Annotated in this window: 52 protein-coding genes (2 of these 52 only partly in view); 34 read left to right on the top strand and 18 right to left on the bottom strand. The window is 65.7% G+C overall.

The window, feature by feature from the left end:
• Both AC0L2L_RS14850 and AC0L2L_RS14855 read right to left on the bottom strand, forming a co-directional pair.
• Window positions 1-1,130 carry the 5' portion of a bifunctional AfsR/SARP family transcriptional regulator/alpha/beta hydrolase gene (locus AC0L2L_RS14850; protein WP_473579326.1) on the bottom strand. It extends 391 nt beyond the left edge of the window, so 1,130 of the gene's 1,521 nt are visible here — the first part of the coding sequence; it begins with the start codon at window positions 1,128-1,130; the stop codon falls past the left edge of the window.
• 664 nt (window positions 1,131-1,794) lie between these two features.
• Complete coding sequence (locus AC0L2L_RS14855) at window positions 1,795-2,094, bottom strand: hypothetical protein (protein WP_473579327.1); 300 nt, start codon at window positions 2,092-2,094, stop codon at window positions 1,795-1,797.
• A gap of 246 nt (window positions 2,095-2,340) precedes the next feature.
• Between AC0L2L_RS14855 and AC0L2L_RS14860 the strand changes: the two genes are divergently transcribed.
• Together AC0L2L_RS14860 and AC0L2L_RS14865 are read left to right on the top strand one after the other, a co-directional pair.
• Window positions 2,341-3,237 (top strand): VOC family protein, encoded by an 897-nt coding sequence (locus AC0L2L_RS14860; protein ID WP_473579328.1) that lies wholly within the window; start codon window positions 2,341-2,343, stop codon window positions 3,235-3,237.
• A gap of 38 nt (window positions 3,238-3,275) precedes the next feature.
• Entirely contained in the window at window positions 3,276-3,878 is a 603-nt protein-coding gene (locus AC0L2L_RS14865) for a sulfotransferase family protein (protein WP_473579329.1), read from the top strand.
• An 82-nt stretch (window positions 3,879-3,960) separates the two neighbouring features.
• On the opposite strand, the gene AC0L2L_RS14870 is transcribed toward AC0L2L_RS14865, so the two are convergent.
• Window positions 3,961-4,737: a DUF2270 domain-containing protein gene (locus AC0L2L_RS14870; protein WP_473579330.1), complete on the bottom strand. Its 777-nt coding sequence runs from the start codon at window positions 4,735-4,737 to the stop codon at window positions 3,961-3,963.
• A 124-nt stretch (window positions 4,738-4,861) separates the two neighbouring features.
• Window positions 4,862-5,068, bottom strand: a complete 207-nt coding sequence (locus AC0L2L_RS14875; RefSeq protein ID WP_473579331.1) for a hypothetical protein — start codon at window positions 5,066-5,068, stop codon at window positions 4,862-4,864.
• Between the two features lie 300 nt (window positions 5,069-5,368).
• Here AC0L2L_RS14875 and AC0L2L_RS14880 point away from each other — a divergent pair, with 300 nt between their 5' ends.
• Entirely contained in the window at window positions 5,369-7,564 is a 2,196-nt protein-coding gene (locus AC0L2L_RS14880) for a cation:proton antiporter domain-containing protein (protein ID WP_473579474.1), read from the top strand.
• A 140-nt stretch (window positions 7,565-7,704) separates the two neighbouring features.
• Here AC0L2L_RS14880 and AC0L2L_RS14885 read toward each other — a convergent pair whose 3' ends face one another.
• Window positions 7,705-8,913, bottom strand: a complete 1,209-nt coding sequence (locus tag AC0L2L_RS14885) for an MFS transporter (protein ID WP_473579332.1) — start codon at window positions 8,911-8,913, stop codon at window positions 7,705-7,707.
• Between the two features lie 290 nt (window positions 8,914-9,203).
• Between AC0L2L_RS14885 and AC0L2L_RS14890 the strand changes: the two genes are divergently transcribed.
• Complete coding sequence (locus AC0L2L_RS14890) at window positions 9,204-9,623, top strand: VOC family protein (RefSeq protein WP_473579333.1); 420 nt, start codon at window positions 9,204-9,206, stop codon at window positions 9,621-9,623.
• Between the two features lie 3 nt (window positions 9,624-9,626).
• Here AC0L2L_RS14890 and AC0L2L_RS14895 read toward each other — a convergent pair whose 3' ends face one another.
• On the bottom strand, window positions 9,627-9,881 hold the full coding sequence (locus AC0L2L_RS14895) for a DUF1127 domain-containing protein (RefSeq protein ID WP_473579334.1): 255 nt from the start codon (window positions 9,879-9,881) through the stop codon (window positions 9,627-9,629).
• A gap of 167 nt (window positions 9,882-10,048) precedes the next feature.
• On the opposite strand from AC0L2L_RS14895, the gene AC0L2L_RS14900 reads away from it, so the two are divergent.
• Window positions 10,049-11,464, top strand: coding sequence for a LuxR C-terminal-related transcriptional regulator (locus AC0L2L_RS14900; RefSeq protein ID WP_473579335.1), 1,416 nt, complete (start codon window positions 10,049-10,051; stop codon window positions 11,462-11,464).
• Here AC0L2L_RS14900 and AC0L2L_RS14905 read toward each other — a convergent pair.
• On the bottom strand, window positions 11,461-12,054 hold the full coding sequence (locus AC0L2L_RS14905; protein WP_473579336.1) for a DUF922 domain-containing Zn-dependent protease: 594 nt from the start codon (window positions 12,052-12,054) through the stop codon (window positions 11,461-11,463). The genes AC0L2L_RS14900 and AC0L2L_RS14905 overlap by 4 nt on opposite strands.
• A gap of 119 nt (window positions 12,055-12,173) precedes the next feature.
• Between AC0L2L_RS14905 and AC0L2L_RS14910 the strand changes: the two genes are divergently transcribed.
• The 3 genes from AC0L2L_RS14910 (at window position 12,174) to AC0L2L_RS14920 (ending at window position 14,425) form a co-directional block, all read left to right on the top strand.
• On the top strand, window positions 12,174-12,407 hold the full coding sequence (locus AC0L2L_RS14910) for a hypothetical protein (protein ID WP_473579337.1): 234 nt from the start codon (window positions 12,174-12,176) through the stop codon (window positions 12,405-12,407).
• Between the two features lie 146 nt (window positions 12,408-12,553).
• Window positions 12,554-13,657, top strand: a complete 1,104-nt coding sequence (locus AC0L2L_RS14915) for a flavin-containing monooxygenase (RefSeq protein ID WP_473579338.1) — start codon at window positions 12,554-12,556, stop codon at window positions 13,655-13,657.
• A gap of 138 nt (window positions 13,658-13,795) precedes the next feature.
• Window positions 13,796-14,425 carry a glutathione S-transferase family protein gene (locus tag AC0L2L_RS14920; RefSeq protein WP_473579339.1) on the top strand — a complete coding sequence of 210 codons (630 nt, stop codon included), beginning with the start codon at window positions 13,796-13,798 and terminating at the stop codon, window positions 14,423-14,425.
• A 90-nt stretch (window positions 14,426-14,515) separates the two neighbouring features.
• Here AC0L2L_RS14920 and AC0L2L_RS14925 read toward each other — a convergent pair whose 3' ends face one another.
• Window positions 14,516-15,052 carry an Hsp20/alpha crystallin family protein gene (locus tag AC0L2L_RS14925; RefSeq protein ID WP_473579340.1) on the bottom strand — a complete coding sequence of 179 codons (537 nt, stop codon included), beginning with the start codon at window positions 15,050-15,052 and terminating at the stop codon, window positions 14,516-14,518.
• 427 nt (window positions 15,053-15,479) lie between these two features.
• Here AC0L2L_RS14925 and AC0L2L_RS14930 point away from each other — a divergent pair, with 427 nt between their 5' ends.
• Entirely contained in the window at window positions 15,480-15,707 is a 228-nt protein-coding gene (locus AC0L2L_RS14930; protein ID WP_473579341.1) for a hypothetical protein, read from the top strand.
• A 12-nt stretch (window positions 15,708-15,719) separates the two neighbouring features.
• Here the strand turns inward: AC0L2L_RS14930 and AC0L2L_RS14935 are convergent, their stop codons facing one another.
• From AC0L2L_RS14935 to AC0L2L_RS14950, 4 genes are all read right to left on the bottom strand, one after another.
• Entirely contained in the window at window positions 15,720-16,721 is a 1,002-nt protein-coding gene (locus AC0L2L_RS14935) for an aldo/keto reductase (RefSeq protein WP_473579342.1), read from the bottom strand.
• A gap of 215 nt (window positions 16,722-16,936) precedes the next feature.
• Window positions 16,937-17,434 (bottom strand): GNAT family N-acetyltransferase, encoded by a 498-nt coding sequence (locus tag AC0L2L_RS14940; protein ID WP_473579343.1) that lies wholly within the window; start codon window positions 17,432-17,434, stop codon window positions 16,937-16,939.
• 363 nt (window positions 17,435-17,797) lie between these two features.
• Window positions 17,798-19,096, bottom strand: coding sequence for an FAD-dependent oxidoreductase (locus AC0L2L_RS14945; RefSeq protein WP_473579344.1), 1,299 nt, complete (start codon window positions 19,094-19,096; stop codon window positions 17,798-17,800).
• Window positions 19,093-20,616, bottom strand: a complete 1,524-nt coding sequence (locus AC0L2L_RS14950; RefSeq protein WP_473579345.1) for a glucosamine inositolphosphorylceramide transferase family protein — start codon at window positions 20,614-20,616, stop codon at window positions 19,093-19,095. Before AC0L2L_RS14950 ends, AC0L2L_RS14945 begins: the two co-directional genes overlap by 4 nt.
• Window positions 20,617-20,864: 248 nt before the next feature.
• Here AC0L2L_RS14950 and AC0L2L_RS14955 point away from each other — a divergent pair, with 248 nt between their 5' ends.
• The gene (locus AC0L2L_RS14955; protein ID WP_473579346.1) at window positions 20,865-22,967 is read left to right on the top strand and encodes a GumC family protein; all 2,103 of its coding nucleotides are present in this window, start codon (window positions 20,865-20,867) and stop codon (window positions 22,965-22,967) included.
• A gap of 1 nt (window position 22,968) precedes the next feature.
• Complete coding sequence (locus AC0L2L_RS14960) at window positions 22,969-24,288, top strand: VpsF family polysaccharide biosynthesis protein (protein WP_473579347.1); 1,320 nt, start codon at window positions 22,969-22,971, stop codon at window positions 24,286-24,288.
• Window positions 24,289-24,354: 66 nt separating this feature from the next.
• On the opposite strand, the gene AC0L2L_RS14965 is transcribed toward AC0L2L_RS14960, so the two are convergent.
• Window positions 24,355-25,554, bottom strand: a complete 1,200-nt coding sequence (locus tag AC0L2L_RS14965) for a TCR/Tet family MFS transporter (RefSeq protein WP_473579348.1) — start codon at window positions 25,552-25,554, stop codon at window positions 24,355-24,357.
• A 193-nt stretch (window positions 25,555-25,747) separates the two neighbouring features.
• On the opposite strand from AC0L2L_RS14965, the gene AC0L2L_RS14970 reads away from it, so the two are divergent.
• Entirely contained in the window at window positions 25,748-26,386 is a 639-nt protein-coding gene (locus tag AC0L2L_RS14970) for a TetR/AcrR family transcriptional regulator (RefSeq protein WP_473579349.1), read from the top strand.
• A gap of 93 nt (window positions 26,387-26,479) precedes the next feature.
• Here the strand turns inward: AC0L2L_RS14970 and AC0L2L_RS14975 are convergent, their stop codons facing one another.
• Both AC0L2L_RS14975 and AC0L2L_RS14980 read right to left on the bottom strand, forming a co-directional pair.
• The gene (locus AC0L2L_RS14975) at window positions 26,480-27,766 is read right to left on the bottom strand and encodes a glycoside hydrolase family 5 protein (RefSeq protein ID WP_473579350.1); all 1,287 of its coding nucleotides are present in this window, start codon (window positions 27,764-27,766) and stop codon (window positions 26,480-26,482) included.
• A complete protein-coding gene (locus AC0L2L_RS14980) occupies window positions 27,763-28,929 on the bottom strand; it encodes a DUF1972 domain-containing protein (RefSeq protein ID WP_473579351.1) in 1,167 nt (388 codons plus the stop codon). Before AC0L2L_RS14980 ends, AC0L2L_RS14975 begins: the two co-directional genes overlap by 4 nt.
• Before the next feature lie 351 nt (window positions 28,930-29,280).
• Between AC0L2L_RS14980 and AC0L2L_RS14985 the strand changes: the two genes are divergently transcribed.
• The 10 genes from AC0L2L_RS14985 to AC0L2L_RS15030 all read left to right on the top strand — a co-directional run bounded on the left by AC0L2L_RS14985 (window position 29,281) and on the right by AC0L2L_RS15030 (window position 41,503).
• On the top strand, window positions 29,281-30,465 hold the full coding sequence (locus AC0L2L_RS14985; protein WP_473579352.1) for a glycosyltransferase family 4 protein: 1,185 nt from the start codon (window positions 29,281-29,283) through the stop codon (window positions 30,463-30,465).
• Window positions 30,462-31,769: a polysaccharide biosynthesis protein gene (locus AC0L2L_RS14990; RefSeq protein WP_473579353.1), complete on the top strand. Its 1,308-nt coding sequence runs from the start codon at window positions 30,462-30,464 to the stop codon at window positions 31,767-31,769. The genes AC0L2L_RS14985 and AC0L2L_RS14990 overlap by 4 nt, the downstream gene beginning before the upstream one ends.
• 9 nt (window positions 31,770-31,778) lie before the next feature.
• A complete protein-coding gene (locus AC0L2L_RS14995) occupies window positions 31,779-33,008 on the top strand; it encodes a GNAT family N-acetyltransferase (RefSeq protein ID WP_473579354.1) in 1,230 nt (409 codons plus the stop codon).
• A 95-nt stretch (window positions 33,009-33,103) separates the two neighbouring features.
• On the top strand, window positions 33,104-33,328 hold the full coding sequence (locus AC0L2L_RS15000; protein ID WP_095820755.1) for a hypothetical protein: 225 nt from the start codon (window positions 33,104-33,106) through the stop codon (window positions 33,326-33,328).
• A 255-nt stretch (window positions 33,329-33,583) separates the two neighbouring features.
• Window positions 33,584-36,085, top strand: a complete 2,502-nt coding sequence (gene ligD, locus AC0L2L_RS15005; protein WP_473579355.1) for a DNA ligase D — start codon at window positions 33,584-33,586, stop codon at window positions 36,083-36,085.
• 223 nt (window positions 36,086-36,308) lie between these two features.
• Window positions 36,309-37,217: a non-homologous end joining protein Ku gene (gene ku / locus AC0L2L_RS15010; RefSeq protein ID WP_473579356.1), complete on the top strand. Its 909-nt coding sequence runs from the start codon at window positions 36,309-36,311 to the stop codon at window positions 37,215-37,217.
• Between the two features lie 17 nt (window positions 37,218-37,234).
• Window positions 37,235-38,341 (top strand): tetratricopeptide repeat protein, encoded by a 1,107-nt coding sequence (locus AC0L2L_RS15015; RefSeq protein ID WP_473579475.1) that lies wholly within the window; start codon window positions 37,235-37,237, stop codon window positions 38,339-38,341.
• Window positions 38,342-38,534: 193 nt separating this feature from the next.
• Complete coding sequence (locus AC0L2L_RS15020) at window positions 38,535-39,188, top strand: alpha/beta hydrolase family protein (protein ID WP_473579357.1); 654 nt, start codon at window positions 38,535-38,537, stop codon at window positions 39,186-39,188.
• 173 nt (window positions 39,189-39,361) lie between these two features.
• Window positions 39,362-40,138, top strand: coding sequence for an exodeoxyribonuclease III (xth, locus tag AC0L2L_RS15025; protein WP_473579358.1), 777 nt, complete (start codon window positions 39,362-39,364; stop codon window positions 40,136-40,138).
• 174 nt (window positions 40,139-40,312) lie between these two features.
• Window positions 40,313-41,503 (top strand): hypothetical protein, encoded by a 1,191-nt coding sequence (locus tag AC0L2L_RS15030; protein ID WP_473579359.1) that lies wholly within the window; start codon window positions 40,313-40,315, stop codon window positions 41,501-41,503.
• A 231-nt stretch (window positions 41,504-41,734) separates the two neighbouring features.
• Here the strand turns inward: AC0L2L_RS15030 and AC0L2L_RS15035 are convergent, their stop codons facing one another.
• Complete coding sequence (locus AC0L2L_RS15035; RefSeq protein ID WP_473579360.1) at window positions 41,735-41,845, bottom strand: putative RiPP precursor; 111 nt, start codon at window positions 41,843-41,845, stop codon at window positions 41,735-41,737.
• A gap of 414 nt (window positions 41,846-42,259) precedes the next feature.
• Between AC0L2L_RS15035 and AC0L2L_RS15040 the strand changes: the two genes are divergently transcribed.
• Together AC0L2L_RS15040 and AC0L2L_RS15045 are read left to right on the top strand one after the other, a co-directional pair.
• Entirely contained in the window at window positions 42,260-43,858 is a 1,599-nt protein-coding gene (locus AC0L2L_RS15040) for a WD40 repeat domain-containing protein (protein ID WP_473579361.1), read from the top strand.
• Window positions 43,859-44,133: 275 nt separating this feature from the next.
• On the top strand, window positions 44,134-46,134 hold the full coding sequence (locus AC0L2L_RS15045; RefSeq protein WP_473579362.1) for an amidase: 2,001 nt from the start codon (window positions 44,134-44,136) through the stop codon (window positions 46,132-46,134).
• 225 nt (window positions 46,135-46,359) lie between these two features.
• On the opposite strand, the gene AC0L2L_RS15050 is transcribed toward AC0L2L_RS15045, so the two are convergent.
• Complete coding sequence (locus AC0L2L_RS15050; protein WP_473579363.1) at window positions 46,360-47,607, bottom strand: MFS transporter; 1,248 nt, start codon at window positions 47,605-47,607, stop codon at window positions 46,360-46,362.
• A gap of 97 nt (window positions 47,608-47,704) precedes the next feature.
• Here AC0L2L_RS15050 and AC0L2L_RS15055 point away from each other — a divergent pair, with 97 nt between their 5' ends.
• The 8 genes from AC0L2L_RS15055 to AC0L2L_RS15090 all read left to right on the top strand — a co-directional run bounded on the left by AC0L2L_RS15055 (window position 47,705) and on the right by AC0L2L_RS15090 (window position 53,589).
• Entirely contained in the window at window positions 47,705-48,613 is a 909-nt protein-coding gene (locus AC0L2L_RS15055; RefSeq protein ID WP_473579364.1) for a LysR family transcriptional regulator, read from the top strand.
• Between the two features lie 242 nt (window positions 48,614-48,855).
• Window positions 48,856-49,404 (top strand): cysteine hydrolase family protein, encoded by a 549-nt coding sequence (locus AC0L2L_RS15060; protein ID WP_473579365.1) that lies wholly within the window; start codon window positions 48,856-48,858, stop codon window positions 49,402-49,404.
• Between the two features lie 67 nt (window positions 49,405-49,471).
• Window positions 49,472-49,927: a GFA family protein gene (locus AC0L2L_RS15065; RefSeq protein WP_473579366.1), complete on the top strand. Its 456-nt coding sequence runs from the start codon at window positions 49,472-49,474 to the stop codon at window positions 49,925-49,927.
• A 295-nt stretch (window positions 49,928-50,222) separates the two neighbouring features.
• Entirely contained in the window at window positions 50,223-51,431 is a 1,209-nt protein-coding gene (locus AC0L2L_RS15070; RefSeq protein ID WP_473579476.1) for an amidohydrolase family protein, read from the top strand.
• A 131-nt stretch (window positions 51,432-51,562) separates the two neighbouring features.
• Window positions 51,563-51,736, top strand: coding sequence for a hypothetical protein (locus AC0L2L_RS15075; RefSeq protein WP_473579367.1), 174 nt, complete (start codon window positions 51,563-51,565; stop codon window positions 51,734-51,736).
• A gap of 151 nt (window positions 51,737-51,887) precedes the next feature.
• On the top strand, window positions 51,888-52,592 hold the full coding sequence (locus tag AC0L2L_RS15080) for a Crp/Fnr family transcriptional regulator (RefSeq protein WP_473579368.1): 705 nt from the start codon (window positions 51,888-51,890) through the stop codon (window positions 52,590-52,592).
• A gap of 441 nt (window positions 52,593-53,033) precedes the next feature.
• On the top strand, window positions 53,034-53,225 hold the full coding sequence (locus tag AC0L2L_RS15085; RefSeq protein ID WP_473579369.1) for a hypothetical protein: 192 nt from the start codon (window positions 53,034-53,036) through the stop codon (window positions 53,223-53,225).
• Window positions 53,226-53,430: 205 nt separating this feature from the next.
• Window positions 53,431-53,589, top strand: a complete 159-nt coding sequence (locus tag AC0L2L_RS15090) for a DUF1127 domain-containing protein (protein WP_473579370.1) — start codon at window positions 53,431-53,433, stop codon at window positions 53,587-53,589.
• Window positions 53,590-53,634: 45 nt separating this feature from the next.
• On the opposite strand, the gene AC0L2L_RS15095 is transcribed toward AC0L2L_RS15090, so the two are convergent.
• Window positions 53,635-54,375: a sulfotransferase family protein gene (locus AC0L2L_RS15095; RefSeq protein WP_473579371.1), complete on the bottom strand. Its 741-nt coding sequence runs from the start codon at window positions 54,373-54,375 to the stop codon at window positions 53,635-53,637.
• 274 nt (window positions 54,376-54,649) lie between these two features.
• On the opposite strand from AC0L2L_RS15095, the gene AC0L2L_RS15100 reads away from it, so the two are divergent.
• Window positions 54,650-55,837, top strand: coding sequence for an aminotransferase-like domain-containing protein (locus AC0L2L_RS15100; RefSeq protein WP_473579478.1), 1,188 nt, complete (start codon window positions 54,650-54,652; stop codon window positions 55,835-55,837).
• Window positions 55,838-56,275: 438 nt separating this feature from the next.
• On the top strand, window positions 56,276-56,461 hold the beginning of the coding sequence (locus AC0L2L_RS15105; RefSeq protein ID WP_473579372.1) for a hypothetical protein. Its footprint extends 612 nt past the window's final position; 186 of the gene's 798 nt are visible here — the first part of the coding sequence; it begins with the start codon at window positions 56,276-56,278; the stop codon falls past the right edge of the window.

Here is a 56,461-nt window from a genome sequence, read left to right on the forward strand (position 1 = left end):
TCGGCGGGCTTGCCCCATTGCCTCTCGACGGCGGCCACGTCGTCATCCACCTGCGCAACGGTTCTCGCCCAGGGATAGTCCTTCGACCACGTGCCCCTGGCGTAGGCTCCGGTGAGCACCAGCGCGGCTGTGCGCTCGGGATAGGCAGCGGCGAAGAGCATACACATCGGTCCACCCTCCGAGCTGCCAAACAGCACCGCTCGGGTGGAGCCGACTGCGTCCAGCACGGCGCGCACGTCTTCCATGCGCTCTTCCAGCGTAGGCAGGCCGACATTGCGGTCGGACAAGCCGGTGCCGCGCTTGTCAAGGCGGATCAAGCGCGAGAAGGCGCCAAGCTGCTTCAGCACATGCGCGAACCGTGGTGAATCCCAGGCAATGTCGAGATTGGAGACCCAGCCCGGCACATAGACGACGTCTATCGGACCGTCGCCGGTCACCTGATAGGCGATGTTGATCCCGGCCGATTTGACGTAGTGCGTGGGCGGCGGCATCGGCTCCCCGCCGGAAAGGCGGCCGTCGGCATTTGTCACGGAACCGGCCGCGGACTCGGCGATCGCAGCCAGACGCTTCGGGCGGGCCAATGTGCGCATCCGGCGTACTCTCAGCGTCTCATACAGCTCACGCGTTTCCGGGTCGGGCAGCAGCGCGAGGTCTCGCTGCAGCACGTCGCGGCAGAGCTCATACTGCTTCAGCGCGAAATTGATGCGGCCCTGCGCGGCATAGACTCGCATCAGGGCCCGGTGGGTATCCTCGCGCAGGGGTTCCATGACGAGCAGTCGCGCGGCCGTGCGCGCACAGGACGAAAGGTCGTTCGAGGTGCTGTAGTGCGCGATCAGTCTGTCCAATGCGGCGACCGCGATCGTCCTCAGGCGCTCGCGTTCGATTCGGAGCCAATCCTCGAAAGGCTCCTCTTTCAGGCTGAGACCGTCGAGCAGGTCGCCGCGGTAGACGACAAGCGCCTGCTCGAGCTCTCCAGGCGAGGAGCCTGCCGCCAGCGCCTCGAAGCGGGCGACGTCGAAATCGAAATCGTCGAGACGCAGCGCGATGCCGGCGCCTTCTGTCAGGAACCGTTCACTTCCGCACTTGTGCATGGCCTTTCGGATGGCCGAAACGGCTTGCCTCAGGCTCATCCGGGCCTGCGTTTCGCCACTGAGGCTCCACAGTAGTGCGGCAAGCTTCTCGCGCGACTGTGGCTGTCCCGCTTGCAGAGCGAGATAAGCCATTATTGCCCGTGCCTTGCGGCCGAAGGCCGGAGTCGCGGCTCCGTTACCGGCAAAGTCGAATCCGCCCAAAAGATAAAGATGAGGCCTGATCATCGGATTGCGCCCCGGCCACGGTTCTGGGCAATTCTTTCGCTTAGCCCCTGCTAATTCAACCGCTATCTCTTCCAAGCTGCCTTTTTCACGTTTCGATCACGCTGCCTTCTCCAGATTAATCACGGTCGCGCCGGAGAGTTGGTCGGACTTGAAACGCGGGAGAACCCCAATGCTGCCCTTCAGCCCGACTGACTGGCCCTTCCGGCAAGAAGGCAATTTCTACCGGCGGCAAGGCAACCCACCCGCGATCTTTCGTCACGACATCGCCCAGGCGCGCTACCTCGAGCGGCAGTGCGCTCAACGGATTGCCGCTGCGCCCGGTATCAATCAGCCAACCGTCGCGTATCGGCTCCTTGCCTTACTGAGGCCCATCGGCGCAACGCTCTCTCGCCGGCGTGCCGGGCGAGGACCCGCCTCGCCACTTCGCCTTTGAAAGCCGGCCTTTCCACTTGACGGCCTTTCAGGACTCCACCACCGCCTAAATCCCTTCCCCATCCACCAGCGGCACGTCTTCGCCTTCCCATGGCGTCGGCATCGATCCACGCCCCGCCGACGGCAGCGGCATCCAGCATCTGAGCTCCGGCTCGGCATATTCGACGATGCGGCCAGGTGAGGAGTCCGACGCCCGCCAGCCTTCCTCGCCGAACTGGTCGGCGCGCGACCAGTAGGCCATGTCGACCTCGGCCGGTCCCTGCTCGGAGGAGCGCACCGTCACCAGGATGCGGCTGCCGTCCCGTGGCGCGCTCGCCATGTTGCGCCAGTGGTCGGTGTCGTCCATGCGAAGTCCTCCTGCCTGAAGCAATTCCAGAAAAAGTGCGCAGCGGTTTTTCGTCCGGAATTGCGTCAAAACGAAAAACCAATTCCAGGAAAAGCGTGCAGCGGTTTTTCGTCCGGAATTGCCCGAACACAAATTGCCTTCGTCAATAGTCGCCGCACGCCGGGAAGGGGTCAACCCGAACTTGGTGCGAGACAGAAATATCATCTGGAGCTAATATATTCACCGACCGCAATCGGACAGGCGACGATGGACGAAGGATTGCTGTCTCAAGCCACTCGTCTCGGGCCGGTCCATCTTAGGGTGACCGACATCCCGGCGGCCTTGACCGTCTGGCGCGGCACGCTCGGGCTCATGCTATTCAATGAGGACGATGCCACTGCGGAGCTCGGTGCCGGCGGCCGGGTTCTGATCGTGCTCCATGCCGGCGCGGAAGTCGCCCTGCCGCAGAAGTCGCGCGATCTGTTCCATGTCGCCATCCACGTCACGAGCCGCCGCGACCTCGCGCACACGGCCGCCCGCCTCAAGACATCGGGCTTGCGATACAGCGCCCAGGACCACATTATTTCGGAATCGCTCTACGTCTCCGACCCGTCAGGCAACGGCATCGAGATATGCTTCGACACGCCGGAGCGCTTCCTGCGCCGGCAAGTATTGCCCGACGGCCAGGTGTCGTTGATCGCCGCCGACGGCAGCGCGCATTCCGGGCTCGAGCCGCTGGACGTATCGGGCTTGCTGCGCGATATCGGCAATTCCGGCCATGTCGAGCCGAAGATGGCGCAGGATGCCTTCATCGGTCACATCCACTTGCGCGCCCGCGCGCCCGAGACGCTGATGGAATTCTATCTCGGCGTGCTCGGCTTCCGGCCGCATATCCAGTCCCGGACCTTCGGCATGTTCGACTGCGGCACCCAGCGCCGCGCGCATATGGTCGCCTTCAACATCTGGGCGCGCGATGAGCTGCGCGAGCCGCCGCCGAATGCCGCCGGCCTCGACCATTTCACCATCGAGCTTGGTTTCGCGCAGGAACTTGCCGCCGTGGAGCGCAGGCTCGAAGCGGCCAACGCGCCGGCGAAAAGGGATGGCGGCGCGATTTCGACCGCCGATCCGGAGGGCAACCGCTTGCGGCTGGTCCAGGGAGGTTGACCGCGGCTGTTTGACGATGGGAAGGTGGAGGAGGGGAAATGTCGCTCACAGTGATAGGAACCGGCTTCGGCCGGACCGGCACGGATTCGATGCGCGAGGCGCTGACCATGCTTGGCTTCGGCCCTTGCCATCACATGTCGGAGGTGATGGCGCATGCGGAGCAGAAGCGGCTTTGGCGGGCGCTGGCCAAGGGCGCCGCGCCCGACTGGGAGAGGCTCTTTGCCGGCTACAAATCCTGCGTCGACTGGCCGTCGGCGCATTACTGGCGCGAGTTGGTCGAAACCTACCGCCAGGCGCGCGTCATCCTCACCTGGCGCTCGCCCGAAAGCTGGTGGGAAAGTTTCCAAAAGACCATCCTGCCGGGCATCGCCGACAGCAAGGACCAGGACTCGCTGGGTATTGCGCTTCTTACGAAGCAGGTCTTCGGCGGCCGGCCGCAGGATCGCGCGCATGCGATCGCCGTCTACGAGGCCAATGTCGAGGCGGTGCTGAACACCGTGCCGGCGGAGCGCCTTCTGATCCACAAGCTCGGCGACGGCTGGGAGCCGCTTTGCGCCTATCTCGGCGTTCCCGTGCCGGACGAGCCCTATCCCACTCGCAACACTACGCAGGAATTCCGGACGGCGTTTTCGATGAACTGAGGGGAGAGGGGAATATGGAATAGAAAGTCGTGGCGTCGACGGAGTCTCACTTCCTTACTTCCTCACTCCCCTATTCCCTTCCTCACACATGCACGTCGCCGAAGGACAGCTCGCCGTCATCGGCGCGGATGAGGAAAGCGGCGGCAAGCAGCGCGAGATAGCAGGCGCCCACCCCGCACACGACGACGACGCCCGGGATGGGCCCCAGCGTCGCCACCCGGAACGTGTCGACAAGCGAGGCGCCGAAGCCGAGCGGCGAGCCTTCGCGCGACAGGCTTGGCGTGGTGATCTTCAGGATCCAGGCGAGCAGCAGGATCGTGTACATGAAGATGTAGTTGCGGCGCAGCCGGCGGATCAGCGCCGCGCGCTGCGTGATCAGGAAACGCGGCGAGCGAAGGCCTTCGCCTAGAATGGCCAGCCAGTTGGAGGCGTAGTCGGGCTGTGGCGAAAAGACCTGCGCGAAATAATAACGCTCGAACTGCCGCACCCGGGCGCGGTAGACGTCGAAGAAGCGATAGCGCCGCGCCTCGATCCACAAAAGCAGCGTGATCAGGAGCATGGCGAATAGGAGCACGCCGTGATGCGCGGAGGGCGTCGACAGCGACACCGACAGCATCGCTGCCACCACCGTGATCGCCCAATTGCTGGTGCGGTCGAGCCGGTCGCGCCAGCCGGCCATGCGCGCGATCTCGGCGCGGTGGAAATGCGACAGCGTCGTGGTGAATTCGGGGGAACTGAGCTTCAGCGCCAGCGTGTCGGAAGCTCGCGGCGGCGCGGCCGCCTCGGTTGATCTTACTGGCGTAGCCGCCTCTGTCGATTTTGCCGCGTCGGTGGATCTTGCGGCCTTCGTCTGGGACATTCCTCTGCCATGCGCCTCCCGCCGCCGTGGCCGGCCGAGCCTTGACGTCGAGAACAGCCGGCCACACCCCAACTCTCATAACGTGCGGCCGGCCAGAATGTTCCCGCCTTTTCAGGCGGATAAGTCAGGATGCAAGCGGGGGAAGACCGCCATTCGCGCGCCGCGGAAATGGCAGCACCTCGGCCATTGGCCGGGCATGCTGGGCGGCCGCCACTGCGTCGATCACAAGGTCGAGCGCCGCAAGCGCCGTGCGGCTCGTTTCGTCGTCACCGCGTAGGTAATGGCACGCCCGGTCGAGGTGCAGGTGGGCGGCGGCAAAGTCGCTTTTCATTAGCTTCTCCTTGTTGCCCCGCCGTGCCGCGAACATCCCCGAGTCGACTTACCGGGAAGCAAAAAACGGCGATGGCATTTGAATAGAATTGTAGGGAGCTTTTCCTCTCCCCCTCTTCATTGGGGGCGAGGAAACGGCTGCTGGCGACCGTGCAACCGAACCCCGCGCCAAACCGTTATGAGGCGAAATCGAGGGGACACAGGCTTGTCCAAAATACTCAATCGGCGCTGGTCGGTCACGTTTGCCGCCATCGCGCTTCTGCTGCTGCCAGCCGTCGCCGTCGCCGCCGAGAAAACCGGCATGTCCTCGGAAGGCATCTTCGTCGCCGAACTGGTCCTGCTTCTGGTGGTCGGCCGCGGCATCGGCGAGGTGCTGGAGACGCTTGGACAGCCGGCGGTGATGGGGCAACTGATCGGCGGCATCCTGCTCGGGCCCTCGCTGCTCGGCTGGGTCTGGCCGGCGGCCGAGCGGCTGATCTTCGCCGGCGACCCCTCGCAGAAGTCGATGATCAACGCCATCGCCCAGCTCGGCGTGCTGATGCTGCTCCTGCTCACCGGCATGGAGACGGATCTGAGGCTCGTGCGCCGCGTCGGCCGCGCCTGTTTTTCCATCTCGGCCGCCGGCGTCGCCGTGCCGTTCGTGCTCGGCTTCGTCGCCGCCCAGTTCATGCCGGACGCGCTGCTTGCCGCCGGCAGCGGGCGCATCGTCGCCGGGCTGTTCCTCGGCACCGCGCTCTCCATCTCTTCGGTCAAGATCGTCGCGATGGTGGTGCGCGACATGAACTTCATGCGCCGCGACCTCGGCCAGATCATCGTTTCCTCCGCCATCATCGAGGACACGATCGGCTGGGTGATCATCGCGATCACCATCGGCATCGCCACCAGGGGACGGATCGAGATCGGCGGTCTTGCCTTCACCATCCTCGGCGTCGCCGCCTTCATGGCGTTTTCCTTCACGCTCGGGCGGCGCATCGTCTTCGACGCCATTCGCTGGACCAACGACACGTTTCGTTCGGAATATGCGGTGGTCACAGTCATCCTCGCCATCATGGGTATGATGGCTTTGATCACCGACCTGATCGGCGTCCACACCGTGCTCGGCGCCTTCGTCGCCGGCATATTGGTGGGGGAATCGCCGATCCTGTCGCGCCACATCGAAGGGCAGTTGCGCGGCATCATCACCGCCCTTTTCATGCCGGTGTTCTTCGGCGTCGCCGGCCTGTCGGCCGATCTCACCGTGCTGATGGATCCTCAGCTCGCGCTGCTCACCGTGGCGCTGGTGGTGATCGCCAGCATCGGCAAGTTCGGCGGCGCCTTCATCGGCGCGGAAGTCGCCGGCATGAGCCGCGCCGAAGGCATCGCAGTGGGCTGCGGCATGAACGCGCGCGGTTCCACGGAGGTCATCGTCGCCTCGATCGGCCTGTCGATAGGCGTGCTCTCGCACAACCTTTTCACCATGGTCCTCACTATGGCCGTCATCACCACCCTGGCCATGCCGCCGACATTGCGCTGGGCGCTGCGTCGCCTGCCGATGGGCGAGAACGAGAAGAAGCGCCTGGAGCGCGAGGAGATCGACCAGCGCGGCTTCGTCGCCAATCTGGAGCGGCTTCTGGTGGTGGTCGACGAGGGCGTCGTCGGCCGCTTCGCCGCCTATCTCGCCGGCGTCATCGGCGCCGGCAAGCCGACGACGGTGCTGCATTCGAGCGGCGAGATCGACGCCGAGCCCACAGAGGGACTGCATCTGGAGGAGATCGAGAAGGGCGCCGAGGACAGCCGCGAGGCGGCGAAGAAGTCCGATGAGGCGCCCATGCGCGAAGCGCCCGTCACCCGCCGCCAGCATGAGGAGCTTTCGGCCGAGGCGGTCGCCAAGGAGGCGCGCAAGGGCTACGGCATGCTGGTCGTCGGCCTTGGCCGCGCGCTCACCGCCAAGGGCGGCTTCTCGCATCGGCTGAACGAAGTCGCCGGCGCCTTCGAGGGGCCGCTCTGCCTGGTGCTGAAGCCGGCGACCGCCGGCCGCCAGATGCCGGGGCTCGGTCCGGGATCAGGCAAGATACTGGTGCCGGTCAACGGCACGGCGGTTGCCCGCCGCGGCGCCGAACTGGCTTTGGCCATCGCCGCCGTCACCGGCGCGCCGGTCAAGATGCTCTATGTCGCGCGCGGCGGCCGCGAAGAGCCGCGCGACACCGTCTCGCATCGCCGCCGGGAGGCAGTGCTGAAGGACATTGTGGCGCTCGCCGACCGCTACGGCGTCGAGATCGAGACCGCCATCCGCTCGCGGGCCGCCGCCGCCGATGCCATCGCCCGCCAGGCCGGCAGGAACGCGGCATTGATCGTCATGGGCGTGGCGAGGCGCCAGGGCGAAGAGCTCATCTTCGGCGAAACGACGACGGCCGTCCTGCGCCGCAGCCCATGCCCGGTGGTGCTGATCTCCGACGAGCGCCTGCGCCGCGACGAAAGCGACCGCGAGGCGGTGCGCACGGGAACGGGGGCGGGGTGAGGCGGCTGGCTAATCTCCCCCTCGTGGGGAGATGGTCGGCAGACCAGAAAGCGCGTCGCCTGGATCCGTTTCAGCGCGACGCGCTTTAGGCGGTGGTTACAGCGGCCGTCCTTGTCGGGCGGCCGCTTCCTCGATCAGCGTCACGCCGGCTGCAGCTTCTGCCGGCTCGGCTGCGGCGGGAAGGCGATGGCGATGCCGGCCGCGCCCAGCCCGATCAGCGCCGAGCCGATGAACAGCCAGCGATAGCTGGCAGTGGCGTCGTAGATCATGCCGCCGGCAAGCGGCCCGAGCGACATGCCCAGGCTTGAGAGCATGGTGGCCGCGCCAAGGACGGTGCCGATGATGCGCAGGCCGAAATATTCGCGCGCCAGCACCGCGTAGAGCGGCATCACGCCGCCATAGGTGGCGCCGAAGATGACGGCCAGAAGATAGAACTGCTCGAGCTGGCCGACGGTGAGGTAAGCCGCGATCACCAGCCCCTGGATGGCGAGCCCAGCGACCAGCACCGGCTTCACGCCCAGCCGGTCGCCGAGCACGCCATAGAGCACGCGCCCGCCAAGACCGGCGAGACCCTCGACGCTGTAGATCGACACCGCCGCCATCGGCGCGACGCCACAGGACATGGCATAGCTCACCATGTGAAAGATCGGGCCGGAATGCGCCGCGCAGCAAGCGAAGAAGGTGAGACCCAGCACGATGAATTGCGGCGAGCGCAGCGCCTGGCCGACGCTCATGCCGGGATCGTCGGTGGCGGGCGCCGGCGTGCCGTCGGCGGCTGCGAGCGCCGCCGGCGGCTGGCGCACCAGGAAGACGGCGGGCAAAAGCAGCACCCAGGCCATGATGCCGATATCGAACATGGCGGTGCGCCAGTCATAGGCGCTGATCAGCCAGCGCGCGAAGGGCGAGATGGTCATCGGCGCGACACCCATGCCGGCCGAGACAAGCGAGACCGCGAGGCTGCGGTTGGTGTCGAACCAGGCGGTAGTGAGCGCGATCATCGGCGCGAAGAAGGCGCTGGCCGCCAGCCCGACGATGACGCCGTAGCTGAGCTGGAAGACGATGAGCGAAGTGGCCCGGCTCGCCACCACCAGCGACAGGCCGAGCAGCACGGCGCCCGCAAGCACCACGGGCCGCGCGCCGACCCGGTCATAGATCGCGCCCCAGGCGAAACCGCCCAGGCCCATCACCAGGAAATTCAAGGTCATGGCGCTGGAAATGCCGGTGCGCGACCAGTTGGTGTCGAGCGACATCGGCTCCAGAAAGATCGCCAGCGAAAACATGGCGCCGAGCGCCACACAGGTCATCAGCGCGCCGGCCGCGACAATGACCCAACGATAGGAATGGTTCATGGTTCTGCTCCCATGCCGTAAGGCATCCTGTTTGATGCGGCACGGTTTTTCCAGTCCACCGGGCCGTTTGCGTCCGAAGGACGCCAGCACGGGAGCCGATCCTACAATCCGGTTGCATTTTTTATCCGGATTTTTTGAACGGGTGAAGATTTGGCTGTTGCCTGAAAAGTTGCGTTCCTTCGCGCCCCCGCTGTCCCGCCAGCCTCTCGGTATGTCAGCAGCTTCCGGTACCCCGCATTGACCGCACGCTGGTCCCTTCTAAATTGCCCCGTGACAACAGGAGAACCCGCATGGAACTCTATCGCGGCCGGCTCATCGACCACATCCAGCTCGTGGTGCGCGACCTCCAGGCCAGCCGGCGCTTTTACGGCGCTGTGCTCGACGTGCTGGGCATCCCGATCGGCGGCGAGGCGCAGGATTATTTCTGGGCCGACGAATTGTTCATCTCCAGCGCCGACAGCCGCGCCGCGCTCGGCGTGCTCACCGGCCGCCACCATCTTGCCTTCCAGGCGAAGGACCGCACCATGGTCGATGCCTTCTACCAGGCGGGGCTCGCCGCCGGCGGCAAGGACAATGGCGCGCCGGGCGAGCGTCATTACCATCCCGGCTACTACGCCTGCTTCCTGCTCGACCCCGACGGCAACAACATCGAAGCGGTGTTCCACGGCGAGGCGAAGCGGAGCGTCGCTGCGGTAGTGGTGAGTTTTTGAGGCCTACCGACGCCAGAACGGCTTGGCGATTTCCTCCCGCACATCGTCCATGGTCAGGCCGATGTCGCCGATCAGGTACGGCGTGTCGCGTGCCCTGAGCGCGAGCTCTTCGCGGAAGTGGGCGCGCTCGCGCCATGCCGACAGCAGGCTGAAAACACCGGGCTGTTGAACGGCAGGGCCGGCGTCCGCCGCCGGAGTGCCGAGATCCAGCCGCACGGCGCCGTAGAAACCGGATAAGGTGTTGAGTATCGTTTTCATCTTCGGCTCCCTCGTTTGAAACGCTGCCCTTTATGAAGGACACGCGCCGAGCCTGAACCTCCGCCCTCTGCCAAGCCATCGGCCGCATGCAGTGTTTTGGGTCCTGCATTTGTAGTATTTTGCCTCCACACGGTTGAACGCATCTACGTCCACTGGCAGGACAGGACATGAACCGCATCATGACGACATCGGAGGCCTTGTCGGACCGCGAGCGCGCGGTTGCGGAAAAATTCGCTGCCGGCATGACCTATCGCGAGATCGGCGAGGCACTGTTCATTGCGCCGTCCACCGTGCGCACCCATCTCGCCGCGATCTATGAGAAGCTTGGCGTACGCAACAAGATTGCGCTTGCCAGCTATATCAACGGCGCGGCGCATCCGGCTCCCATCCTGCCCGATGCTCCGCCGGTGCTCGCCATGTTCCCGATCGAATGCATCAGCGCCGACGAGCGCTGGCGCCGCTTCGCCGACGGTCTGTCTTCGGACATCACCGTCGATCTCGCTCGCTATGCCGACATGCCGGTGATCGCCTTCCACACTATGAGATCGCTGGGCAGCAGGCCCGCTGATTTCGCCGCCGACGGCAAGGCATTGGGCGCTGCCTACATCGTGTCGGGTCAATTGCGGGCCGACGACCGCCGCATCCGGCTGACGGTCGAACTTGCCGACGCTCGGACCGGGGTCAGCCTGTGGAGCGAGCGCTTCGACTGTCCGGCGGATGACATCTTCGCGCTGCAGGACAGTCTGACCGAAAGCGTCATCAACGTGCTGGCCGGTTGCTTCGGGGCGATCGCCACGGTCGGCCGCAACGCGATCCGGCGCAAGCCGCCGGCCAGCCTGCGGGCCTACGACCACTATCTGCTGGCGGTAGAACAGCACAACACCTTCAGCCTCAGTGGCAACCGAGAGGCCATCAGGCTGTTTTCACGCGCGCTCGAGCTTGACCCCAATTTGGCCGACGCCTGGATCGAACTGGGCTACGCCTATTCGATCGAGGCCTGCAACGGCTACGGTAGCGACCCGAACGAGTCGATCGAGCGATGGCGCTGGGCAATCGAAAATGCGCTGCGCCTCGACCCGGCCAACAGCAGCGCTCTCGTCTGCTTCGGCGATCTCATGGGCTGCCTCGGGGATATCGAGGCGGCCGAACGCGCGCACCGGCGGGCCTTCGAATATGGCTCCAACCAGGCCGACGTGCTGGTGCTGCTTGCCGGCAGCAAAGCGCTCGTCGCGGGTGATCCGGCCGAGGCCATCCCGCTCATCGAGCGCGCCATGCGCCTCAACCCGCTTGCCCCGCCCTGGTATTTCGGCATGCAGGGTCGCGTCCTGTTCGCTGCGGGCAGGCACCGGGAAGCCATTGCCGCACTGCGGCGCAGCACGCTGGATTCTCCCCACGTGCTGATTTTCCTGATGCTCGCCTATGCGATGGTAGGCGAAAGCGTCGAGGCCGCTGCCATCGCGGCCAGGCTGCGCGGCGAATTTCCGGGCTTCTCTGTGGAGGGTTTCATATCGGGCTATCCCATCACCAATCCGGGTGCGGTGCGCGCCATCCGCGATGCGGCGAAGCTGGTGACGTTCCGCTAACCCCCGCCCAAAAACGCCGCGATCAGCTTCAGCATGTTGCCATCCTGCCCGAACTCTATCCCGTCGAAGTCGTGGCTGCCCTGGCGCTGCGCCTTGGAGAGCTGGTCGAGATAGGCCGTCAGCGCCGCCCTGACCTTCTTGCAGCCGGGATCGTTCTCGGCGGTGAGGCCGGTGCTGAAGGCGACGATCTTGTCCACCATGTCGACAATGCCGGCGCCGTGCACCTTCTCATGTGCGATCAGCCCGGCGGCGAATGTATCCCAGCGCGCCTGCAACGCGGGCGCTAGTTTTTCCGCCGGCTTCGGCAGCGTGTAGGTGATGATGAGCTTCGGCCGCGCCGTCTTCAGCACGCAGGCGCTGCCTTGCGGCTGGTAGTCGCGCTGCCAGGTCAGCTTGAAGAAAGTATGCGCGATGACGCGCCGCTCTTTGCCGGCCGTGCCGACCACCGGGCCCTTTTCGCCGATCGAGAGATAGAGCCGCTCGGCGCTCTGACCCGAGACGGCATAGGTGTCGATTTTCTCGACGGGTTTCCAGTCGGCGCGTGCCGGCGTGGACAGGAGCAGGGCAACGAGGAGGAGGGCGGGCTTCATGGGGCGATCCATAGCATCGGGTCTCGTTCGGCAGAAGTCGGCCCGCGCATTTCCGGAACCCGTTCCACCCGTCGGTCGTTTCCCTGGGCAATCATCCCAACCCACGGGGGAGGAAGAAGATGACCCGCAACGACATCATTTCCGTGCTTGGACCGGTCGACGAGGCCGTCATCGCCGACATCGCGCTGACCGGCGCCAGCCTCGAGGAGCTGCGCGAGGCCTTCGCCTGGATCGGCGCCGACGAGGCGCTGGTCAATGAAGGCCATGCCATGCCCGGCGCCCGCGTGGCAAAACTGATCGAGATCCTCGAACCGCCGGAAGACGAGCCGGCGGCACCGGGCGCGATGGAATAGCGCGGCGCTCTATCTCCCCCGGGGAGATAGAGCGTCGGCGTGCCGGGCGCGATGGTATAGGGCGCTGCCAGGTAGGTGTTTCTCCCTACTTGCCCCTGCAACACCTCCCGTCATAGTTTTTGCCGCTTTGGCGGGAGGAAAAGCGCTTGGACACCAATGTCGTCATTATCGGCGCCGGCCCTGCCGGGCTCGCCGTCGCTGCCTGCCTGAAGCAGGCGGGAGTCGACTTCGTAATCCTCGAAAAGGCCGATGAGGTTGCGCCGTCCTGGCGGCGGCATTACCGGCGGCTGCATCTGCACACGGTGAAATCCTTCTCCTCGCTGCCTTTCGCGCCGTTCCCGAAAAGCCACCCGCGCTATGTGCCGCGCGACAAGGTTGTGGCTTATCTCGATGCCTATGCCGAGCGTTTCGGCCTCAAGCCGCGCTTCGGCGTCACCGTCAAATCGGTCCGCCGGGAAGGCGAGCGCCTGCTGGTCCGGACCGACGCCGGGCTGCTCGTTGCGCGCAGGATTGTCGTTGCCACCGGCAACAATGCCCAGCCGATCACGCCGGCCTTCCCAGGCATCGAAGGCTTCAAGGGCAAGGTGCTGCACAGCGCCGCCTACACCGAGGCAGCTGCTTACGTCGGCAAGGACGTGCTGGTCATCGGCATGGGAAATACGGGCGCGGAGATCGCGCTCGATCTTGCCGAGAGCGGCGCCAGGCCCACCATCTCGGTGCGCAAGGGCGTCCACATCGTGCCGCGCCAGCTCTTCGGCGTGCCAATCCAGATGGTGGGCATCGCCAGCCGGACGATGCCGCAGTCGCTGAACGACTGGATGTTCCCAAAAATCCTCGACCTCGCGCTGGGCCGGCTAGAGAGATACGGCATCGTGCGGCCGAGAGAAGGCATCCTCGCCCAGATCGATGCGGGACGCATTCCGATGATCGATGTCGGCGCGGTGGCGGCGATCAAGCAGGGAAGGATCGGCATCGCGCCCGATATCGCAAGCTTCACGGGGGACGGCGTGAAATTCGCCGATGGGGTGGAGAAGAAATTCGACGCGGCGATTTTCGCCACCGGCTACCGTCCGGGCTATGACGGCTTCCTGCCTGCAGAGATCAGGCCGGAAAAGAGCGGCGTGAACGCGCGCGCGAAGGAGTTGGGCGTCTATCTCGTCGGCTTCTACAACCCGGTCACCGGCCTGCTGCGCGAGATCGGCATCGAGGCGCGGGCGGTGGCGAAGGATATTGCGGGGCGGGGCATCTAAGCCGATAAGCCGAGTTCCGTCAGGCCAAAGGGGGTGCCTTCGCGCCGACGTCCAGGTGCTAGCGTTGCGATTGCCTGAATCGGGTGGCGCCCGTCATACCCATAATGCGAAGCCATCCCATCAACCGGGGTCCACTCCATGCTCACGCTCTACGATTATCTCCCGTCGCAAAATGCCTGGAAGATTCGCGTCCTGCTCGGCCTCCTCGGCGTCGCCTACGAAACCCGCATGGTGTCGATCTTCGAAGGCGAGAGCCACACGGAGGCTTTTCTGAAGCTCAACCCGGCCGGGGCCGTTCCGGTGCTCGCCGTGGAGAATGGCCAGGCAATCGCCGAGTCCAACGCGATCCTCGTCTGCGTCGCCGAGGGCACACAATATCTGCCGGCAGACCGGCTTCTTCGTGCCAAGGTGATGCAGTGGCTGTTCTTCGAGCAGTATTATGTTGAACCGGTCATTGGCTCGCTGCGCTTCTGGACGCTAACTGGGCGGCTGGAGCGCAACAGGGCGCTGGTCGCGGGCAAGCATGAGGCGGGCGTGCGGTCACTTGGCGCACTGGAGCGCAGCCTGCAAGACACACCGTTCCTGGTCGGCGATACGCTCACTATCGCCGACGTCGCGGTCTATGCGTACGGCCATCGCGCCGAGGATTGCGGTTTCTCGCTCGCCGACTATCCGGCGGTCGGCGCTTGGGTGGAGAGGGTCGGCGAGGCGATCGGGCCGGGCTATCCCGTCCATCCCTACAGCATAGATCCGCATTCGGCTGGATGAGGACGGCCGGCGGCGGCTCTCTAAACTAGGCAAATTCCAGGTGGAACCGCTTCCTGGAATTTGCCTTATGTGCCGGCCGCCGGCCGGCCTTCAATGCTTGCTCTTGGTGGAGCCGGCACCGGCACCTCCGATCGGGATACGCCTGGCTTTCGCCTGTGCGCGCTGGGTCTTGGGCAGCGTCACCGTGAGCACGCCGTTGTGGAAGTCCGCGCGCACCTTGTCTTCCTCGATCTCGGTGCCGAGCGGAATGCGCCGTTCGAAGCGGCCATAGAAGTGCTCGGAAAACTGCCTGTCCTTGTCTTCGGTCAGCGACTTCTTCTCGCCGCGCAACGTCAGCACGCCGTCGTCCAGCATCAACTCGACGTCCTTCTCCTCCATGCCGGGCATTTCGGCCGTGATGCGGACTTCGGAGTCGGTGTCGGAGATTTCGACGCTCGGCCATCCGGCGCGTCCACCAAAGTAGTCGCCAAGCGACGGCATCCTGCTGCCAAAATCGCGGAATGCATCATCGAATAGACGGTTCATCTCGCGATGCAGCGCCACGAAGGGATCGCGATCGCCGTCGCGATAGAGACCGGGGACCTTATTGCCTTCCCTGGCCCACGGGATGAGATCACGCATTGCCATTTCGATGTCTCCTTCTCGGTTGCATGAGGCGATGCAGGTGCCTGGGTACCGGACAGCTTCGAGGCTGTGCTGGCTGACTGGTCCTCCGCGGCGTCGGCCGCGTTCCGAACACTCCCCGCATGTCCAGTGCTTGCGCACGAGATCGGCTAGAATCGATCTGGGGAACGGCTTTGCGAAGTCAAGGCCCGCTTTTCCCGTCGCGCCAGGCTTTCTTCGATGGGCCGCCGGACGCAATGATTTTGAGCCTTTTTGTCCGCCCAGGAACGCCGGACGATGCCGGAACAGAAGGCCGCGCAGGGCGTTTTCGTTCAAGCAGTTTCGGGAAGCACGTGGGTTTTCCGTTATGGTGGGCCAGTGTGCCGCCGCGCACGCAAGGGGTGCCACGAGGCCCGGCCTGCGCTTTCCCAACGGCACAAGGGAGATCCCAATGGTGCGCACCGTCGCTTTCGTTATTTTCGCCACCGGCATGGCCAGCCTGCCCGCCATGGCTGCCGAGCAATACTGGGTCGCCAGGGATGCCGTCTCGAAACAGTGCGAGATCGTGCCGAAAAAGCCCGACGGGACGCTTGTCATCGATCTCGGCAAGAAGAAATACGCCAGCGAGGGGGAGGCCAGGAAGGCGATGGAGGCGCTTTCGGATTGCAAGAAGAAATAGGGCCGTAAACGCTTACCGGTCCACCGTCGACATCGCCCGCTCATTGTATCGTGGCCCCGCCACCTTGTCGGGCGTCAGCGCCATGTCGAGCCCCAGCATCTCGGTGGCGTCGAGCTTGATGTCCGCCGCCGCGACATTCTCCTCCAGATAGATCCGGCGCTTGGTGCCTGGGATCGGCACGATGTCGATGCCGAAGTCGGGGCCCTTGGCGAGCAGCCAGGCGATCGCGACCTGGCCGGGTTTGACGCCTTTTGCCGCGGCGATGTCGCGCACCGTGGCTGCCGCCGCGACATTCAAGTCGAAATTCTCGCCCTGGTAGCGCGGGTCGCCGCGGCGGAAATCGCCCTCGGGATAGTCTTCCGCGCGCCTGACGTCGCCGGCGAGGAAACCGCGGCCGAGCGGCGCGAACGGCACCAGGCCGATGCCCAGCTCCTTCAGCGCCGGGATGATCTCCGGCTCGAGGTTGCGCTCCCACAGCGAATATTCGCTCTGCAGCGCCGAGACCGGATGCGCGGCGTGCGCGCGGCGGATGTTGGAAATGCCCGCTTCCGACAGGCCGAAGAAGCGCACCTTGCCTTGAGCCACCAGTTCGCCGACCGCGCCGGCGACATCCTCCATAGGCACGGCGGGATCGACGCGGTGCTGGTAGAAAAGGTCGATGCGGTCGGTGGCGAGCCGCTTCAGCGAAGCCTCCACCACCTCGCGTATATGCTCGGGCCGGCTGTCGAGGCCGGCCTGCTTGCCGTCGGCGATGCGGAAGCCGAACTTCGTCGCGATCGTCACCTGATCGCGCCGGCCTTGCAGCGCGCGGCCGAGCAGTTCCTCGTTGAAGAAGGGCCCATAGACCTCGGCCGTGTCGAGGAAGGTGCAGCCGAGCTCGATCGCCCGGTGCAACGTCGCGATCGACTCCGCCTCGTCGGCCGGCCCGTAGGCCTGGCTCATGCCCATGCAGCCGAGACCGATCGCCGAGACTTCGAGCCCCTGGCCGCCGAGTTTCCGTTTGCCGAGGCTCATCGATGTTCTCCGAAGGTAGATAAGCGCTCGCGAAAATATAGAGGCCGGAAGCGAACCGTCCAGCCGGCAATATTCGCTTGATCCGGATCAAGGCAGGCCGGGCGGAGGGTCCTATCGTTAATTCGTGTTGGGCAGGACGCAAGGCAGGCGGGTGGTTCCGGCCGGCACCATTCCCTCGGAGCCCTGACGAACCATCCGGATCGCCTGCGTGGAACTCAAGCCATCGGCAGCATGTGGCGCATGATCAGCGAGGCGTGCCCGCCGACACCATGCGCGGCCTCACGGCGCTCGACCACTTCGAAGCCGTGCTTGCGGTAGAAGGCGATCGCGCGGTCGTTGCCCTCGATCACCTCCAGCGCGATCGAGGGAATGCCGGCATGCGCGGCAAGCACGGCGTGCAAAAGGTCGACCGCGAGGCCGCTGCCGAACGCCTGCGGCTCGATGTGGAGCCGCTCGAGCATGACGTCACCCTTTGTGTCCATCATCGCCATCGCGTAGCCGGCGATCGAACCGTCGGCGTCTTCGGCGACGAAGGACATCTTGTCCTCGTCGTCGAGCTCGGCCGCGAGCTTTTCCGGCGTGTGCCTTTCGTCGGAAAGCCGAGCCACGGTCTCGTCGCCCATGATCGGCGCATAGGTCCTGCGCCAGGATTGGCCGAGCAGGCGCGACACATCGGCAAGGTCGTCACTCGTCATCGCGCGGATGCGGGTCATCTTCATGGTCCTCGTTGCAATCCGAAAATAGGGCGAAGCCAGCGATACGGCCAATCCCGACATTCGAAGCGTGCTGGTTCCTCGCGTCCGCAAAGCGGGGGGAGGTAGCCGCGATGCGGACGGAGAGGGGCCTTCGCAGGGCGCTCCCTGTCTGCGCCTCGGCTTCGCCGAGCCACCTCTGCCATTCCATGGGGCGAGGAACTGGATCTAATTAACCCGCACGGCTGTGCCCGCTACCGTCCGATAGCCCGCTGCCGAACCGATAGGGGCGGCAGCGGGCTATTGGTGCGACGGGAGTGCTGTCCCGTCGAGCAGGAGACACTGCTCACAATGATCTAAACCGGCTTCGCCGGGGATCGCGACTTACGGATTCGTAAGCTCACTCACGATCATGTTCCCAGCCGGCGCGCAATCCCCCGACATGTGCTTCTGTGTGGTCGAAAGCAGCTCCTCCTGCGCCAGGCGCGGCGTGGCCGGCTTTCCCGCCTCGCGGAACCGACGGGCGAAGATCATCAAATGGCGCGCGGTGTTGTTGCGCAGGCGGCGCAGCCGCCATTCCAGCCCGGTCTCCGTGGTGATCCGCCTGGCATAGATGCTGGCCCGCATGGCTCTGGCGTCGGCCGCGATCTTGATCGGATCGTCGTAGAAGGCGCAGATCTTGTCGGCCGCCATGCCGGGCGTTTCGAGCCAGGCGGGGATATGCGTCGAGCTGAGGCAATCGACATCGGTAAGCACCCGATGGATGCCGTCGCCTTGCGCCGGGCATGTCGTGGCGAACGCGTCGCCGATGAAGACGACGCCGTCGCGGCGATGGCCCTGTGACGTCGTCAGGCTGACCTGCCTCACTTCGACCTCGCTGGCGACGGCGAAGCCGCCGCATCGCTCGGCAATCTCCGGCATCAGCTCCAGCAGCATCTTTTGCGGGTTTTCGCGGAACGTCCGCACCCACGGATCGGCGACGGTCCGGTAGACGAACATGTTCGCCCGCATCCGCTCGCCGATGCGGAAGACGGTAAGATAGGCAATGCGGTCGGTGACCCGCTTTCCGTAGAAGGCGATGGACGCAAGGCCGAAGTCCTGAGGCGAGATCGCCAGATCGAACCCCATCGTCAGCGAATGGGCCTTGGATTCCTCGATGCGCTCGACGCCGATGGCGCGGCGCACCGCCTCGCTGTAGCCGGTCGCCACAACCAGCAGGCGGGCATCGATGACGGAACCGTCGGTGAGCACCAGGCGCTGCCGGTCCGGTCCGGTCGACACCTCGGCGACCTTGCCCACCGTCAGCGGCACTTGCGAAGGCAACGCCGCGCGTATGCCATTGACCAGCGGCGTGTAGGAAAAGGCGTATTCCCGGGCCTGCTTGCGCTCGAACCACTGGCCGAAACGGAAGACATGGGTATCGGTCATCGGCGTGACGAGGGACCTGAAAACCGGGCCGAGGCCGAGCTTTTCGAACAGCCCCATCTGCTCCGCGCGGGTTTTCTCGGCCCGGAATTCGTCATGGTGGATGCGATGCGGATCGACCAGCGCTATCCTGCGGCCCGCCTTGGCGAGCGACAGCGCGAGCACCGTGCCGGCGAGCCCCGCACCAACGATCGCCACGTCGACCTCGGTCCGGCCGGGCGGCGCGGCGGGCGTTTCGCGAGCCTCTGCGATGCTCATTTTTCGTCTCCACGGCCCGTTGGCATGGGTTCCCGCCGCTTCCAGCGCGGCGCCATTGCCGAACCATCTATGAATTCCAGCCCGCCCGCCTCGTTGAGCGTATGCAGCTTGCGGCCGGCCCAGCCGGCGCCGGGGTTGAGGATCGTCTCGACGACCTGTTCCATGCCGGTCTCGTCGAGTCGGGTGACACGCGCGATGCCGAGCGCGGCGCCATAGCTGCGGCGGCAATCCTGCACCGGGCGCAGAAGCTGGCCGCCACGGCTGACCATGCGGCCCGCGGGCCGCGCCGAGGCGATGTCGATCAGCACCGGGTTCTTCGGATGCGGCGTCCACGGCCCGCGGAAATCCGGCGCCGACCAGAGATGAAGCTGGTCCGAGAAGGCGCCGCCACCGTCGCGCACGGTGGCGAACATCCACCAGCGCCCGCCATGCTCGACAAGCGTGGCGTCGCCGACGACGACGTCCGACAAAAGCGTCGCCTCCTTCACCCAGCCGCCCGGGAAAGCGGTGGCGCGGTAGAGGTCGACGCTGCGGTTGGCGGAGCTTTCCGGCACCATCCACATCTCGCCGTCGCGCTCGAACACGAAGGGGTAGGAGAGGTGATAGGGCAGTTCCAGCACCGGCTTCGGCCGGCCGGCCGGCCCGTTCGGCCCGAAAGCCACCGCCGAAAGGATCGCCTTGCCGGTGCGGTGGATATAATCCTCGACGAACAAGGTCACCTGGCCATGGTGAAGCACCGGGAACGGATCGGCGTAGAAGCGGCTGCCGTCGTCCGGCAGGTCGCGCCAGCCAGACTGCGGATGGGCGCGCAGATCGTATAGGTCCTTGCCACCGGTCTCGCGCCAGCCGACCCGCCAATGCGGGGCGTTGTAGCACAGATGATAGATCTGCTGCACGATGCGCCGCGCCGTCGCCTTGGCCGCCCGTACGCCGAGCTTCGTGGCCGACGGCATGGCCGGCGGCGGCGCTTCGGACGACGGTTCTGGCAGCACAGGCAAATGCGAGCGCGCGGCGCCGTCGGCCGCCGCAGCGATCAGGCTGGCGCTTCGCGCCAGCATGTCCTGGAAGGAAGCCAGCGCGATGCCGTGATATTCGGTGCCGAGCCGCCCCTCGGCGACGGTTGCGCCGTTCTGTTCGAGGCGCGCCAGCGGCGTGCGGCCGGCAAGGATCAGCGCCAGCAGGGCCTCCTCGCCGCAGACGCCGTCATAGGCGAGCCGCCAGACCCTTCTGCCGTGCGGCTCGACGTCGCCGACGAGGTCGATTGTGAGATCGGCTGGCGCGGACGCTCTTGCATGGCCGGCCAGCGCCGAAAGTGGCACACGCCTGGCCGTCCCATTGGCGGGCAGGCGATGGATCAGCGTCTCAAGATGGAACAGCGCCTCGGCGGCCTGCGGCACACCGCCCGCCGCCGGACGGGCGTCGATGGAAAGCTCGACGCCGGACAGCAGCGAGAGCCGTTCGGCCAGCGCGACATGGAAAGTGCGCACGCAATCGCCGTTGAGGCGCAGATTCAGGCGCATTCCCGACCCCTGGGCAACTCACATCCGGGGCCGGCAGCCCGGCCCGCCAAGTCAAGTTCCCGCCGCATGCGCACCACGTCTCCTAACTTTGGGCTGCACTTAAATTGTACTGCGTCGGTGCAAACTTCGTGCCAGCACGGCATCAATTTATGAACATAATTAACAGTGTTTTAATCGTTGCCGGGAATAGCTAGGCCAACGCCGCATTTTAGTCTTTGCCGGCCGATGGAGCGTTGTCGGAGCGACCTTTGCAACCATCCCTGCTCATGGTGCCCCAGCAGCACGCTCCCGACGCGGTCGCGCCGGCGCCAGCCTATTACGCGCAGGCGCCCGCGCCCGCCACGGTCGAGCTTGGCGATCTCGGCCGCATCCTGTTGCGGCGCCGCTTCCTGATCCTTGCCGTCACCGCGCTGCTCACCGCCGTGACGCTTGTCTATGCCATGCTGACGCCGGCGCTCTACAGCTCGACGGCGCAGATCATCATCGATCCACAGGACCTCCAGGTCGTCACCAACGACGTCAATCCGAGCCGCATTTCGCCGGATGGCGGCATCACCCAGGTCGAAAGCCAGGTCAGCGTCGCGCAATCGAACAGCGTCCTGTTGCGCGCCATCGCGGCGACCAAGCTGACCGAAAATCCGGAATTCAACGGTGAGGGCGTGCTCGACCGCTGGCTGGGCAGGTTCTTCGGCGCCGCCGGCGGCGACAGGACGGCTGAGACGCTCGACGCACTGCGCCGCCGCCTTGCGGTGAAGCGCGACGACAAGGTGCTGGTCCTCAACATCATCGTCACGGCCAAAAGTGCCCAGACGGCGGCGGACCTGGCCACCGCCATAGCCAAAGCCTATCTGGCCGACCAGGCGGATGCGCGCTCCCAGGCCGCCGCCCAGGCTTCCGATGCGATCAGCGCGCGGCTGGACGACCAGAGCAAGCGCGTCGAGCAGGCGGCCAACGCCGTCGAGGCCTACAAGGCCGAGCACAACATGGTGATGGCCGCCGGCAACCTGGTCAGCGACCAGGAACTGACCGACCTCAACACGCAGCTGACCGCCGCCCAGACCCGTACCGCACAGCTCAAGGCGCAGGTCGACCAGCTGCGCCGGCAGGGTGGCGCGCCGGACGCGACCACCGAGGCGATGCGCTCGCCGGTGATCGCCAGCCTCAGGGCCCAGGAGGCGACGCTGGTCGATCAGATATCCCAGTTCGGCACCGCGCTTGGGCCGCGCCATCCCTCGATGATCTCCGCGCAGCAGCAGCTGAGCGATCTGCGCAAGCTGATTTCGCGTGAACTCGGCCGCCTCGTCGCCTCCGCCGAGACCGACTACGAGCGCGCCTTGGCCAATCAGAAGGATCTGCAGGCCAAGATGGCGTCGCTGAAGGGCAAGTCGCTCGACACCGACCAGGCGTCGGTCAGGCTGCGCGAGCTGCAGCGCGATCTCGATGCGGTGCGCACCGTCTATGCCAATTACCTGCAGCGCGCCCAGGAAACGCGCGAGCAGACCAACGTCAACAGCACCAATGCCCGCATCATCTCCTATGCCATGCCGGCGCTGAAGAAGAGCTGGCCGCCGAAGGGCCTGCTTCTGTTCGGCGCCATCTTCGGCGGACTGGCGCTGGGCATCGGCATGGCGCTGATCGCCGAATATCTTTCGCCGACCGTGCTTTCCGCCAACCAGATGCAGTCGGCCATCGAGGCGCCGGTGCTGGGCGTGCTGCCGGGCAAAGCGCGGCGCCGTGGGAGCCGCTCCGGCGCCATGGCCCAGAAGACCGACGCCGTGGCCGGGCTCGCGCTGCAGCGCATCGCCGCCGCCACCAGGCGTCCGTCCGACTGGCCGCTTGTGCCCTCGATCCTGGTGGCGTCGCCGCCCGAGGACAAGGCGCAGCGGTCGAGGGTGGCGTGGCAACTCGCCAATGCGGCGGCGGCCAGGGGCCGTCGCGTGTTGTTCATCGACATCAATGCCGGCAAGGGCCAGAAGGACCCGCAGCCCGGCGTGCTCGACGTGCTGCGCGGCGAATATCCGCTCGATGCGGTCAGCCGCTATGCGCCGGGCAGTTCCGTCGCGCTGCTCGGCCGCGGTCGGCCGGCCGCGGTGTTCCAGGAAGCGCAGGCGCTCTATTTCGCCCATCGCATGCTGGCCGAGGCCAACCATAGCTTCGAGCTTGTCGTCATCGACGGCGGCGCGCTGGCCGACGACCTCAACGTCCTGCCGCTGGTCGCCATGGCCGACGAGATCCTGCTCGTTGCCCGGCTGAACGCGACGCCGATGCGCGACGTCGCCACGACCTCGGAAGCGGTCTCCGTCATGGGGCGGCTGCCGACCGGCGCCATGCTGGTCGACGAGGCTGCCTGAAATGGCCTCGATCCTGGCCGGTTCCGCCCGGCCTCTCCCTGCTTCGGCTTATGGGATGCCTGGCCAGCGCACTGTCTCCGTCGATGCGCTGACCCGGCTCGGCCTGACCGTGGCTGTGCTGCTTCTGTTTTCCGTCTCCGGCGGCATGCTGTGGCTGGTCGGCTATAATTACGACGGCCTGCAGGGCAGCCCGCTGAGCAAGATCCACCCGTCCACCTATCTCTTCGTGCTCGTCTTCGTCTGGCGCTCCTGCACCTTCGGCAATCCGATCGGCTATGCGGTCTATGTCACCAACAAGCGGCCGGCCACGACGCTGATGGCGGTGATCTCGACGGTGCTTCTCTTGGTCGTCATCCTCAGGCAGCGCCCCGGCATGGCCGGCATGATCGACACTTTCGTCGCGCCGGCGCTGCTCGTGCTTCTGCTGAGCGAGGATGACGAGAAGACCTTTGCCCGGCTGCAGCTCGTCATCCATGTCGTCATGACGGTGAACGCGCTGCTGGCGCTGTTCGAGTTCGGCACCAAGCATCTGGTGTTTCCCTACCGGTACGACGGCGCGGTGTTCGTCAACGATTTGCGCTCGAACGCCTTGCAGGGGCACCCGCTCTCCAACGCCACAGTCACCTCGATCTATGTGCTGTCGCTGCTGTCCGGCGCGCGTTCCTTGTCGACGCCGGTGAGGCTCGGGCTCGTCGGCCTGCAGTTCTGCGCGCTGGTCGCCTTCGGCGGCCGCTCGGCGATGGTGCTGACGGTGGTGCTCGGCGGCGCCTACATCCTCATCCGCGGACTGGCGCAGCTCAGGACCCGCCGCGTCAACCTTCTGGGCGCGGCGCTGGTCATCATGCTTGCCGCCCTGCTGCCGCTGGCGATCGCACTTGCCGGCTATTACGGCTTCTTCGACGCGCTGCTCGAACGTTTCGTCTCCGACAGCGGCAGCGCCAATGCGCGTGTCGAGATGTTCGATCTCTTCAGGCATCTGGAATTGCGCGACCTGATCGTCGGGCCCGATGTCGACCTGCTCGACAGCATGCGCCGCATCACCGGCCTGGAGCAGGGCATCGAGAACCCGGTCATCCGCCTGACGCTCTACCAAGGCGCCTTCTTCACGCTGTTGATCTTCTTCGGCTTCGCGCTGTTCATGCACGAGGTCGCGCGTCGCTGCCACCCCGGCATCTGGCTGCCGATGCTGGCCTGGCTGATCCTGCTCAACACCTCCGAAAGCATCGCCTCCAAGACGACGCTGATGACCAAATTCGTGGTCATGGCGCTGGCGCTGTATAGGCCGGCGCGGGCGGCGTTGCGTTCAAGGACGCAGGCGTAGCGCTCTACGGCGCCCCCGCTCTGTCCGGCAGGACAGAGGGGGCGTGACGGAACGCGGCGAAGCTAATCACGCATTTGCCGGCTCTCCAGTCGTCTCCCGCCCTCTTGTCCCGATCAAAACCAGCGGCACCGCGACAAGATTGATCGCGATCACCGAAAGCCAGATGGCGCCGGGCCATTCTTTCTGGGTGGCGAAGTAGAAGGTCGAGAAGGCGAGCGGCGCAACGACGGAGGCGAGGCTCACGGCCGAGGCCAGCACGCCTTGCAACTGGCCCTGGCGCTCGGCATCGACCTGCCTTGTCGCCAGGGCCTGGAAAGCCGGCGTGCCGATGCCGCTGAGCGCGAAGACCGGCATGATGGCGAACACCATCCAGCCCTGGTTGGCGAAGGCCATGGCGGCGAGCGCGATGCAGGCGCAGCCGATGCCAGCGACGAAGGCCTTGCGTTCGCCGAGCAGCCGGGCGGCGGGGCCGGGCAGGAAGGCCTGCGCCAGCGTCTGGCAAAGGCCGAACGCGCCGAGTGAAAGCCCGATCCAGAGGCCGTTCCACCTGAACGTGTCGAAGCCCCAGAGCGCCCAGCAGGTGCCGTAGGCCTCGCCGGCGCCGGAGAGGATGAAATAGACCAGAACGATGGGCAGCAGCCCCTTCATCGAGAACACCCAGCGCAGCGGCCTCAGCGGATTGAGCGCGGCTAGGTCGATCTTCCGGCGGGCCGGTATCCGCGACTCCGGCAGGATGAAGACGGCCAGAAGCAGGTTCGCGGCATTGAGCAGGGCGGCGGCGATGAAGGGCAGCCGGACCCAGTGGTCGCCGAGCACGCCGCCTAGCACCGGGCCGACGATGAAGCCGATGCCGAACATGGCGCTGAACAGGCCGAAGCGGCCCGCGCGCTTTTCCTGCGGCGTGATGTCGGTGATGTAGGCCGTCGCCACCGAAATGTTGGCGCTGGTCAGCCCTGCGATGGCGCGGCCGATGAACAGCATCCAGAGCTGCGGCGCGAAGGCCATGATGACGTAGTTGGCCGCGGTACCCGCCAGCGAAACGAGCAGGACCGGACGCCGGCCGAGATTGTCGCTCAAGGCGCCGAGCACCGGCGCGAAGAGGAACTGCATGGCCGCATAGAGCGCGGTCATGACGCCGATATAGGCCACGATGTCGGGGCTGCGCGTCACCTCTTCGAGAAGGCGCGGCAGGATAGGAAAGACGAGGCCGATGCCGACGGCGTCGAGGCATATGGCGGCAAAGATGACGATAAGCGCTTTGTTCATGGGATGGGTTCCGGGAGAAGAGGCTGTGCGCCCGTGGCGGCAACGAGGGCAAAACCCTTCGCTTCGTGCCGGTAAGGCGTTCGAACGGTCGGTGTACTGAGTGTTAATATATACTGAGTACACATATCGGTCGTCGACAACGGCGTGTCAATACAAATATGTACTGAGTACAAAAATCGTGCTACGAGGGGCCATGCCAGAGCCATCCGACCGCCGCTCCCGAAAGCGCCTCGCCACCCGAAAAGCCATTTCCGATGCCGCCACGCGCCTGTTCATGGAGCGCGGCTTCGACCATGTGACGGTGGACGAGATCGCCGACGCCGCCGACGTCGGGCGCATGACCGTCTTCAATCATTTCCCGCGCAAGGAGGACATGTTCTTCGACCGCGACGAGGAGGGACGCGAGATGCTGCGCCAGGCGGTGCGGCAGCGCGATCCCGGCACCGCGCCGCTGGAGGCGCTGTGCGTGCTCGCCCATAGGCTGGTCGAGGACCGCAGCCCGGTCGTGGAATTTTCCGCTAGAAGTGAGCGACTGGTGCCTACGGTCGCCGGCAGCGAAACCCTGAAGGCACGCGCGAGGGCGATCCGCGACGAACTGGCCGACCTTGTGGCGGCGGCGCTGGCTGAAAGCGTCGGCCGCGACGCTGCCGACCCCGAGGCGCATCTCGCGGCCGTCCTGCTGCTGGCAACCTGGACTGTCGCCTTCCTCGATGCGCATCGCACCTTCCGGCGGACGCGCAGCAGGGGCAAAGCGAACGATGCTTTCCTCGCGCTTGTCGACAGGGGGGCGGCGGGCCTCAAAGCCGCGATGGCCGGCACGCCTTACATGTGAGCAACGCAGGATCGACGTTGTGAAAGAAGCATATGCTTTCGGCCGGCTCCCGCATGAAACCAAACCCTTAGAGTGGTTTGGTGATTCAACAATTCAAGCGCGAGGCATCGTAAGCCCAAGCGCCTCGACCGTGGCCGGGTCGAGCGCGCGCGTGGCGTCATCCATCATCCCCATGCCGTCGAACAGGTCCCAGAATGCCCAGGGAAAGCCGAACGTCTCCGCGCTCTGCCGCACATCTGCGATGTAGCGGGCGCGGTCGGGATTGGGCGCGGCGGTGTAGCGGGCATCGGTGCGCAGCGCGCCGAACTCGCCCATGATGATGCGTTCGGGGGTGATGTCGTGGCTGTCCGCCCAATCACGGACCTGAGCGAGATACTTGTCGATGAAGCGCCGGTCGGGCTGGGCGTCGAAATAGACTTTGAGCACGCGCTCGGTCTCGGCATAGGCGGCGCGCTTGGCCTCGTTCGACCTCTCCATATCCTCAGCCATCCGTGCCCGGACCGAGGCCAGCGTCTTGTCGAGCGAGCCGGCCGAGGCAGGCCACGGCACGTTGTTCAGCGCGCGGTAGACCGGCTCGCGCATCCACGGCGCGCCCTGATGGCTGAACAGGTAGGGCTCGTAGAAGTGGAAGGTGAACAGGATCGGCTCGAAGGCCGCCAGCGGCGCCGGATCGAGCGCGGCGAGCCCCCGCACCATCGAGCCGCAGCCGCCGGTGACGACGAGCGGCAGCTTTCGCGCCGAGCCCCGCGCGGCGCTCAGCAGCGCCGCCTGCACCTTGGGCCAGGCTTCGGAGGAACAATCCTGCGGCGGCTCGTTGACCGGCTCCAGCGCGATCCTGCCGGGCGCCATGTCTGCCAGCATGTCCGCCAGCATTCCGGCCACTTCGCCGACGAAGACCTGGTAGCGCGCGAATTCCGGCGCCTCGATGCTGGAAACCATGCGGTCGGGATTCCAGTAATGCGTGGCGCCGTTGGCCTGCACGTTGACGATGACGCCGAGATCGGCGGCTCGCGCCGCCTCGACCGCCGCGCCCAGCATCGCCATCAGGTCGGCGCGCCGGCCCGCTTCGGCGGCAAGGAACGGGCCCGGATCGACGGGCAGGCGGATGAAATCGAGGCCGCTGGCGCGCAGCCGGGCAAGGTCGGCCGGCGTCGGCACCGGCCGCTGCGACTGGAAGGGCGGCCAGTCATAGTCGGTGCGGGGTGAGGGAAACTCACGTGTCAGCGCAAACCACGGCCAGGCGTTGACACCGCGCTTGAAAGGCCATTCGCCGGTGGCGGCACGGGCCGGGAATACGAGCGGCGGAACCGCACTCGCCAGCGGCGTCGTCGCCGCGACCAGGGCCGCGCCGAGGACCCGGCGGCGCGACCAGCCGGTCACGCGCGCTTGGCGCGGTCGGCCGGCGCTGGCGCTGCAGTGGCGACGCCGAGGTGCCGTAGCGCTTCCTTCTCATAAGCCAGCAGCACGTCTTCCCAGCGGAAGGCCTCGCGGGCGCGGGCCCGCGCCGCCTTGCTGCAGCGCGCAACCAGCAAATCATCGGCCAGCGCCTCGTCGATCCGCTCGCTCAGCCCATCGATGTCTTTGAAATAAAGTGCCGCCTCGCCGGCGACCCAACGGTTGTAGCGGTTGTCATGCGCGATCACCATGTTGCCTGCGGCCAGCGCCTCGACCAGCGAGGGGTTGGTGCCGCCCACAGTGTGGCCATGCATATAGGCGCGCGCATGGTAGCGCAGCGCCCTCACCACCGCCTTGTCGTAGATCGCGCCCGGCATGATCACCGTGCTGCCTGCCGCCTCGCGCACGGCGCGGTGGTAAGGAATGTCGTCGTTGAGCGTGCCGAGCACCACCAGCTTCATGTCGCCGCGCTCGCGACGGCGGAAAGCTTCGATGATCGGCAGGATATTGTTGTCGGGTTCGATCCGCGCGATCGAGACCAGATATTTGCCGGACTCGAGCCCGAGCGCGTGAATGGGTTCCTCCGGCGCCGAGGTCACCGGGTCCGCGCCATACGCGATCGTGGTGATGGCGCTGCGCGGCCGCCGTGTCGCCAGATGGTCGGCGATCGCCGGGTGATCGGCGACGAGCCGGTGCGAGACCCAGGCGCCGATCCATTCGTTGAGCCAGAACCAGCTGCGCGCCGCCAGTCCCCATTTCGCCCGCCGCCACTCGATGCCGTCCATGTTGGTGATGATCTTGCGCCTCATCAGCCTGAGCCAGGTCAGGAACACCGCGCCATTATAGCCGAGCACCAGGCACACGCCCGGCCGCCTGGCGGCGTCGAGCACGCATTGCCAGTCGAATTCCAGCGTCGCGCGCGCGCCCTCGGAGGCGACCTCGATGGTGATGAGCTCTATGCCGCGCCAGGTTTCGCTCGACACCCTTTGCCCGACGCGCTCGACCTCCTTCTGGCAATACACGCCGACATTCCAGCCGCGTCCGATCAGGAAAAGCGCCAGGTGCTCGGCAAAGGTCTCGAACCCGCCATGGGAAGCCGGAATGCCGCGCGTTCCCAGGATCAGGATGGAAGGTCGTTCCGATTTCAAGGCAAGGGTTCCCGGGGGCTGGTATGGTTTCTGTTATCTTAACGACAATCCCAGCAACTTCCGTGCCAGGTCACCCCTAGGCCAATATTCACGTGGAGTTTTAAAATATTCCTTCAGAATTCCGGAGTTGTTTCATTATCGGTCAACCTTCGGGCGGTATCTGTGTCGATACGGGCCGCGGCTGGTGTTCTCGGTTCGCGGCCGGGCAATTCAGACCCGGCATGATCCTTGCTACCGGGCCTGCGGTGGCCACCGCTTGGCAGAGCGGCGTGCGGATTTGGCATGAAGTTTCTTCCGCGCTTGAAGGGTCCGGTGCTGAGCGGACTCGGGGTGCAAGGTGGAAAGATAGTGATGCGCATTGCCTGCGTTCATCAGGGCTACGAGCTCTATGGCTCTGACCGCAGCTTCGCGGAGAGCGTGGCTGCGCTGCGCGCCGCGTTTCCGTCCGCCGAGATCGAGGTCGTGCTGCCGCGCGAGGGGCCGATCGTCGATATCCTCGAGCCGCATGCCAGCCGCATCGTGTTCGAACCGCTCTGGGTGCTCCGGCGTCAGGCGATGCTCAAGCTCGCAACCGTCGAGATGGCGAGGCTGCCGGCGGCGCTCTGGCGGGCCTGGCGGCGCATGCGCGACAACGACCTGACCTATATCAACACCTCGATCATCGCCGACTATGCGCTGGCCGCGCGGCTTTTGCCGCGCAAGGCGCTGCTGCACATCCACGAAATCCCCGAGGGCATATTGCGCAAGGTGCTTGTCGCCCTGATGCGCTGGAGCCGCGCCGACCTCATCTTCAACTCGCGCGCCACGCGCGCCACCTTCGGCGATCCGCCCTCCGTCGATGCCAGGGGGCGGCGCACGCATGTCGTCTATAACGGCGTTTCCGGGCCCGTGGCTGCGCTACCGACGACCTATGACGGCAGCCGCCCGCTCAGGGTCCTGCTGCTTGGCCGCGTCAACCGCATCAAGGGGCAGGAGGTGCTGCTCGAAGCCGTCGCGTCGCTGGAAGGCGCCTTGCGCGATCGCGTCGAGGTCCGGCTCGTCGGCGGCGCCTTCGAAAGCGTCGATCGCGAGCAGGCATTGGCCGAGCTGGTCGGACACATGGGGCTGACCGGCCATGTCGAGGTGCTGCCTTTCGTCTCCGACCCTGCCGACCACTACCGCTGGGCGGACATCGTGGCGGTGCCGTCGCGCCGTCCGGAGTCGCTCGGCCGCGTCGCCATCGAGGCGATGGGCTGGGGCAGGCCGCCCCTGGTGTCGGCGATCGGCGGGCTGGTGGAAGTGGTGGCCGACGGCGAGACCGGCTGGCATGTGCCGCCGGCCAACGCGGCCGCCCTTGCCGGCAAGCTCACAGAGATCATCCTGCGGCCGGATCGCTGGCGCGGCTTCGCCGCCGCCGGCCGGACGCGCTACGAGGCGGTCTTCAGCGAACCGATCGCCGCCGCCGCGATCGTGGCGATCGTAGCCGACAAGCTGAAGGCGCCAACGCCGCGGCAGGGGCGGTCGCGTGTCGCCCGCGAGGCGGAGACGAGCCCGTGAAGTTCACCTTCCCGGCCCACCTGGTACGGCGCCTCATGCTGATGGTCAGTGGCGAGGCGATGCAGAGCGGCTTCCATTTCGCCCTCAACATCGCGCTGCTGCATCTTTTGTCGGCCGAAGGCTACGGGCTCTTCGCGCTGGCCATGGTGATGGGCGGCGTCGGCCTGTCCTACATCCGCTCGCTCACCGCCGTTCCCGCCACCATATGGATGAGCAAGAGCACCAACAGCGCCGGCGTCGACGCCCATGACGTGACCTTCGGATCGGCGGCGCTGGTGGTGGCGCTGCTGATGGGGCTGGGCACCGGGCTGCTGATGCGCCTCCTGGGCGACCCGAGCGGCATCGGCGCCGCCTGCTTCGTCGGCGCCTGGTCGCTGCGCAGTCACATGCGCACGGCCTTCTTCGCGCGCCGCATGCAGCTCGTCGTCTCCATCAGCGACGCCGCTTTCACGATCGCGGGCATAGTGCTCGCGGGAGCCGCGATCTGGTTCTTCGCGGACGCGCTTCAGGCCACCTTCTACGCGCTTGCCGCGGCCAATGTGGTCGGCATCGCCGTACTGGTGAAGCTGGCGCGCCGCAGGATGCGCATCTCCTTCCGCGCGCCGACCTGGCGGCGCTATGCGAAGCTCTGGCCGCAGCTCTGCTGGTCGGGGTTCAGCGCCACGACCACCAACATCCAGGGGCAATGCCTGGCGCTGCTCGTCGCGGGCATCGCCGGGCCTGCCGCCTACGCGCCGCTGGCGGCTGTGCTGGTGCTGTTTGCGCCGCTGCGCATTTCCAGCCTTGCCTTCTCGAACATGGCGCAGCCGGAACTTGCGAAGCTGGTGCGCAACAAAGAGTTCGAACGCGTATGGACGCAAGCCAAGATCTGGGCGCTCGTCATGGGCCTCGGCAGTCTGGCCTATGGCTGCGGCGTCCTGTTCGTCTTGCCGATGATCAAATCCCAAGCCCTCCAGCATGCCTCGGTCGGCCTGATCGGAATTTTCGCAATCGCCAACTTCGTGCCGATCATGGCCTATGTCATGCCGCGCGTGGTCCTCGAGATCGTCGGCGACTTCCGCATCGTCGCCTTCATCACCCTGGCCGGCGCGGTTGTCGGGCTGACGGCGATCGGGATCCTGTTGGCGATCGCGCCGCCGACATGGTCGCTGGCCGGCGCCGCGGTTTCCGAAACCTTCGTGCTGGTGGCCTCATGGTATTTCGCGGCTAACCGCATGTGGAACCTCAAGCACCCGAACGAGCAGCGCCACACCGTGGTCGGCGCTTGGCGCCGCGCGGCCACGCTGGCAGTACAGAGACGATAGGAGAACGATGTGGCAAGCCAGGCAATGCCGATGGCCGCGATGACGACCGGCTTGGCCGACGATGAGGCAGCAGTGCACGCGGCCGGCGCCGCCGGCGTCGCCTACGTGGCGCGGCTGCACACCAGCCTCGAAGCGGTCAAACCGCTCTGGCTGTGTCTCGAGACAAAGGGCGTGTGCACCGGCCACCAGCATTTCGCCTGGGCCGAAGGCATCGTCGAACGGCTTGTGCCCCCAAAGGCCGAACCTGCCATCGTCGAGCTGCGGGACGCCGCGACAGGCGAGCCGGTGATGCTTTTGCCGCTGATGCGGCGCCGCGCGTTCCAGCATTGGGTGATCGAGTGGCTGAGCTGCGGGGTGTGCGACTATTCCGCGCCGTTGCTCGCCGACGCGACGCCCTGGACCAGACAATCCGCCGAGGCCGCGTGGGCGGCGGTGCTTTCCGTGCTGCCGCGGGCGGACCGCATCCACATCACCGGTATCCCGAAGCAGGTCGGCGGCGTCGCCAACCCGCTGGCGCTGCTTTCACCGGCGCGCGATTCCATCCATTCCCACTACGGCATCGCCATGGATGGCGACGCCGAAACCGTCGTCAAGCGCATCTGCCGCCCGTCCTTCGTCAAGGCGCTCAACAAGGATCTGCGCAGGCTCGACCGCAATGGCGGCCTGGCCTTGGTGGAAGCCGACACGCCGGCCCTGGTGGATGCCATTTTCGATCGGCTGGTCGAGATGCGGCTCAGCCGCTTTCGCGAGCTCGGCCGATTCGATCTCCTGGCGCAGCCACCGGTCGTCGATTTCTACCGCAGCGCCGCGCATCGCGGCCTGACGGATGGTTCGGTGCGGATCTTCGGCCTGCGCGCCGGCGACGTCATGGTCGCGGTCCAGTACCTGGCTGTCCATCTCGGCACCCTGCATGCGCTTCTGGTCGCGATCGACCAGGGCGCGGTGCCCAACGTTTCGCCGGGACTTTGCATCATGGGTGAGCTGATCAGATGGGGGCGCGGGCAGGGGTTCGACTATTTCGACCTGTCGGTCGGCAACCAGAGCTACAAGGAACATATGGGCGCGGTGAAGGCGGTTCTGGCCGAACTTTGCTACGGCATCACGCTGAAGGGCAAGGCGGCGAGCGAGGCCATCAAATACCGCGGCCGGGGCGTCGCCTTGGTGCGCGACAACCCGCGCCTGTTCAAGGTCGCGCAGGAAGCGATGCAGCGCTGGCGGCGGCTGCGGGCGCCGCGTTGAGCGGGCTCCGGGCCCGGCAAATTGACTCATATTCCGCTCTCCGCCATGCTTATGGGCAGCCGCGCTTCCAGCGGCAGCGTGTTTCGAGTGAGGCCATGGCCAGTCCGGTCGCCAGAGAAAAGTCCCGCCGCGCCGCAGTGAAGACCGCGCTCGAGCGCCACAAGGTCTATGTTACCGCGCAGCGCTTTTCCGGCGGTTCCTACAGCGCCCGCGTGCTGGTCGACGGCGAGGCTTATTGGGTCGACGAGTTCCGGCTATCGCAATTGAGGCAAGGGCTGACGCCGGCGGAGCTAGAACTGACGCCGGCGATTGACGATTGAGCGCTCGCGCATGATGACGGCAAGGTTGGCGGGACAGCGCCCCCCTCTAAGGGGGAGATCAGATGTCGCCGCTGCTTTCGCCAATCGCCAATGTTGCAAACGGAGTACGGGCGCTCGAACTGCCAATCTCCCCTCAAGAGGGGGAGATGTCCGGTCCACCCTCCGTAGCTGCAGCGCAGCTGCTGCGAAGGACGGCCAGGACAGAGGGGGGCGCGAAGGAACTCGGCGTTTGTCTTTGGCTGCCCCCGCCTAGTCATGCCCTCCGCCAAACTCACGCCCTACCGCGCCAAGCGCGAATTCTCCCGCACCCCGGAGCCGGCGGGCGGCACGGCCGGCGATGGCCGCAATCGCTTCGTCGTCCACAAACACCACGCCACCGCCGACCATTACGACCTGCGCCTCGAAGTCGGCGGCGTGCTGAAAAGCTGGGCCGTGCCCCGCGGACCCTCGCTCAATCCGGCCGACAAGCGCCTCGCGGTCGAGACCGAGGATCACCCGATCGAATATATCGACTTCGAGGGTGTCATCCCCGAGGGCGAATATGGCGGCGGGCCGATGATCGTGTGGGACACCGGCACTTGGGCGCCGATGGACGATGTCGAGAAAAGCCTGCGCACAGGCGCCTTCAAGTTCCGGCTGGCCGGGCAGAAACTCAACGGCGGCTGGATGCTGACGCGCCTCAAGCCCAAGCCCGGCGAGGACGAGAACAAGAAGAACTGGCTGTTGTTCAAGGAGCGCGATCTCGCCTCCGATACTTCGCTCGACATCCTCGAGGCGCGGCCGGAAAGCGTGAAGTCCGGCCGCCGTATCGAGGAGCTGGTGGCGCCGCCGAAGAAGCGCGAGCGCCTGCCGCCAAAGCCGGGCTCGCTGAAACCCGGCGCGCTGCTCGGCGCCGTCAAGGCCGGCCCGCCAGCTCGCATCGAGCCGCAACTTGCCACGCAGGTGCCGAAACCGCCGGGCGGCGAGGGGCCGGCGGAGAACACACGCGAGCTTTGGCTGCACGAGATAAAATTCGACGGCTACCGCACCATGGCGCATGTCGTGGATGGCGAGGTGCGGCTGATCACCCGCGGCGGCATCGACTGGACGAAGCGCTATGGCGACCTCCCGCAGGCCTTTTCGCGGCTGCCGGTCAGCCAGGCGATCATCGACGGCGAGATAATGGTGCTCGACGAGAAAGGCATTTCCCGCTTCGCGCTGCTGCAGGACGCGTTGGCCGAAGGCGCCGGCTCGAAGCTGCATTTCTACGCCTTCGACCTTCTCCATCTCGACGGCTGGGACCTGCGCAAGGCCCCATTGCAAAGGCGCAAAGCCTTGCTTGCCGAACTGCTCGCGGGTCGGGCCGCCAACTCCGCCATCCAGTACAGCGACCATGTCGAGGGCGACGGGCGCGGGCTCTACGAACAGGCGACGGAACTCGGGCTCGAAGGCGTCGTCTCCAAACGCGCCGACGCCATCTACCAGAGCGGCCGCACCAAGAGCTGGACCAAAGTCAAGGCGCTCGAGAAAGATGACTTCGTCATCGCCGGCTACACCGTTTCCGACCGGGCGGAAGGGCTGGCCGCCCTCGGCATGGCCGAGTTCGTCGACGGCGAACTGCATTATCGCGGCAAGGTCGGCACCGGCTTCGACCGCGACATGGCGACGGACCTGCTCGCCCGGCTGGAGCGGCTGACCGCCGGCGCCAGCCCTCCCGAAGGCGTGCCGCGCGAGATCATGCGCGAGATGCATTGGGTGAAGCCGCTGCTGTCGGCGCGCATCCACTATGCCAACCGCACGGCCGACAATTCGCTGCGCCATGGCGTCTTTCGCGGCCTGCGCGATGTCGGCGGGCTGACCACGCCGGTGCCGATCAAGCGCAAGCGGCTGATCGCGGAATCCGACCTCGCCACCATCTGGGTCACCAATCCGGAGCGGCGGCTGTTCGGCAAGACCGGACCGACCAAGCTCGACATCGCCGTGTATTACGCGCTGGTCGGCGATTTCATGCTGCCGCACATCATCGGCCGCCCGGTGTCGCTGGTGCGCTGCCCGACCGGCAAGCCGCAGGACTGTTTCTTCCAACGCCACGCCTTCACCGGCATGCCGCCTTCGGTTGCGGTGTTCGAGAGCACCAATTCGGAAGGCGAGACAAAAACCTATCTCTCGGTCGAGGACGCCAAGGGCTATCTGGCGCTGGCGCAATTCGGCGTGGTCGAGTTCCATACCTGGGGCACGCACCGGTCAAAACTCGACAAGCCCGACCAGATCGTCTTCGACCTCGACCCCGGCGAGGGGATTTCATGGCGCGAGGTGGTGGAGGCGGCGGTCCACATCAAGGGCGGGCTGGAGAGCCTGGGGCTGGTGCCTTTCGCGAAAACCTCGGGCGGCAAGGGCATCCACATCACCGTACCGGTGACGCGCAAGCAGAACTGGAAGAAATTGCACCAGGCGTCGAGCGCCATTTCGACTTTGCTGGCGGCAAGCGCCCCCGACACCTTCACCACCACCATGGGCAAGGAAAACCGCAAGAAGCGCATCTTCATCGACTTCCACCGCAATGCCCGCGGCCACACCTCCGCCGCCCCCTATTCGCTGCGCGCCCGCACCAATTTGCCGGCCTCGACCCCGGTGAGCTGGACCGACCTGGAGACGATCGACGCGCCGGAGGATTTGAACTACGCCTCGCTGCCGGGGCTGCTGGAGACATCGGGCGATCCGTGGGCGGAGATCGACGAGGCTGCAAGGGATTTGCCGGCTATGGACAAGGCGGGATAGACAACGAGCGTCGCGTTCCGTCACCCCCCCTCTGTCCCGCCAGCGTCTCAGTTCCATCTCGCTACAATTTGAACTATCCTCTCATCTACCTCCGCCCCAAAAACACTTCGCTAGGAATTCGGCTGTAAGATCAGGGGTCGGTGTAGGATTTCCACGGCGCTGCTCGTCCTTCGGACGAAGCGCTGCAAGTAACTGTCAGTGCATGGCCGCGTAGGAGTTCATCATGGCGCCCAGGGCAAGTTGGAAAGGTTACCTCAAGCTCAGCCTCGTCAGCTGTCCGGTCCGGCTCTATCCGGCCACCAGCGCGAGCGAGCGCATCTCATTCAATCAATTGCACAAGAAGACCCACAACCGCATCAACATGAAGCCGGTCGATCCCGAGCTCGGCCTGGTCGAGCGCTCGGACCTGGTCCGCGGCTACGAGTATGAGGACAAGCAGTACATCATCATCGATGATGCCGACCTCGATGCGGTGAGGATCGAATCCAACCATACGATGAACATCGAGGCCTTCGTCGACGAGGACGAGGTCGATGTCATCTACCAGGACGCGCCCTATTACCTGGCGCCCGACGGCGCCATGGCGGAGGAAACCTTCACGGTGCTGCGGGAAGCCATGCGCAAGTCCGGCAAGCTTGCCATCGCCCGCCTTGTGCTCTCCAGCCGCGAGCGCGTGGTGACGATCGGCGCGCGCGAGAACGGCATGTTCGTCTGCACCTTGAGGAACCCCAACGAAGTGCGCGGCACGGCTGAATATTTCGGCAACATCCCGGATGCCAAGCCCGATCCCGAAATGCTGCAGCTGGCCGAGGCGCTGATCAAGCAGAAGCAAACCCACTTCGATCCGAAGAACTATGAGGATCGCTACGAGGTGGCGCTGATGGCGATGATCCGCGAGAAGCTGAAGGGCCACAAGCCGATCATCGCGGCCGCGCCCGAGCGCGGCAACGTCATCAACCTGATGGATGCGCTGAAGGCGAGCCTCACGCAGCAGGCGAAGCCCCCGGCCAAGTCGAAGAGCAAGGCCGAGGAAGCGCCGGCCAAGCCTGCCAGGAAGGCGGCTTCCGGTGGCGCGCCCGAAAATCCGCTGAAGGCGAACCTCTTGAAGGCCGTCGGCAAGAGCAAGAAGTGACGGGAAATGCAGGGCCAGTGATCGTTCCCGGCGCCGTCTTCGGCGTCATCGGCGCGCTGGCCGCCTTTCCGCTGCGGCTTGCCGCGCGCGAGGTCGAGCGCCGCCATGCGGAGCTCAGGCGCGGCGTCACGCGACGCACTACCCATGTCGTGTTCGGCCGCGCGCTTCTCGCCAGGGCGACGAAGACCGGCGATGCCGAGATCGAGCGTCGGATGAAGGCCGAGCGCGAGGCCGGCCGCGTGCTGATCAGCGAAAACGGCATCCTGCGCCTGCTTGGGCTGATGAAGGCGCCCGACGCCTCGTCGCTGTCGCGGCAATCGCTCATCGACCAGTCGCGGCTTGCGGGCGACGATCTCGACATGCTGTCGCTGTTCGACGCCTTCGAGCATGATGGCGAGCCCTATTCCTTCCGCGACCTGATCCTGGCCCGCAAATATGCCGGGCTGATCGCCAGCGGCGCCTCCTGGGGCGCGATCGCGCGTTCGGTCCACCGCTCCGGTCCGGTCGCCTCGCTCACCGCCAAGTCGCTCAATCTTGGCTCGCAGCATGGCCGCCCGGACGCGATCTATCTCGACGAGGGCCGCAGCGAACTCGACGGCCAATTGCTGTTCGACCTCGGCAGCCCGGAAGACGACACGCTCGAAGAACTCTTCGCCGAGGCGGAAGCCGCGGAAGAGGAGGGGCGCCACGACGATGCGGCGGCCCTTTACCAGCGCTGCCTGGCGATCGACCCGAAAGATGCCATTGCCGCCTTCAACCGCGCCAACTGCCTGCGCGGCGCCGGCCGCGTGGCGGAAGCCGCGCACGACTATGCCCGCGCGATCAAGCTCGATCCTGGTTTCGTCGAGGCTTGGTTCAACCTAGCCGGCCTGATGAGCGACGAGGGCAAGGTGGCTTCGGCGCGAAGGCATCTGCAGAAGGCGATCATGCTCGACAAGGATTACGCGGACCCGGTGTTCAACCTGGCGCGGCTGGAGTTTGATGGGGGGAACCTCGCGGAGGCGCGGCGGCTGTGGGCGCGGTATCTGGAACTGGACGCAGGGTCCGAATGGGCAAGGTTGGCGCAGAAGGGCATTCAGTTCGTGGATCTGCATATGGCGGGTGAGCGAGATGTTCGCGCCTGAACACCCCCCTCTGGCCTGCCGGCCATCTCCCCCTCAAGGCGGGAGATTGGCAGCTTGGGCGCGGCGCCCAATCTCTCAGGCTGGCGATTGGCGAAAGCCGATACGACGGCTGATCTCCCCCCTTGAGGGGGAGATGGCCGGCAGGCCAGAGGGGGGCGCGAAGGAACTCGACCTCTCCAAGCGGGACCGCCCCATGACCCACTTCCTCTTCGACGGCTTCGACACCGCTCCGGTCACCATCCTGCTCGCCCACGGCGCCGGCGCACCGATGGATTCCGCGTCGATGACCGCCACCGCCAAGGCACTTGCGGCCGCCGGCTTCCAGGTCGCGCGCTTCGAGTTCCACTACATGGCCGCGCGCCGCTACGGCCACCGCAAGCCGCCGCCGCGCGCCGAGACGGTGAACCCGGAATATGTGAAGGCGATCGCCGACCTGCGCGCCAAGGGCGTGACCGGCAAGCTCATCATCGGCGGCAAGTCGATGGGTGGCCGCGTCGCCTCCATGGTCGCCGACGAGATGTTCGCCAAGGGCGAGATCGCAGGCCTGGTCTGCCTCGGCTATCCCTTCCATCCGCCGGGCAAGCCCGAACAGCTCAGGACAAAGCATCTCGCGGACTTGAAGACGCCGACGCTGATCTTTCAAGGCACGCGCGACGAGTTCGGCACCAGGGAAGAGGTCGCGACCTACGGCCTCTCCGACGCCATCGAGGTGGTCTGGCTGGAGGACGGCGACCACGACCTGAAACCGCGCAAGGCGATCTCGGGCTTTTCTACGGCGGATCATTTGAAGACGGTGGCGGATGCGATAACGGCCAAATTCGCGCAGTCCTCGGCGTCGTCATTCTAGGGCGGAGCAAGGAGCGAAGCGACGCGCGCAGACCCTAGAATCCATGCCGTGACGCCAAGGCGTTGCAACGGTTCAGAATTCTGCCCCGTCACGTTCCACGGCGACGGTCACGGCATGGATCCTCGGGTCAAGCCCGAGGATGACGAAGCGAGGGGCGCTTTGGGCATCCAAACATGAAACTCGCCACCTTCAACATCAACAACATCAACAGCCGGATGGAAAACCTCCTGGCCTGGCTCGCCATCGCAAAGCCCGATGTCGTTTGCCTGCAGGAGCTGAAATCCCGCGACACGCAATTCCCGCTGACCCGGCTCGCCAATGCCGGCTACGGCGCTGTGTGGAAGGGCGAGCCGACCTGGAACGGTGTCGCCATCCTGGCAAAGGGCGCCGAGCCGGTGCTGACGCGCGACGCGCTGCCCGGCGACGACGCCGACCGCCAGGCGCGCTACATCGAGGCGGCGGTCGACGGGGTCGTCATCGCCTGCCTTTACGCGCCGAACGGCAACCCGCGGCCGGGGCCGAAATTCGACTACAAGCTCGCCTGGCACGAGCGCTTCGCCGCGCATGCGGGTGAGCTTCTCGACACTAGGCTGCCGGTGGTGCTTGCCGGCGACTTCAACATCGTGCCGGAGCCGCGCGACATCTACCAAACCCGCTCCTATGACGACAACGCGCTGGTGCAGCCTGAAAGCCGCGCCGCCTTTGCGGCGCTGATCGAGCAGGGCTGGACCGACGCGCTGCGCAAGGTTTTTCCCAGGCAAGAGAGGCTCTACACTTTCTGGGATTATCGCCGGAACCGCTGGCCGCGCGACGCCGGATTGCGGCTCGACCACATATTGCTGTCGAAGAAACTGGCGCGGAAGCTGAAGAGCGCGGGCATCGACCGTGAGGTGCGGGGAAGGGACAATCCCAGCGATCATGCACCGGTCTGGGTGGAGTTGGCGACCTGACCTTCTCCCCTCATGTGAGGGAAGAAGGCGAGGTCGGCGCTGTCCCACCAGCATCGCAATTCACCACAGTGACTTGCGGCATCGATGTCCAACGCTAATCTGCCGAAAACTTGGAGGGGGTACAATTCATGCTCGTGGTCTTGAACAGCGATCTCCAACCATCACACCCCCGCCATGGCTGACAGCGTCCTGGTCGTCCTCATTTCGGCCCTCGTCCTTGCCGGCGCCGTCGCCCTCATCGCGATCGCGCTGCGCCGGCGCCGGAAACGCCGCAAGGCGCGCGGCAATCCCAATCCGGCCGGCGACTACGCGCGGCGCGTCAATTGGGCGCCGACATCCAGCAAGCTCAACTTCTCGTCCTTCGTCTACATGGATGTCGATGGCGATGGCGCCTATGGCGTGGCCGACCGGCCGATGGCGGGCATCATGGTGCGGCTCTATGACGAGCGCGGCACTTTCCTGGCCGCGGCGCGCAGCAATGGCGCCGGCTTCGCCAATTTCCCGATGTCGTCGAAGCGGCGCAGCGCAGCGATCCAGCGGCCCGGAGTCTATCGTTTCTCGGTCTCGGTGCCGCCCGGCTGGCGCGCCAGCAGCGCCAACCAGGATCAGACGGTGCGCCTGCTCGAAGCACCGGGCTCGATGGTCGGCCTCGCCGGCGAGGGGCTGCCGAAACCGGTCGGCCTCGCGCCGGTGCGCACAGTGAGCGGCGGCACGCCGTCCAGGATGGGGGCCACGCTGTCTATCATGGGCAAGGGCCGGTTGCTCGAGAGCCGCACACTGCCTGCGGACGCGGCCTTCCGCTTTCCGCTGGGCGTCGATGCCGATGAGATCGTCATTGCCGGTTCCGGGCTCGACCGGCGGCTCGCGCTGTCGGCCTATCCGGTCGATCTCGGCCTGCTGGCGCCCGGCGCGCTCGCATCCGACGCAGCGCTCAAGGCCATCGGCTTCGACGACATAACTCTACGCGACCTGTGCAAAGTGCCGTCGGGCCATGCCGGGCTCGACTGGCGCAATCTCAACGCCATGGCGCGCGACCACACCGCAAACAGCGAGGGCTATGTCAACGGCAACGTGTCGGGCGCCTACATCGCCTATACCAGCAGCGGCCATCCGGCCGAGTTCGGCCGCGCTGCGCCCTTCGGCTTTCATTCGGTGATGCTGACGGCAGCCTGGCTGGCCTCGGAAGGCGAGGTGGCGTTGGTCGAAAGCTGGCTGGGGGAAGAGCTGATCGCCAGCGCCGAAATCGCGCTGTCGGCGCTGGCTCCGGTCCACTACGCGCCGATGCTGAAGGCGGTGACGCGCGTGAAAATCTCGACCAGGCACCATTGGCAGGCCGTGCTGGATGATCTGGTGGTGGCGCTCTGACGTCGTTGGCGGACCAGGGCTTTTGCGGTTGCTGCAGAGCCTCAAAGAGGGACACCGTGGCCGCCACGAAAGCAGGAAGCCGCAGACATGGACGGCGAGATGCGGCAGACGATAATCCTCGCGACCATGCGCAAATGCGGGTGGCGCATATGCACAAATCCTAGAGGCGCCCGAGAGGCGGGAAATGAAAAGACAATCCCGGTGGCGGGGATTATCGAGAGACCAGTTTGGTTACTCGAGAACGGCACCGTTACCGTTGGTGATAGTAATCGAAAGGCCTGCCACAACCGCCGAAAGCTTGCCTTTGCGGACAAAAACCGGCTTCTCGTAAATTTTCTTCATATTGAATTCCCCCTATCGATACATGCTCAAAAGCGTCGATGATTCATCATCAACCCGGTACGGGCGAACCGGCCACAACCGCCGAAAGCTTTCCCTTGCGCACCAGAATCGGCTTCTCGTAAGTCTTCTTCATGCGAATTGCTCTCCTCGAAAATCCCGGCGGATAATCTCATATAAGCAGTTTCTGTCAAGCAAGCGGGCCGTTCCGTTCCTGGGAACAGCGTTCTACTGATGTAACCGCCGCTCAATAGTATGATGGTCGCGCCTGCCGAAACCGGGTGCGAAAGATATCGCCCCGCGAATCAGTGTGATGTCTTGCACTTAGCCTTGGCCGCAACCTCGGCTAGGATGCAGGGGCCGTTACCGCTGCCGGGTTGCGAGGGCGCGGCTACTGCAAGGCGCGGGGGGATAACGATGAAGAGATCGACCGACAGGCTGCTGGCGCTGGCGATGCTGGTCGTCGGCATTGTCTGTTTCGCCAAGCTCTATCCGGCGCTGGACGGCAAGCCGCTGGCAACGACGCGCCTGGAAGTCTTCGGCGCGGCCGGCCTGCTGTCGGTCCTTGCCGGACTGCTTTTCCTCGCCGGCCTGCTGCCGGCCTCGGCAAGGCACGATCCCGCCGCCCGTTTGTTCGGCCGCGATGCCGAGATCGAGCCGGCCGGGCATCCATGGCTGCGCCGCGTCGCGCTCGCGCTGCCGCTTTTGGCCCTGCTCGTCATCGTCGCCGACCAGTACGGCCCGTGGCGGGCACGTGTCGAACCGGCCGCGCCGGCCGAATCCGCCGAATCCAAGGAGGTCGCCGCCGCGCCGGCGCTACCTGTGACGCCGCCGCCGGAACTCGCGCCAGCACCCGCGCCCGAGCCGGCCGCGCCAGCGCTACTGGCGACGCTTCCGCCAGAACTCGCGCCGGCGCCCGCGCCCGTATCGGCGCCTGCCGGGCCATCCCAGCCGACGCCCGTCCAGCAATCGACGCAGCCCGCCACCCCGGCGCAGCCGTCATCCGCGCCCACCCTGCAAACCACGCTGGCGCCGGCCGCGCAGCCTGAAATGGGCACGCCGCCCGAGACGATCGCACCGCCTCCGCCGGCGCCTCCGACCCAGCCGACCGCGCCGGAAGGCCATCGCGACGCCGTCGTCTGGCTGGCGGTGTCAGCCGACGGCCACCAGATCATGAGCGCCAGCACTGACCGGACGATCAAGCTCTGGGACATCGACGGCAAGCGGCTGATCCGCGACCTCGGCACCCATAAGGACATGGCGCGTGTCGCGCTCTTCATGCCCGGCGGCAAGGCCGCGCTGACCGCCGGCGACGACGGCGAGATCGTGCTGCGCCAGCTCTCGGACGGCACGGTGCTGCACGTCTTTTCGTCGGGCCAGAACGGCGGCGTAAACAAGCTCGCCCTCAGCCCCGACGGCAAACTTGCCGTCAGCGGCCACGACACCGGCTCGGTCGTCGTCTGGGACCTGGAGAAGGGCACAGTGCTGCATGTGCTGCCCGGGCACGACTGGTCGGTCAGTTCCGTCGCCGTCTCGCCCGACGGAACGCACGCGATCTCGGGCAGCATCGACGGCGAATTGAAACTCTGGGACATCGTCGCCGGCAAGCAGCTGCGCAGTTGGCACGGCCACGAACGCGGGGCCTATGGCGCGGTCTTCCTGGCCGACGGCCATCATGCCGTGACCGGCAGCGGCGACTACACGATAAAACTCTGGGACATCGACACATTCAAGGAAGTCCGGCGCTTCGACGGCCATTCCGGCACGGTCTATGCGCTGGCCTTGTCGGCCGACGGCAAGCGTCTCGGCTCGGTCTCGCTCGACGGCACGGCGCGGATCTGGAACATGGACACGGGCGCCGAGATCGCCGAATTCGACCCCGGCACCGGACCGATCTATTCGGTCGCCTTCGCCGCCGACGGCACGCTCGTCACAGGCGGCATCGACCGCACCATCCGCGACTGGCCGGCGGCGGGAGGGGACGGGACGGTGCTGTTTGCGGGGGCGCCCGAGTAGCGGAGGCGCTGGAGATTGTTCACGGGTAGGCTGGCGGGACAGCACCCCTCTCTGGCCTGCCGGCCATCTCCCCCGCAAGGGGGGAGATCCGCAGCTTCCGCGCGCCGCCATATCCTGCGAGGCCGACAATTGGCGAAAGCGATCGCGACATCAATCTCCCCCCTTGCGGGGGAGATGCCCGGCAGGGCAGAGGGGGGTGTGACGGAACTCGGCTTTCGCGTTTCAAGGCCAGTGCCATCGGATGCGGAAAGACTGACAGGGAATTCGCCCAGCCCATGAATATCGTCGAAGCCTCGATCGCCGACCTGCGCCGCGCGCTGGAAGACGGCGCCGTCACCAGCGTCGAGCTCACCGGCGCGTATCTCAGGCGCATTGCCCATTACGATCGCCATGGCATTGCATTGAACGCCGTACCCATACTCAACCCGAAGATGTTCGAGGAGGCGGAAGCCTCGGACCGCCGCCGCCGCGAGGGCAAGACGCTCGGCCCGCTCGACGGCATCCCTTACACCGCCAAGGACAGCTACAAGGCGAGGGACCTGACGGTGGCGGCCGGCTCGCCGGCGTTCGAGCGTCTCGTCGCCAACGAAGACGCTTTCACCGTCGCCCGGCTGCGCGCGGCGGGCGCGGTGCTGATCGGCCTCACCAACATGCCGCCGATGGCCAATGGCGGCATGCAGCGCGGCGTCTACGGCCGCGCCGAGAGCCCGTACAACAAGGATTTCCTTACCGCCGCCTTCGCCTCCGGCTCGTCCAACGGCTCGGGGACGGCGACCGCCGCGTCCTTCGCCGCCTTCGGGCTGGGCGAAGAGACCTGGTCGTCCGGGCGCGCGCCGGCCTCCAACAATGCGCTGGTCGCCTACACGCCCTCGCGCGGCGTCATCTCGGCGCGTGGCAACTGGCCCCTGGTGCCGACCATGGACGTGGTGGTGCCGCATACGCGGACCGTTTCCGATATGCTGGAGCTGCTCGACATCGTCGTCGCCGACGATGACGAGACGCGGGGCGATTTCTGGCGCGTGCAACCCTGGGTGCATATCCCGAAAACCTCGGCGCTGAGGCCGGCGAGCTACACCTCGCTTCCGCTGCGGGACGCGCTCGGGGGCAAACGCCTCGGCGTGCCGAAAATGTATATCGGCAAGGATGACGGCGCCGACCGGCCGATCGAGACCCGTGCCTCGGTGCTGGAACTGTGGCGGCAGGCGGCGCGGGATCTGGAAGCGCTCGGCGCGGAGCTGGTCGAGGTCGATTTCCCCGTCGTCTCCAATTACGAGCGCGATCGTCCGGGCGCTCGCTCCATGGTCGATCGCGGCCTTGTGCCGATGGAATTTGCCGAGCGCGAAATCTGGGACTTGTCCATCTGGTCCTGGGACGATTTCCTGCGCGCCAATGCCGATCCCGCGATCCCCGATCTCGCTTCGGTCGACGGCGCAAAGATATTCCCGCAGCCGCCAGGCACGCTGCGCGATCGCTACGGCGACGCCGATTTCGATCTGGCGCAGTATGTCGAGCGAGCGAAGCGCGGGGTGGCGCCGCTCGCGAGCATTCCCACCATCGAGGCGGGACTAAAAGGCCTGGAGTCAACGCGCCGGGTCGATTTCGAGGAGTGGCTCGACGCGAACCGCCTCGATGCCGTGGTTCTGCCGGCGGTCGCCGATGTCGGTCCTGCCGATGCCGATGTCAACGAGGCGTCCGCGGCGCTTGCCTGGCGCAACGGCACCTGGGTCGCCAACGGCAATCTCGTCTGGCGCCATCTCGGCATCCCGACGGTGACGGTGCCGATGGGCACGATGGCCGATATCGGCATGCCCGTCGGCCTGACCTTCGCCGGCAAGGCTTATGACGACGTGGCGCTGCTGACGATCGCCGGCAACTACGAGCACGCCACAAGGCGCCGCACCGTTCCGCCGCGCACGCCGGCGCTGGCCGATGAGGTGTTCGAAGGCAGGAGCGCGGCGGGTCGCGTTGGCGGTGCCCCGCTCACGCTGGCGCTGACCGCGCAGACGACGCGATCCGGCGACACCGACGAGATCGCGATCGTGTTGGAAATCGGCGCGGACGAGCCGGCCGAAGTGAAAGTCCACGTCAACGGCGAGCCCATCCTCATGCAGGCAAGACACAATCGCTACACCGGCCGAGCGGTGGTGCCGGCCTCGACGCATCAAGGCTTCCACAGCGTCTGGCGCGGCGCCTACGGCTCGATCGTAACGGCCATCGTGCGTTCGCCTGATGGGCGCTGTAACGGAACCTTTATAATCACCGGCGGGATCGGGTGACAGCCCCGGCTGATCTGGCAGAGCGATTATACGAGGCCGGGCTGGTCTGTCTTGTTTACTGCTCGGGAGGGGACTTTGCGCGCTTGCGGGTCAGTCCGTTTTTTGCCGGGCTTCGATCGAAGCCGATCCGCGGCTTCGGAAGTGCGCGGCAAGCTGATCGCCGTCACCCGCTCGATCCCACAATGCGCGGCCGATCCGAGGAATGCTTAGCGGGGCGAGTGACGGCTACTCCGGGCCACCCGCCAGGTCGACCGCCAGCGCGATGAACCCGAATGCGGCCCCGGCCGCGCACACCGCATTCCAGCCGCCCCAAGCCCACGCAAGTCCCGCCAGCAGCGAGCCGATCGCGCCGCCGATGAAGAAGATGCCGACGAATAGTCCATTGATGCGGCCGCGCGCCTTCGGCTGCAGGAGGTTGACGGCGCGGCGGCCCAGCGTCTGGTCGCCGGTGACGCCGATATCGAGCAGCACCGCGCTGAGACCCATGAGGATGAGCGGTAGCCAGGCGCCGCCGGCCTTGCCCGCGCCGGCGAAGGCCGCGAGACCCAGCGCCGCGATCAGCATGAGATGGCAGAAAATCGTGGCCGGGCGCGTAAGACCGCGGTCGCCGGCGCGGCCGAAGATCGGCGTCACCGCCGCACCCCCGGCGCCGACCAGCGCAAACAGCGCAATGCCTTTCTGGCCGAGATCGAAGGGCGGTGCCGAGAGCCGCAGCGCCACCGCCGTCCAGAACACGCTGAACGCCGCCATCACCAGGCTCGCGGTGAAGGCTCGCCGGCGCAGCACCGGCTCCTGGCCCAGAAGCCCGACCAACGAGGCGATGAGCCCCGCGTAGCTCGCATGCGCCAGCGGCCTCCGCCTTGGCAGGGCCAGGCCGAGCAGGATGGCGAGCAGCGCAAGCGCCGCGGCGCTGATGCCGTAGAAGGCGCGCCAGCCGAAGGCGTCGGCGACGAGGCTGGCAATCGGACGAGAGAGCAGGATGCCGATCATCAGCCCGCTCATCACGTCGCCGATGACGCGCCCGTCCTGCCCCGGCGGCGCCATCGAGGCCGCGACCGGCACCAGCACCTGGATGCAGGAACAGGCGGCGCCCAGCATGAACAGCACGGTGAGCAGCGAAGCGGCGGACGGCGCGAATGAAGCGACCGCCGCGGCGAGGGCGGCCGCGCACAGCATGCGCAGCACCAGCACGCGGTTCTCGACCAGATCCGACAGCGGCACCAGGAAGAACAGCCCGGCGGCATAGCCGAGCAGCGTGGCCATCGAGACCAGGCCGCTTTCCGATGCCGCGGCGCCGAGCGACGGGCCGATCAGCCCGACCAGCGTCTGCGGCGCGAACAAATTGGTGACGATGATGCCGACCGAGGCCGCGAACAGCAGCGTCTGGGACCGGCTGATGGTGCCGCCGCCGACATGCGGCGGCCGCTCCGTGAAGTCGGCCTCAGCGACCCGGGCGTTGTCTGTTCCGTTCATGGCTGGCCTCGCTGTCCGCATATTCCGCGAGGACTTTATTCGCAACGATCATAATGCTACAATTGAATTGATCCGATAATGATTATGCGAGTTACGCATGAACATCCGTGACCTCGAGGCATTCGTGGCCGTCGTCGAGACCGGCTCCATCGTCGGCGCTTCGGCAAGGCTCAACCTCACCCAGCCCGGCGTGACGCGCCGGGTGCAGAATCTCGAGGAGCGGCTGGCGACGCCCTTGCTCGACCGCCAGTCGAAACCGCTCAAACCCACCGCATCGGGCCGCGAGGCCTATGAGCATGGCCGTCGCGTGCTGCGCTCGCTGGAGGATCTGAAGGCCGGCGTCTCGCCGGCGGGCGAGGTGAGGGGCGAGTTCCGCCTCGGCATCATGCCTTATCTCTCGACCAGCGCGCTGTCCGAACCGCTCGACGGCTTGCGCGCCGCCTTCCCGCAGCTGACGCTGAAGATCACCTCCAGCCTGTCGCCGCGCCTGGTCGAGCAGGTGCTGCACAGCGAGATCGACGCGGTCGCGGTGTGCCTTGCCGAGGGCGTCGCGCCGCCGCCGGAGCTCGTCGGCGACGATCTCGGCCTGCAGGCGGTGCTTCTTGTCGCCTCGCCGGGCCTCGGCGTGCCGAAGCCGGCCGAGCTCAACGATCTTGCGCGCTACCCCTGGGTGCTCAACGAAACCGGCTGCGGTTTTCGCGCTTTCATCCGTCATCGTTTCGAAGTGGCGCGGCTGCCCTTCCATGTCGGCGTCGAGGCGCAGGGCGCCGATCTCAGGATGTCGCTGGTGGCACGCGGCCTCGGCATCGGCGTCGTCACCCCCGGCGCACTGTCGGGCAGCCAGTGGCGCGACGCGGTCGAGGTGGTCGACTGCCCCGGCTTCAAGCCGCAGGTGCGTTGTTGGTTGCTCCACCGCCCGCCGGCGGGCAGGCTGGCGCGCCCGATCGCGGTCTTCCGCGATGCGCTGGCCGAAGCACTGAAGGGCCCGATGCCGCTGATGTCGTAGGCTCCTTTCCTTCTCCCCTTGTGGGAGAAGGTGGCCGAGCGAAGCTCGGACGGATGAGGGGTGTTGGAAGGATCGCGGCGCTTGACAATTAAGCGCTGAAAGCACTTGTTCTTTCCAGCTCTCGTTCCTTCGCGCACCCCTCATCCGTCTCGGCGCTGCGCGCCGATCCACCTTCTCCCACAGGGGGAGAAGGGGAGGCCGCACTACCTTGACCCATCCCCCACCCACGCTATCTTCGCGCCATGCCAGTCACCCCCTCTGCCGCCGCGCCGCTGATCGTCATCGACTTGCAAACCGGCATGTTCGACGGCCGTTTCGATCCGCCGATCCATGACGCCGACGCCATCGCCGAACGCACGCGCGCTCTGATCGGCTGGGCGCGGCGCACCGGCCGCAAGGTGGCGTTCGTGCGCCATGACGGGCCGGAGGGCGACCCGCTGGCGCCCGGCGCTTCCGGCTGGCCGGTCTGGCCGCTGCTCGGCCAGGCCGCCGACGAGCCGACCTTTGGCAAGAGGGTCGGCAACGCGTTCTCCAACCCCGACCTGGCCGAATGGTTGACGGGGCAGGGCGCAAAGGACGTCGTGCTCATTGGCGCCCAGACCGATTTCTGCGTCGCGGCGACCGTCAAGGGCGCCTTTGCCGAAGGGCTTGGCGTCACCGTTGTTTCCGACGCGCATTCGACATTGGACAGCGACAAGGAAAAGGCGCCCGACATCATCGCCCGCCACAACGCGGCGTTCGAGACGCAGGGCGCGCGGATGGCGACGACGGCGGAGTTGACGAAGGGCTGAGCGCTGCGCGCCGATCCACCTTCTCCCACAGGGGGAGAAGGGAAGAACCCAACCTAAGGAACCCGTCTTGCCCACCCTCACTCTGCCCGCCGAAGGAGGCTGCCGCTGTGGCCGGGTGCGTCTGAAAATCTCGGCGAAACCCTTGCTCACCATGGCCTGCCACTGCACCGGCTGTCAGTCGATGTCGTCCAGCGCCTATTCGCTGAGCGCGGCGATCCCCGCGGAAGGTTTCGAGATCACGAAAGGCGAGCCGGTGATCGGCGGCCTGCACGGCGCGTCGAAGCACTATTTCTGCGGCTACTGCATGACCTGGACGTTCACCCGGCCCGAAGGGCTCGACTGGTTCGTCAACCTGCGCCCGACCATGCTCGACGATCATGCCTGGTTCGCGCCCTTCATCGAGACCTGGACGGCCGAGAAATTGCCCTGGGCGGCGACATCGGCGGTGCACAGCTACGCGGCGCTGCCTGCCTTCGAGCAATACGAGTCGCTGGTCGCCGAATATGCCGAGGCGCGGGGGTAAAAAACGGCGACCCTGGCAAGGTCGCCGTTGGCATTTCCGTTGATGGTCGACGCGGCCGTTGGGGGCGCATTGTTGGGGATGTGCTTGGGCGTCCGCGTCGACCACGGCGGCCTCACACCGCAGGCTACACCATGGCATATTTGCCGCCGGCTGAAACTTCCGCGAAAGCGGTATATGGCGGGACTCGCGACTTTGCCTTCTCCCCCAAGGGAGCAGGAAAGGACGAAACAGTTTCTATTCCTTGCCGCATTGACCTCGTCCGCTCGGCCGGCGACGACTAATGCCTTCCTTTTCAATGGATTGCATCGTGAACCAGACTCATTTTCTCAACGCCAAACTTGCCGACGGCTCGCTCTCGGACCTCACCGTCGCAGGCGGCCGCTTCAGCGCCATCGCTCCTGCCGCCAGAGCGGCAACGCCGCCGGCGGGCGCCATCGACCTCGCCGGCCGGCTCGTGCTGCCAGCCTTCGTCGAGGGCCACATCCATCTCGACACCTCATTTTACGGCGATGCCTGGCGTCCGCACATTCCTTGCGCCAACGGTTTTGACGTGCGCGAGCGGGTCGTTTTCCAGATGCGCAACCTCGAGCAGGCCGCGCCGATGGCGGAGCGCGCGAAAAACCAGCTCGAGCTCTGCGTCGGCAACGGCAGCCTTGCCATGCGCAGCCACGTCATGGTCGATGCCGATGTCGGGCTGAAGCATGTCGAGACGATCCTTGCCGTGCGCGAAAAATATCGCGACCTCGTCGACATCCAGCTCGTCGCCTTCCCCCAGAGCGGCATCCTGTCCTCGCCGGGCACCGTGGAACTGCTCGACGAAGCGCTGAAGCTCGGCTGCGACCTGATCGGCGGGCTCGATCCGGCGAGCTTCGACCGCGACGTCGACGGCCACCTCGATGTGGTGTTCGGCCTTGCCGAAAAGCGCGGCGCCGGCATCGACATCCACCTGCATGACGGCGGCACGCTCGGCTTGTTCGAGATCGAGGAGATCGCCGCCCGCGCAAAAGCGCTCGGCATGGGCGGCAAGGTCGCGATCAGCCATGCCTATGCGCTTGGCGACGTCTCTTCCCACGCATTGGCAAAGGCCGGCGAGATGCTGGCCGCTTCCGGCGTCGCCATCATGACCAATGCGCCCGGCAACCATCCTTTCCCGCCGGTTGCGGCATTGCGCAGGGCCGGCGTCACCGTCTTCGCCGGCTCCGACAACATCCGCGATTCCTGGTGGCCCTATGGCGACGGCGACATGCTGAACCGCGCCAACATGATCGGCTACCGCTCCGGCTTCTACGAGGACTGGGAACTGGAAGCCGCCCACGATTTGGTGAGCCATGCTGGCGCCAGGGCGCTGGGGTTGGAAGGCTACGGCATCGCCGTCGGCGCCAAGGCCGATTTCGTTGCGCTCAAGGCCGAGCATGTGCCGGAAGCGGTGGTGGCGGTGCCGAAGGAGCGAACCGTCTATCGCGGGGGCAGGGCGGTGGCGAGGCAGGGGAGAATGACGCGCTGATGCGGGGTGGCTAATATATCGCTCGCCAAGATTTGTTCGAAAGCGTACAGTGGTTGCATCGTCGGCCTGATATATGGGCGCTGACGCTTGGGAGCGACCATCGCACTCCTGCCCTAACGGCATTGGAGCAAATGGTGCAGCGGCCAGGTCAATCCGGTCTGAGCCCGGAAGCCGTAGCGGCTTTGGCGCGGGAATCCGGAACCACGGAGCAGCAGATACTCGAGATCGTTTCGCTGATCGGCAACGATCGTGCGTCCATCCTCAGGGAAGCGCGTATCCTGGCCGGCGAACGCTCAACGCGCTGATCCAGATCGTTTTTGTGGCCTGAATTGTCGGTTTTGTACCAAGCCCGCCCGGCTAATTTGGGTGGGCTATCCTCCCGCGACCGTTTTCAGTGAATCAGGGCGCGGACGGCTGGGAGATTACACATGCTCTTGCCCGATCCGGGAGAGAGCTATGGACCAGCCGGTCAGCAAGGAGAAAAGCGCGCTTTTGCGCCGCATGAGTCCTGGTGACTTCGAGTTGCTCGCTCCCCATCTGCACTATCGGATCCTTGATCTGAGGGCCCCGCTCGAAGCGGCAGGCGAGCCGATCAAGACGGTCTGCTTCTTCGAATCCGGCATCGCCTCCGTGGTGGCAAGGAACCGGCCGGGGCTGGACACCGAGGTCGGCATAATCGGCCGCGAAGGCATGTCGGGCTCGGCGCTTGTGATGGGCGTCGACTGGGCGGCCAACGATTGCTACATGCAGATGATAGGCGATGCGGTTTGCATGGATGCGGAAGCATTCAAGGGCGCGCTCCAGGAAAGCCCGACGCTCCGTGACTTCCTGCTGCTTTATGTCCACTACCTTCACATCCAGACAAGGTCGACGGCGTTGAGCAATGCCCGCGCCAAGCTGGAGGACCGGCTGGCCAGATGGCTGCTGATGTGTGATGACCGGACCCTCGGCGGCGAGATCCGGGTCACTCATGAATTCCTGGCTGTCATGCTTGGCGTCAGGCGGCCTGGCGTCACCATCGGCCTGCAAATTCTGGAAGGACGCGGCCTCATCTGGTCGCGGCGTGGCGAGATTGCCATTCGCGACCGGGATGGTCTGGTCGGTATTGCCGACGGCTACTACGGACAAGCCGAGGCCGAATATGTCCGGATGCTCGGATAAGCTTTGATCGCGACAGGTTAAAAATGGCCGACGCGGCTGCCGGTGAAGCAACGTTGCCCAAGTCGCGCCGGCCACTGCGGCTTACTTGGAGTACCGCGCGTCCTGTCTAGCACTTGGAAATGCCCAGGCAACGACTGCCTCTGCTTGGTAAAATTCGTACAATCGAGCCGACTGAAGCTTGGCGGACAAGGGTATGGATCCCTGTGTTGCCGGCCACTGTCGTGGCGCCGGCGCCTAAACGCAGGCGCCGGAAACGAGAAACCTGAGCCGGTGATTTGCCGGCCCAAAAAGCCGATCGTGCAATTGACGAACCCGTGAGCGAAATCGGCGGACAATCCGGCGCTTGCCGATCTGTACGAATCCGTACAATCATTTGATCTTGCGGGCCGATTCCGCCGATCATAGATTCATGGTTTCCCATTGCTTCCAAGGAGAGTTGCGATGGATGATGTGACACCGAACGGCCATGTCCCGTCCCGCGTTGAAGTAGTCGAAGCCTGCGGCGAATGGTTTGTCCGCGTGGTCGAGGAAGACCGGGAACTGACGCGATCCTTCGAGCTTGAATCCTTCGCCCTTGCCTTCGCGGAAGGCCAGAGGCTGCGCCTCAAGCTGGATAGCTTCGAGCGACTGTGACCGGCTCGCCGAACGCGGTTACTTTTGGCGCGCGGTAGCATTGCTCTGTTTATAAATTAATTTGCATGCAAATGTTTCAAGCCGCTCCGGCTTCGTGAAGCATTTCACCGTTCGCGCGCAATCCACTGGTTACAGACACATCGCAAAAGCGGCGTCGGATGAATAGCGGCGCCGGTTTTCCGCCGCTGATTTATGGGGGTTTCCGATGTTCAAAAGTCTTAGCCGAATCCGCGCCGCCTTTGCGCGGTCGAACAAGTGCAAGAGGACGACGCGCGAATTGAACGAGCTGCCGCACCAGCTCCAGAAGGACATCGGCTGGCCGGAGCAGTCGAACCAGCTCGATGAAATCCGGTTGCCGTTCTAAAGCGCGACGCGCGGTGGCGGTCTTGTAGCCTTATCCGGTCACCCGTTACCCAAGCCACCACCACAAGCCGCCGACCGCCAGCGCGATCAGGGCCGCGACGCCGGCAAGCATCAGGTAGGATCCCATGATCATGCCGTTGATGATCTTCTTGATGCTAGCGCGGTCGTTGAGGTTGGGGAAGGGCTCGTTGGGCAGCGCGACGCCGAGGAAATCGCAGAGCGGCGCCCAGCCGTCGCTGACCTTGAACACAAGCAGTTTTTCCGGCGGCACCGCCGCTTTCACTTCGTCGACATAGGAATTGTAGCGCGCCACCGCTTTGTCGCGGTCGTTCATCACGCCCTTCAGCGTCCGGCCCCAGACCAGCTTGCGCGACATGTCGCCGAACTTGCGGCCGAACGGCGTCAGCCATTCCAGCACCTTGAACTGCCAGACATTCTCGGTGAAGTAGATCGTGTCGATGGTGCTGTCGTACCAGGCTTCGGCGCCGCGCGGATGCAGCGTCAGAAGCACTTTGGCTTCGGGATAGGCGGCCATCAGCTCGCGCCACACGCAGCAGCCCGGATTGTCGACGGTCGCCCGGTAATTGGCAAAGACCCGGTTCCAGTCCTGCTGCGCACCGGGCGAGCTGTTCGCCACCTCGCGCCAGAAATCGAGATGGCCCTTGTTGGCCTTGTTGATGATGACTTCCTGCATGTGGTAGCTCGGAAAGCCGAGCCGGTTCAGCGCGGCGAAAGTCGACCATGTGCCGGTGCGGCCGAAACCGGCCCCGATGACCTCGAGTGTCATGCGCGTCCCCCTTTTGGTCCGGATTGATTTTCTCTCGATTTCCGGTTCCTTGGTTGCGATCGTGCGCCCGGTCTGCCAAACGCGCAACGGTTTTCCATTAGCATTCACGCAAATCTATGGTCCAAATGTCGTCTGAACGATGCGCCATGACCGTTTTGCCTATTCACGCGGGAGGCGCGGCCTGATAATAGGTCAACCAAGCTGACCTAAATAAAAGCACTGCGGGAGGTGCGCCTTGACCCTGTTGAATCTTCTGGCCTCGCGCTCCTCGCGCATGAAGGCTTCGGAAATCCGCGAGTTGCTGAAGCTGCTCGACCAGCCGGACATCATCTCCTTCGCCGGCGGTATTCCCGACCCATCGCTGTTTCCCGCCGAAGCGATCGGCGAGGCCTACCAGGCGGTGCTCGGCGGCAAGGAAGCAGGAGCGGCGCTGCAGTACCAGGTTAGCGAAGGCTTCCTGCCGCTGCGCAAATGGCTGGCCGCCTATATGGGCAAGCTCGGCGTCCAATGTGACGAGGGCAACATCTTCATCACCTCCGGCTCGCAGCAGGCGCTCGACTATCTCGGCAAGCTGTTCCTGTCGCCGGGCGACACGGCTCTGGTCACCTGGCCAACCTATCTCGGCGCGCTGCAGGCCTTCAACGCCTATGAGCCGCGCTATGACCGGCTGAACACCGCCGGCGGCAACATGACGCCAGAAGCCTATCGCGCCGCGGCCGCTGCCCCTTCTGCCTTTTCGAAAGGGGGCGGCAAGGTGAAGTTCGCCTATCTGGTGCCGGATTTCGCCAACCCGACCGGCAACACGCTGGACGCCAGGCAGCGCCAGGCGGTGCTCGACCTTGCCGGCGAGCTCGACATCGCCGTCATCGAGGACGCAGCCTACCGCGCGCTGCGCTATGACGGCGAGGGCGTGCCGCCGATCCTGGCGCTCGACTGCGCCCGCTCCGGCGGCATCGACAAGGCGCGCACGCTCTATTGCGGGTCATTCTCGAAAATCCTGTCGCCCGGCATGCGCGTCGGCTGGGTCTGCGCGCCGCGCCATATCGTGGAGAAACTGGTGCTGATGAAGCAGGCCTCCGACCTGCACAGCCCCTCGATCAACCAGATGGTCATGCACCGCGTCGCCGAGGCCATCTTCGATGCCCAGGTGGAAAAGCTGATCGGCGCCTACCGCAAGCGGCGCGACGCGCTGCTCGGTGCGCTCGAAGCCAACATGCCTGACGGCATTTCCTGGAGCCGCCCGGACGGCGGCATGTTCGTCTGGCTGACGCTGCCGGAGGGCACTGATGCCACCGAGCTCCTGGCGCGCTCGGTGAAGGAGGCGCGCGTCGCCTTCGTGCCGGGCAACGCCTTCTACGCCGACGGCGCCGGCCGCAACACGCTGCGCATGTCGTTCACACTGGCGGATGATCGCGCGGTGAACGAGGGCGTGCCGAGGCTGGCGAAGCTGCTCAGAGGGTAGGGCGCGGCGCTACCTTCCGCAACGCAGGACATTGGCGAAGACCGATGCGAAGTCCAATCTCCCCCTTGCGGGGAGATCAGCAGTTTCATTGCCGGCTATCACCTCCCACTCGCGCAGGCGTGATTGCTAGTGCGCAGGCGTGATTATCGGCGCGGCCGATTCTTCGGCTAGTGTCGCAGCCGATCCAACACCCCCTGGATCGACCGACCGTGGGGTCCCACCTTCATGGTCCGAACCAAAGAGCCCCGACGGCCTCCACCGGCGGGGCTTTTTATTTGCTGCGCTTCCACAATGGGGAAGTCTTCCGCGGTTTGCATCGTTCATTGCCACAGGTTCCAACAGAGCTTTGCCGCCAGCCGGAAAAAAGCGCGGCTCTTGTCGGGAGCGGCGGGCAAGGCTCATATGCGCTCCGCAAGAGTGCGCGAAGAGGATGGCATGATGAGTGATGCACCGCCCCGCGTGACGCTGCTGCTCGGCAGCGCGCCGGATGTCACGCGCTGCGTCGCGTGGCCCAAGCATGCATTCGCCAGCATCGTCGCCATCAACAATGCCTGGCGCGTGCGCCCCGACTGGGACGTCCTGGTGCATGCCGGCGATTTTCCTCCTGACCGCATGCCGCGCCGG

Source organism: Mesorhizobium sp. WSM4832, from assembly GCF_055811115.1.

Bases quoted from the DNA above. Each gene is read 5' to 3' on its own strand.
- AC0L2L_RS14855 (WP_473579327.1), bottom strand. From the start codon at position 2,094: ATGGACGACACCGACCACTGGCGCAACATGGCGAGCGCGCCACGGGAC.
- AC0L2L_RS14860 (WP_473579328.1), top strand. From the start codon at position 2,341: ATGGACGAAGGATTGCTGTCTCAAGCCACTCGTCTCGGGCCGGTCCAT.
- AC0L2L_RS14865 (WP_473579329.1), top strand. From the start codon at position 3,276: ATGTCGCTCACAGTGATAGGAACCGGCTTCGGCCGGACCGGCACGGAT.
- AC0L2L_RS14870 (WP_473579330.1), bottom strand. From the start codon at position 4,737: ATGTCCCAGACGAAGGCCGCAAGATCCACCGACGCGGCAAAATCGACA.
- AC0L2L_RS14875 (WP_473579331.1), bottom strand. From the start codon at position 5,068: ATGAAAAGCGACTTTGCCGCCGCCCACCTGCACCTCGACCGGGCGTGC.
- AC0L2L_RS14880 (WP_473579474.1), top strand. From the start codon at position 5,369: ATGTCCTCGGAAGGCATCTTCGTCGCCGAACTGGTCCTGCTTCTGGTG.
- AC0L2L_RS14885 (WP_473579332.1), bottom strand. From the start codon at position 8,913: ATGAACCATTCCTATCGTTGGGTCATTGTCGCGGCCGGCGCGCTGATG.
- AC0L2L_RS14890 (WP_473579333.1), top strand. From the start codon at position 9,204: ATGGAACTCTATCGCGGCCGGCTCATCGACCACATCCAGCTCGTGGTG.
- AC0L2L_RS14895 (WP_473579334.1), bottom strand. From the start codon at position 9,881: ATGAAAACGATACTCAACACCTTATCCGGTTTCTACGGCGCCGTGCGG.
- AC0L2L_RS14900 (WP_473579335.1), top strand. From the start codon at position 10,049: ATGAACCGCATCATGACGACATCGGAGGCCTTGTCGGACCGCGAGCGC.
- AC0L2L_RS14905 (WP_473579336.1), bottom strand. From the start codon at position 12,054: ATGAAGCCCGCCCTCCTCCTCGTTGCCCTGCTCCTGTCCACGCCGGCA.
- AC0L2L_RS14910 (WP_473579337.1), top strand. From the start codon at position 12,174: ATGACCCGCAACGACATCATTTCCGTGCTTGGACCGGTCGACGAGGCC.
- AC0L2L_RS14920 (WP_473579339.1), top strand. From the start codon at position 13,796: ATGCTCACGCTCTACGATTATCTCCCGTCGCAAAATGCCTGGAAGATT.
- AC0L2L_RS14925 (WP_473579340.1), bottom strand. From the start codon at position 15,052: ATGGCAATGCGTGATCTCATCCCGTGGGCCAGGGAAGGCAATAAGGTC.
- AC0L2L_RS14930 (WP_473579341.1), top strand. From the start codon at position 15,480: ATGGTGCGCACCGTCGCTTTCGTTATTTTCGCCACCGGCATGGCCAGC.
- AC0L2L_RS14935 (WP_473579342.1), bottom strand. From the start codon at position 16,721: ATGAGCCTCGGCAAACGGAAACTCGGCGGCCAGGGGCTCGAAGTCTCG.
- AC0L2L_RS14940 (WP_473579343.1), bottom strand. From the start codon at position 17,434: ATGACCCGCATCCGCGCGATGACGAGTGACGACCTTGCCGATGTGTCG.
- AC0L2L_RS14945 (WP_473579344.1), bottom strand. From the start codon at position 19,096: ATGAGCATCGCAGAGGCTCGCGAAACGCCCGCCGCGCCGCCCGGCCGG.
- AC0L2L_RS14950 (WP_473579345.1), bottom strand. From the start codon at position 20,616: ATGCGCCTGAATCTGCGCCTCAACGGCGATTGCGTGCGCACTTTCCAT.
- AC0L2L_RS14960 (WP_473579347.1), top strand. From the start codon at position 22,969: ATGGCCTCGATCCTGGCCGGTTCCGCCCGGCCTCTCCCTGCTTCGGCT.
- AC0L2L_RS14965 (WP_473579348.1), bottom strand. From the start codon at position 25,554: ATGAACAAAGCGCTTATCGTCATCTTTGCCGCCATATGCCTCGACGCC.
- AC0L2L_RS14970 (WP_473579349.1), top strand. From the start codon at position 25,748: ATGCCAGAGCCATCCGACCGCCGCTCCCGAAAGCGCCTCGCCACCCGA.
- AC0L2L_RS14985 (WP_473579352.1), top strand. From the start codon at position 29,281: ATGCGCATTGCCTGCGTTCATCAGGGCTACGAGCTCTATGGCTCTGAC.
- AC0L2L_RS15000 (WP_095820755.1), top strand. From the start codon at position 33,104: ATGGCCAGTCCGGTCGCCAGAGAAAAGTCCCGCCGCGCCGCAGTGAAG.
- ligD (WP_473579355.1), top strand. From the start codon at position 33,584: ATGCCCTCCGCCAAACTCACGCCCTACCGCGCCAAGCGCGAATTCTCC.
- ku (WP_473579356.1), top strand. From the start codon at position 36,309: ATGGCGCCCAGGGCAAGTTGGAAAGGTTACCTCAAGCTCAGCCTCGTC.
- AC0L2L_RS15020 (WP_473579357.1), top strand. From the start codon at position 38,535: ATGACCCACTTCCTCTTCGACGGCTTCGACACCGCTCCGGTCACCATC.
- xth (WP_473579358.1), top strand. From the start codon at position 39,362: ATGAAACTCGCCACCTTCAACATCAACAACATCAACAGCCGGATGGAA.
- AC0L2L_RS15030 (WP_473579359.1), top strand. From the start codon at position 40,313: ATGGCTGACAGCGTCCTGGTCGTCCTCATTTCGGCCCTCGTCCTTGCC.
- AC0L2L_RS15035 (WP_473579360.1), bottom strand. From the start codon at position 41,845: ATGAAGAAAATTTACGAGAAGCCGGTTTTTGTCCGCAAAGGCAAGCTT.
- AC0L2L_RS15040 (WP_473579361.1), top strand. From the start codon at position 42,260: ATGAAGAGATCGACCGACAGGCTGCTGGCGCTGGCGATGCTGGTCGTC.
- AC0L2L_RS15045 (WP_473579362.1), top strand. From the start codon at position 44,134: ATGAATATCGTCGAAGCCTCGATCGCCGACCTGCGCCGCGCGCTGGAA.
- AC0L2L_RS15050 (WP_473579363.1), bottom strand. From the start codon at position 47,607: ATGAACGGAACAGACAACGCCCGGGTCGCTGAGGCCGACTTCACGGAG.
- AC0L2L_RS15055 (WP_473579364.1), top strand. From the start codon at position 47,705: ATGAACATCCGTGACCTCGAGGCATTCGTGGCCGTCGTCGAGACCGGC.
- AC0L2L_RS15060 (WP_473579365.1), top strand. From the start codon at position 48,856: ATGCCAGTCACCCCCTCTGCCGCCGCGCCGCTGATCGTCATCGACTTG.
- AC0L2L_RS15070 (WP_473579476.1), top strand. From the start codon at position 50,223: ATGGATTGCATCGTGAACCAGACTCATTTTCTCAACGCCAAACTTGCC.
- AC0L2L_RS15075 (WP_473579367.1), top strand. From the start codon at position 51,563: ATGGTGCAGCGGCCAGGTCAATCCGGTCTGAGCCCGGAAGCCGTAGCG.
- AC0L2L_RS15080 (WP_473579368.1), top strand. From the start codon at position 51,888: ATGGACCAGCCGGTCAGCAAGGAGAAAAGCGCGCTTTTGCGCCGCATG.
- AC0L2L_RS15085 (WP_473579369.1), top strand. From the start codon at position 53,034: ATGGATGATGTGACACCGAACGGCCATGTCCCGTCCCGCGTTGAAGTA.
- AC0L2L_RS15090 (WP_473579370.1), top strand. From the start codon at position 53,431: ATGTTCAAAAGTCTTAGCCGAATCCGCGCCGCCTTTGCGCGGTCGAAC.
- AC0L2L_RS15095 (WP_473579371.1), bottom strand. From the start codon at position 54,375: ATGACACTCGAGGTCATCGGGGCCGGTTTCGGCCGCACCGGCACATGG.
- AC0L2L_RS15100 (WP_473579478.1), top strand. From the start codon at position 54,650: ATGAAGGCTTCGGAAATCCGCGAGTTGCTGAAGCTGCTCGACCAGCCG.